The organism is Erythrobacter sp., assembly GCF_040217515.1.
GTDB lineage: Bacteria > Pseudomonadota > Alphaproteobacteria > Sphingomonadales > Sphingomonadaceae > Erythrobacter.
The window spans coordinates 1-57,671 of sequence record NZ_JAVJPT010000002.1; the positions used below are offsets into that span (position 1 = coordinate 1).

The following is a 57,671-nucleotide window of genomic DNA, read 5'->3' on the forward strand; positions in this document are numbered from 1 at the left end:
GCTTCGCCGGCTCGGTCTCGGCCCGCGTCGCCGAGCGGGTCTACATCTCCGCCGGTGTCGCCGGTTCGACCGCGCCCGACAGCACCGGGGGACGCGTCGGCGTCGCGTTCGGCTTCTGATGCGAAGAGGGCGGCGGGCGCACCGGCCCCGGCCGGACGGTCCGCCGCCCGCACACCTGCACCGGATTGTTGCAGCTTCCCGTTCCGAGCCCCGTCCGCAGGTCCGGCCCTTGACCGCTTGGTCCGGGCGAGCGGGCGGCCGGTCCTAGCCGATCCCGAGCATCGCCGCCTGCCGCCTGAGTTCCGCCTCTTCCTGCGGATTGGCTGCGATCGCGCGTTCCAGAGCCGTCCTCGCCCTGTCGCGCTCGCCCAGATTGATGCGGCTGCGCATCAGCATCACCCAGCCGTCGAGATCGCCGGGCTCGCTTTCCAGCCGCGCCTCGAGCTGGGCGACCATGCCTTCGATCATCGCATCGCGGTCGTCCTGCGACATGTCCTGCGCGGCGACGACCTGTTCGGCGGTGGGCCCGCGCACGGAGGATGCCGCCGCGCCCGCCGTCATTCCCGGCATGCGCCCATCCGTCGCCGCTGCGATGCGCTGTTCGGTGTCGATCTCGTTGATGCGGCCGATCTGGCGGATCGTCTGGACGAGATTGGCTTCCCACGGCGCGCCGGGCGGCGTGTCCGAAAGCAGCGCCAGCCAATCCGCAATCGCGCCCTCGTGATCTCCGTCGAGATCCTTCTTCACACCGAGGAAGTATCTCGCGCGCGGGTCGGTCGGGTCGAGCTCGACCGCGCGCTCGAAAGCGGCGAGAGCTCGCGCGGGCATCGGGTCGGCATCGGGCGCGCCCGCATCCTCGGCATAGAGCAGCGCCTCGCCCAGCGCGGAGAACAGCACCGCCGCATCGCCGTCGATCGCGGTCGCTTCGGCATAGGCCTCGGCAGCCCCGGCATAATCCTCGCGCGCAAACAGCGCGAAACCGAGCGCGGCCCACGGTTCGGCATCGTCGCCCGACGCTTCGGCCGCGGCGCGCAATTCTTCAAGCGTGGGCCCGGCCTCCCCGGCCTGCGCGACCTCGGCCGGCTCATCCCCCGTTCCGATCACGTTGTACCCGATCGAGCCCGCCGCCAGCAGCGCCGCCACGCCGAGCAGCACCCAGCCCGCCCTGGAGCCCGCGCCCGCCTCATTCGTCTGTCCAGCCATGCGACCAGCCGCTAGCAGCGCGGGGAGGAACGGGCAATTCTCTCTGGCATCGACACATGATTTCCCTATGGTGGTATCAAGGGAAATCTATCCGGAAAGGGGGGGATAGATTGTCGGATTTGTATAAAGTCGCCATCGTCGGATCAGGGCCCGCAGGGTTGAGCGCGGCAGCCCGCGCGGCTGCGCTGGGCATGAGCCACGTGCTGCTGGAAAAGACCGACCACCTCTCCGACACGATCTTCAAGTACCAGAAGGGCAAGCACGTCATGGCGACGCCTTCCAATCTGGTGCTGCGCAGCGATTTCGATTTCGCCGCGGGCAAGCGCGAGACGATCCTCGGGATCTGGGACGAACAGGCCGCCGGGCAAGGCGTGAATGTCAAGCTCGATGCCGAAGTGCTCGAAGTGTCGGGCGAGAAGGGCGATTTCCAGCTCACGCTGAAAAGCGGCGAGACGGTGCGGACCGAAGCAATCGTGCTTGCCATCGGGACGCAGGGCAATCCCAACAAGCTGCGCTGCCCCGGCGCGGATTCGCCGATGATCCAGTACCAGCTGGACGATCCCAGCGAATATTACGACGAGCACATCACCGTCGTCGGATCGGGCGATGCGGGAATCGAGAACGCGCTGGGCCTCGCCGCCGACGATGCGCAGCGCAATGTCGTCACCATCCTCAATCGCCGCGACAGCTTCGCCCGTGCGAAGAAGGACAATGTCGCCCTTTTGGAGGAGGCCGAGCGCGACGGGCGGATCATCGTGCGGCGCGAGACCGAGCCTGCCGAGGTCAAGGACGGCGAGCTCGTGCTCGACACCCGCGACGGGCAGGAGACGATCCGCTGCGACCGCATCATCGCGCGCACCGGATCGCAGCCGCCGCGCGGCTTCGTCGAGGGCATGGGGATCGAATTCACCGGCGAGGATCGCGGCGCCTTTCCCAAGCTCTCCCCCGTGTTCGAGACGACCAAGCCCGGTATCCACGTCATCGGCGCGCTTGCCGGGTATCCGCTGATCAAGCACTGCATGAACCAGGGCTATGACGTGATCGAGTTCCTGAACGGGAACACCGAACTCAAGCCCGCCGACGAGCCGATCCTCGCCGAGAAATTCGCGTCGCTCCCAGGCAATCACGACGTCGACCACTGGCTCGAGGTCTACGGGAACAACGTCGAAATCCTCGCCGGGCTCTCGCCGCTGCAATTGCGCGAGTTGATGCTCGATTCGCGCTGCCATTCCTACGAGCCGGGCGAGGTGATCTTCCGCCGCAACGAGCCGGGCTCTTCCATGTTCGCCATCGCGCAGGGTTCGGTCGCGGTCGAGGTCGATCCGAACGACCCCTCTGTCACGGTGCCGATCGGCCAGGGCGAGATCTTCGGCGAGGTCGGCCTCATCTCCGGTCGTCGCCGCGGCGCGACGATCCGCGCGGCGGAGCCGGTGGTCGCGCTCGAACTCTCGCGCACGGCGGCGCTCAAGCTGATCGCCACCTCGCCCGACGCGGCGCGGGCGGTCACCCGCATCTCGATCGAGCGCCAGCTGCTCCAGATGTTCGGCTCGGGCCTCACCAAGCAGGACGTCGCCCCTCTGGTCGACAGCGCCGAGGTAATCGAGGCGCGCGCCGGGCAGGTCATCATCGAGGAAGGGGCGGACGACAAGGACGTGTTCATCATCCGGCGCGGGTCGATGATCGTGGAGAAGGCGATCGGCGGGCGCCAGGTGTTCCTCTCCTATCTTCCCGCAGGCAGCTATGTCGGGGAAATGGCCGCGATCGACGGGTCGAAGCGGACCGCGACGGTCAAGGCCGCGATCAAGGCCGAGGTGATCCGCCTGCCGGGCGAAGGCTTTGTCAAACTGCTCGACGAACACCCCACCCTGCGCGACACCGCCTTGAAGGAAATGGCCAAGCGGCGCGAGATCAACGCCTTCATCGAAAGCCGCAAGGACGATTTCGAAGGCGCGGTCGACATGTATTCGGAAACCGCGCAGTTCCTCGTCGACCAGGGGCTCGGCGAAGCGACCGACGTGCTGCTGATCGACGAGACGCTGTGCATCGGCTGCGACAATTGCGAAAAGGCCTGCGCCGACGCGCATGAGGGGCTTTCGCGGCTCGACCGCGAGGCGGGGCGGACCTACGCCCACCTCCACGTGCCGACCTCGTGCCGCCACTGCGAGCACCCGCATTGCATGGCCGACTGCCCGCCCAACGCGATCCACCGCGGGCCGGACGGCGAGGTGTTCATCGACGAGACCTGTATCGGCTGCGGCAATTGCCAGCGCAATTGCCCCTATGACGTGATCCGCATGGATCCCAAGCCGCCGAAGAAGCCCTCCTTCCTGCAATGGCTGCTGTTCGGCAAGGGCCCCGGTCCGGGCGAAGCGAGCTATGCTTGGCGCACGAAGCACGGCGATCCCGAACAGCCCAAACAGGCGATCAAGTGCGACATGTGCTCCGGGATCGAGGGCGGCCCCGCCTGCGTGCGCGCCTGCCCGACGGGCGCCGCGATCCGCGTCGCGCCCGACAAGTTTCTGACCTACACCAAGCTGACCGAGGACGTGGAGTGATGGCGACCAAGGCCACCAATCGCTACAGCCTCGACGAGAAGCGGCGCGATGCCGACCATGTCAGCTTCCTCAAGCACCGGAACTGGCGCTGGCTCAAGGTCGCGCTGCTGCTGAGCGTGGTGGCGGGGCTCGGCTATGCGCTGATCGACCAGGAGCCGCGGCCCAATGGCGGCTCGTGGTACGGCTACACGCTCGGGACCATTGGCCTTGCCCTCATCGTCTGGCTGTCGCTGCTGGGCGTTCGCAAGCGCTATATCACGACCGGCAACTGGAGCCTCAAGGCGTGGACATCCGCGCATGTCTGGCTTGGCCTCTCGCTGGTGGTGATCGGGACGCTGCATACCGGCTTCCAGGTCGGCTGGAATGTCCACACGCTCGCCTATGCGTTGATGCTGCTGGTGATCGCGACCGGCATCTACGGCGTCTATGCCTATGCCACCCTGCCGAAAAGCCTGTCCTCCAATCGCGGCGAGATGACGCGGGCGCAGATGCTCGACAGCCTGACCGCGATCGACCGCCAACTCGAAGCCGCCGCGCAGCCGCTGGGCCGCGCCGAATCCGATCTCGTCATCGCCGCGCTCGAACAGGACGTGTTCCACGGCGGGGCATGGGGGAGGCTGACCGGGTCCTATCCGCGCTGCGCGACCGCGCGGGCGATCCGGCAGATGCGCGCCGAAGAAAGCGGGGGCGGAAGCGGCAACGCGGGCGCGGCGCTGGAGAAGGTCAATGCCCTGCTCGCCCGCCGCGCCGAGCAACTCGCCCAGATCCGCCGCCACCTGGGCATCCGCGCGGCTCTCGAGATCTGGCTCTTCATCCACATCCCGGCGACGATCGCGCTCCTCGCCGCCCTGCTCGCGCATGTCGTGAGCGTGTTCTACTACTGGTGAAGCGGCGAACATGGCGTTCCTGATCCGCACCATCGATTTCACCGCGGCCGGGCGCGAGATCGTGCGCGAGCGGACCGTGCCCGATGACCGTATCGGTGTCGGCCGCTCGACCGGGAACGCGATCCACCTGCCCGATCTCGCGGTCGAACAGGAACACGTGACGATCACCCGGCTTGGCCCCGATGCGCTCAAGGTCGAGGCGGTCGGGACCTTGGGCTTCGGTCTCAACGGACGGACCGCCCATTCCGAAACGATCGACCCGCGCGAGGGGGCGGAAATCGAGCTCGGCTCGGCCCTGCTCGCGATCGCGCGCGAGCCGGACGGGGCGGCCAGCATCACGATCCGCCAGGCCGAAAGCAAGGAGGGCAAGGGCGACGCGCTGGCCGGGTTCCAGCTGGCGAGCGCCCTACCCAGCAAGCGGGCCATGAGCTGGGCGTTCGCGGGCGCGATCCTCGTCCTCCTCCTGTCGGTTCCGATCGTCACCCACCTCACCCGCACCCCGGTCGAGAACGATCCCGAAAGCGATCAAGCCGGTCAGGTCCTGTTCGACGCCGCTTGGTCGTCGGGCGAATTGTCGATGGCGCATCACGATCTCGGGGACAATTGCGAGGCGTGCCACGTGACCCCCTTCGTCAGCGTGCAGGACGCAACCTGCCTGACCTGCCACGAAGAGCTGGGCGAGCATGCGAAAATGCCGCGCCTTGCCGCCGGGATGCCGCCGCTGTCGCAGGGCGACAAGATCCAGTGGGACATCGCCATGACGCTCGGCAAGGAGGGGCCGCTGGGCTGCGTCTCCTGCCATTCCGAACACGAAGGCCCGGTGAGACTGGAACCGGCGAGCGAGCAGTTCTGTTCGGACTGCCATTCCGATCTCGACACGCGCCTCAGCGATACCGGGCTCGGCAATGCCCATGATTTCGGCAAGAAGCACCCGCAATTCCGCCCGACCTTCTATACGCAGCTGGGCGCGGAAGAGCCGATGCGCGTGTCGCTTTCGCGCGAACCAGTCGAGAAAAGCGGGCTGAAATTCCCGCACGATGTCCACATGGACGAGCAAGGCGGCGCAGCGCGCATGGCGCTCAGCCTGCCCGAATACGGCGCCCCGCTCGAATGCAGCGACTGCCACGAGGAAGGGCCCGAAGGCATCGGATATGTCGAGGTGGAGATGGAGGATTCGTGCGAGAGCTGCCACAGCCTCGTTTTCGCGCGCACAGCCGACGGCTTCCGCTCGCTTCGCCACGGCGATGTCGAGGATTTCCGCGAGGATATGGCGCGGCTCGAGCGATCACCCCGGCCCGATCTCGGCGGCGGACGGACACGCCCCGGGCAATTCGCGCGCGGGGGGGCCTATTATTCCGATTTCGGACGGCCTGTGCGCTCGCTCATCAGCGTCAATCGCGCGCTGCAGAAGGGCGGCGCGTGCAGCGAATGCCACATCCCGACCACCACCGCGGGCAAGCCCGATCTCGTCCCCGTCAACCTGCCCGACCGGTTCCTGATGCACGGCTATTTCAGCCACAAGGCGCACGAGGACGAGGACTGCACCGATTGCCACGAAGCGGACACGTCCGATGCGGCGAGTGACCTGCTGATCCCCGACCTCGAAAGCTGCCAGGACTGCCACAAGGGCGGGAGCGCGGCGAAAACGAAGAAGATCGTCCCCTCCTCCTGCGCGATGTGCCACGGCTATCACACGCCGACGATGCCGTGGAAACCCGAAGACCACCCCGAAACACCTGAAATGCCGGGCGATAATATCGCGGCAAGGCTTGGCGTGCTAAGGAAATGAGCATGACCAGGGGGGATGAGGGGAAAGCGGGCGTGATCATCGCGCAGGTAACGGACACGCATATCGGCTATGATCCGGGGGCGGGCGAGGCGGAATTCAACTATCTGCGCTTCCTTGCCGTTCTCGATGCGATCATCGCCCTGCCGAGCACGCCCGACATGCTGGTGTTATCGGGCGACCTTGCCGACAATGGCGATCCCGATTGCTATGCCCGTCTCAAATCCGCCGTCGAACGCTGCCCCTTTCCGGTCTATCCGATGGCGGGCAATCACGACGACCGGACCGAATTGCTGCGGGCCTTTCCCGAATATGCCGATGCCAACGACTTCGTCCAATTCGCCGCCGAATGCAGGGGCCTGCGGATCGTGTGCCTCGACAGTCTCGAGAAGGGCCGCCATGGCGGGGCCTTCTGCGAAAACCGGGCGGGTTGGCTCACCGCGCAGCTCGAAGCGCATCCCGATACGCCTACCGTGCTTTTCATCCACCACCCGCCGGTCGTCGCCGGGATCGACTGGATGGACCCGCGCCCGCACGAGGAATGGTTCCGTCGCTTCCATGACACGGTCGCGCCGCATTCGCAGATCGTCGGGATCAAGTGCGGCCACCTCCATCGACCGTTGCATGCGATGGTCGGCGACATCCCGCTCTCTGTCACGCCTGCGGTCGCACCGGCCGTTGCGCTCGATCTTTCCCCGCTCGATTTCGACCATGCCGATGCGCGCGCGATCGTCACCGCCGAGCCGCCCTTCTTCAGCCTCCACCGCTGGCACGAAGGCGCGCTTGTGACCCATTTCCAACCCGTGGGCGACTGGCCGACGCTGGCGCGTTACGAAGACAAGCTTGTCCCCATGATGCAGGGGCTCGACGCCGAGCGCGGATAAGCGCTCCCGAAAGACCCCGCGCGAGGCCGAAGGCCGAGTGCCCCCTTCCCCCGCTGTCCTAATTCCCGCCTACTGCAAAAGGGGTCCCGGCCCGCGCGCGGCGCGCAGCAGCGGCAGCCTCACGCCCGACCCAGCTGTTCATGTCGACCGTGTCGGAAACCTTCCAGGGAATGCCCGAGCGGGTCATGAACAGCCGCTCCATCTCAGGCCTCGTGAAGGGCCGGGAGCCGAGGCGGCCGAACACCGCGATCTGCCCGCCGGTCTCGTCCACCGCGCGGTCGCGGTCGAGCCCCTTGGACAGCGCGATCGCGGGGGAGGATGTCCGCGCAAAGGCCACGAGTTCAGGCTTGGGCGCAGGGCTGAAACCGTAGAAATTGGGCTGGCTGTCCGGGCTGGTAAGCTGGAGCACCTTCATCCCGTTCACCCCGTCGGCGACATAGGCGAACAGCGAGGCATTGGTCGAAGCGACGATCACGTCCTCGGCGTCGTTCAGCGTGCCGCCGAGCGTGACCTTCCGATAGATTTCCGGTTCGCGCGGCTTTTCGACATCGAGGATGACGAGCCCGTCCTGCTTCGCCGCGACATAGGCATAGGTCCGCGCGACATAGATGCGGCGCGCGTCGGCCAGCTTCACGGTCGCCTCGGGCACGGCGACCGGATTGCGCAAGGCAGTGACATCGAATAGTTTCACGCCCTCCGCATCGCTCACCCACAGATAGCGGAACTGGATCGCGCTCGCCCGCGCATCGGGCAGCTCCCGCACTGCGGCGACTTCCGGGCGCGCAGGATCGGCGAGATCGACCACGACAAGACCCTTGTCCGCCGCGATATAGGCGATCTCGCCCGCCAAGTGGATATGGCGGGCACCATCGAGCACCCCGCCCGGGTTCCACGCATCGCCCCCATCTGCGAAGGTCATCCGCTCGAACTTGTTATTGCGGAATTCCCCGTCGGCCAGCGTGTTGACGTTCACCAGCACCAGCCCCTCCACCGCGTCGGTGATGACCGCGTAATCGTAGATCGGCAGGAACGGCTGTTCCTGGTTCATCTCCCGCATTTCGGGCGTGTTGCGATCGGGCGCGATCGGCTGGTTGGTGGCAAGCGCCATGCAGGTCGCGTTTTCGGTATCGACATGAGTGTCATGGCCGAGCGCGGAAAAGGGCGCGGTCAGTATGCGTTCGGAAACGCCCTTGTTTGCGATCGAGGCTACGTCGTAGGCGCGAAAACCGCCCTTACCTTCGGCCACGAACATGTATTCGCCGCGTAGCTGGAGGCATCCGACGCGGTCGCTCGTGCCTTCGTGCGTGTTGACGAATTCCTCGAAGGGCTTGGTCTCGCCCGACAGATCTCCGTCGAAAGTCTTGCCGCGGATCCAGTCCTGCAGCTCGCGGCCGTTATCCTCGACATGCATGCGCCAGTAATCGGGAAAAGCGTATTTGTGCAGATAGGAGCCGAGCACCGCCTGCGGCTCGTCATATTCGGTGACGCGCACGGCGGTGAAGCCGCCCTCGAGCCCGGTCCAGACGTGCATCCCGACAAAGTTCACGTAATTCGTGCCGAGCAGCAATAGCTGCGCCATGATCGCGTTGTTGTCCTCGGCCTGCGAGAGGTGACAGTCCGAACAGGTCTTGGTCTCGGTCGTGCGCACGGTGTGCGGGAAATGGGGGGCGAAGGCCTGCGAGGAAAAGCCGATCGCGCTGATCGGCGGCTGCTGGACGTAGATCCTCTCGCGGTTGATGTTGGTCGAGGACAGGACCAGCGCCGAGGACGAACGCACCGGCGCGACCTGGCTGCCCTTGGTTGTCTGGTGCTTGCCCAGCTGGAACATCTGGTCGCGCGCAACCTGCGGGTTGTAGGTCGCGAAATTGCGGGTTTCGCCGCCTTCGTAACGGTGCGACTTGGTCTTCCAGTTCGCTTCGATCGGCAGGTGGCAGCCGCCGCAACTGGTGGTCCAGGACAGGTGGCAGGTGAAACAGGCCATCTCGCCGTCGCGGTGGGCGCGGTCGTCGATGTCGATCCCGGTGCCGAATTCGAAATTGCCGGTTTGAGCGCCATATCGGCTCATCAGCTTGGCGCGCGCCGCCTTGGCGTTGAATTCGGGCGTCTTGGGATCGACGGTGTTCCTGACCAGGCTCACTTCCCATTCAAGCTCGGGATCGACGATCGAACGCTGGATCAGGCGGCGCGTGCCGTTCTCCCCGTCGATCCATTCGAACCGGCGCTTGCCGTCGGGATTGCGCAGCAGGGCAAGGTTGTGCCCCTCGGGCGGGGCGGCCGGGCCGCTGGTGCGAAGGGTGGGATAGGCATCGGCCGTGCCGTGGCAGTCCTTGCACCCGATTTCGATTGCATTGGCGACCTCGCCGTAGATGAGGCCGTTGCCGTGGCTGTCCTGCTCGAAATGGCAATCGGCGCACTGCATCCCCTTCTCGGCATGGATGCTCATGAGGTGCACCGCCTTGCCCGGATTGGTCCCGGGTTCGACGAACTTGCCCTCATCTTCCTTGCGCCATTTCTCGGGATCGTCGTTCTCGACCACGTTGCCGTCCGCATCCAGCAGGTTGCCCTCGCGGTCGCGCTTGAAGATCGCGCGGAAGTTCCAGCCATGGCCGTGATAATCGGCGAACTGGGTGTCGCTCAGTTCCGGGTTGAGGTCATAGACATTGCGCAGGAAATCGAGGTCCGCCCACTTGCCCCGCGGCGCGGCGCCTTCGGGGTTGCGGTCGAGCACTTCGCGCATTTCCTTGGCGGTGGGGTATTTCTGCTTGGCCGGCCACATATGCGGCGCGTCGCTTTCATAGTCCCACATGGTGTAGCCGAGATAGGAATTCAGGAAGATGTTGGGCTGGTGCATGTGGCAGTTCATGCACTGAGCTGTCGGGATCCTACGGGTGAAGACATGCTGCAGCGGGTGGCCCTTCTCCTTCGGCCTGCCGTCGGGGGTCAGGAGCCCGTCTTCCTCGTTCTTGAGGCCTCTCTCAGCGCCGAGGGCGGGCTCCTCGTCATAGCTCGTGCCCGGCTGCTTGAGCCCGCCGTGGCCGCTTGCCTTCTCCTTCTTGCCGTAATGGCTTTCCTCGGCCTTGCCCGCGATCGTCGGATCGACCGTGATCGACTGTCCGTCGCGGCCATATTTGGCGTAGATCAGCGAATGGCGCGGCTCGCGGTCGTTGGCGTAGACCACATGGCAGCTCGCGCAGCCCGAATGGCGATAGTCGCCCGGCTGGTCGTTCGTGCCCATGAACCATGTGAAGGGGTCGTTGAGCCGGGTCTTGTGGATGTTGAGCACAGGGATAGAAACGCGAAGGCCCGTGCCGGGGCCGCGGTTCGACTGCTTGAGATCGGGCCGGCCCGGCTCCTCCAATCGCTGGATCTGAGCGGTCGGATTGGGAATGCCGATTTCGGGAAATTGCGAGTTGATCGTGCGCCCGCCGCGCTCGAACACGCGGAAGATGTCGCCCGGCGGGATGACATGCCAGGTCGGCAGCGGATACATCTCGGCCAGCACGCCGCGCTTTTTCTGCGCGCTTGTCAGTTCGCCGCTCGGCCCCGTGGGCGTCACGATCTTCGCCGCCTCGCCGTTCCTCGTATAGGCTTCGCCCAGCAGGTAGTTCTTGAACGGCAAAATCCCGTTATTGTAGCTCGCCCCGCCCCACAGCATCGCGCCGGTCGCCATGATCGAGCGTTCCGATGCCTCGATCGCCTGCATGTGGCACGCCCCGCAAGCCTCGCGCGCGACGCGATAGTCCGACGGATTCACGAACTTCACGTATTCGGGCGATTCCTTGTTGAGCAGGGCATAGGACCGCTTCGGATTGGCCGAGGACGGCCAGTGCCAGCTCTTGGGATATTTCGGCAGGACATGGGCGCGGTCGCGCGCGGCGACGTAGTCGGGATGGTCGTGCGGCAGCTTGGAATTGCCGCGCACGCTCGCATCGCCGCCGTGGCAATCGGTACAGCCGAGCCGCACCGCGGGCGAGACGTGCATGGTCGGCGCATCGGTCTTGACGTGGCAGGTGTTGCACCCTTCCGACTTCGCCAGCATTTCCGAGACCGATTGCCGCGCGGGCGCGGGCGGTGCGATGACGCGCGAATAGTCGCGCTTGACCGGCTTCTCCTTGTCCGCCGCCATCACTTCCCCGCCCAGCATGGCAAGGCCGAGCGTCAGCGCCGCGACCAGAAGCGCGATGTGGCGGAGCGAAAAGGAGCGAAACACAGCCATCAGTAGGTCAGCACCACATTAGCGAGGACGGAATAGAACTCGTTATCATTGCCGCGATTGTCGAACAGGTCGCGAAAGCCGTCTCCGGCCAGCAGCGTCGCCGCGGACAGGCGCACGACGATGTTCTGCGTCGCCTTGGGCCGCCAGATCGCCGCCGCCGACAGGTCGAAGCCGATCTCGCGCGGGATCGAGCCTTCGTTGCGCAGGGTCTGAACGACCGCCGTGTCCTCGAACCACAGGTGGTTGGCATTGGCCGAGAGGCGGAATTCGGGCGTGAGGTCGAAATCCGCGCCCACCCCGGCGAGGATCAGGCCCGGGTTGTTGAAATTGGACTGACCCTGTTCTTTCGACGAACGAAGATTGTTGAGCAGCCCGTTGCGCCCGTTGACCGACACCGCGCGCCCGCCGCCGGCAAACGGGATGGTCTGCCGGATCCAGTAGGAGGTGTCGGCCCCTGCGAAGACCGGGTTCTCGAAAATCGCGTCGAAGCCCGTTTCCTCGTCGTCGAAGGGGTCGCTGTCGCCGCTCTGGTAGGCGCCCGACAGGCGGAAGCGCATCCAGTCCTTGTCGTAGCTGACCTCGGCGGCGAAGAACTGCGCGTTGATGTCCGAAGGCCGCCCGGTGAAGAAGTTGTCGCGGTTCTCGCCCAGCGCCCAGTAGGCGCTTGCGGTGATGTTGACCCGCCCGATCCGCCCGTCGGCATTGTAGCCGAGATAGACCACGTCGTAGTCCCGCCCGCGCAAATTGCCGAGCAGCGCCGGGCGCACCGGAAAGCCGTTGTCGTCGATCTCGATGTCGTCGCCTTCGCGGTTGCGGTTGTAGACGACGGTGAACTGGCTGGTGAGCGCCGGGATCAGGAAATCCTGCCGATACAGATTGGCCACGAAAACGAGATCGTCGCGCGGGGACTGCACGATCGAATTGAGGCCCGAATTGGTGTCCTTCTCCAGCCGCCAGAACGCGCCGAGGTTGAACTGCACGCGGTTGTTGTCGCGCGATCCGAACAGGCGCACGCCCAGCTGCTGGTCGTTGAACAGGAAGCCGCGGAAATCGGACTGGAACGGCTGGATGCCCGCACGGATCGAGATGAAGTCGAAGCGCGAGGTGTCGAACTCGGTGAAATGGTAATCGACGAAGGCTTCCTGCACGCCGAGGAAGTGGTCGAGCCGGTCGCTTTCGAGGCTGGGCTCGACGAACAGCACGCGCCGTTCGGGCACATCGACATAATTGACGTTGTAGGCCAGCGTGACGCGGTATTCGACGCTCGGCGGCTTGTAGGCGGTCGAGCCTTTCAAGAGCGCGAAGCCCGCGATGAAAGTCTGTGACAGCACGGTCGAGAAATCGTCGCCGAAAACGTCCAGCCGGTCCGAATCCTCGGTCGTCTGAATGCCGACGGGAATGGGGAAAGTGCGCGGTTCGTAGACCGTGTCCGAAATGAGGTTCGCGACAAAGAACCAGTCATCGCCCGTGATCGGAAGCCACGGCACCTTGTCCGGATTGATGGGGCGGTCGCCCTTATAAGTGTTCTGGTTGTAGGGATCGAGCAGGTTCTCGGTCACCAGCCCAAGGCTTTCGACCAGCCGCCAGCGGTCGGGGACGGGCACCTGGTCGGTCGGGAAAGCCTGCGGCGGCGGGGCGCGCACCGCGCCTTCGTTCTCCTGCTCGATCGGGTCCGGGAGCGGGTCTGTATAGCCCGGGCGCTCGCGCCCCTCGATGATTTCGGGGTCGACCGGCGGGGCGTCCTTTTCCCATTCGGGCTGCTGTTCGGCAGGTAGTTCCGCTTGCTCGGGCGGAGGCGCGCTCTGGGCGAACAGGGCCGCAGGAAGGAGGAGGAGCGACATCGCCTTACAGCCCCTCGCAAACGTTCTGCTCGGCCGTGTCGAGGAAGGGCGCGAAGGGGCAGTTGACGTAGCGCAGCCGCACCTGCCGGGAGCCCACCTGAACCACGATCCGGTCGGCGCGGATGTCCCTCGGCGCATTACCGATCCCGCCCACGCGCACTCCGGCGTTATGCAGGCCGAGGAAGCTGATCATGTCGTCCTGGTCGATCCCGTCGCCCGACACGCCGATCCCGCCGACAAGCGTGTTGCCACGATAAACCGGGACCGATCCGGGGAAGATCTGGATGCCGTTCGCAAGCCGGCTCGCGCCCGGCGTGACCTCGGGCAGGGTCGTGCAATTGTCGGGCGTGTCGCTCGCCGCAGCGCCGGTGACGAAGCCGAGATGCTGGGCAAGGTTGCCGACGATCAACGCCGACTGCAGCCCGGTCGAGAAGGGATTGAACTGCTCGATCGGGCGCGAGAGCGGCCCGTGCGGCTGGCCGACCTCGCCATCGGGAAAATAGGGCCGCGACAGGTTCCCGCCCGAGCGGTCGGCGAAGGCAAAAGTGCCGGTGAGCGCATTCGGATCGACGAGGAAGTCGCGCACGCGCTGGACGAATTCCGGCACCTCGCCCCCTGCGGCGAGCAATTCGTTCGCGGCAAAGGGGGCGGAGAAGAAATTGGCGGTGCGAGCCTTCTGCAGGCTCACATCCGTCCCGAAGATGGGCGCATCGGGGGAACGCACGATGCCGAGCACCGCCCCGCGCGTATCAACGAGGCTGATCGTCACCTGCGCGCGGCTGTCGAGCGGCTGGCGGATCTGGGCCCTCGCCCTGCTCATCACGGTGAAAGCTTCCTCCAGGATCGCGCGCGCCTCGGGCTCGGTGATCGGAGCCGCGATCTCGACTCCGTCGGTCCCGCCGCGCACCGGAAAGCGGTTGTTGCCGGACCCGTCGGTGAGGACGAAGGCATCGGAGATCGAGAATTCCGTCGGCCTCGATGGCCTGATCCCGGAGCTTTCCGTGCCATAGGCCGAACCCTCGAGCAGCGCGCCGCCCGGATAATAGCCGGCCACCGGGACCAACGCCCCCGCTGTCCCCGCCAAGCTCGCACCTGCCACATTGCCCAGAATGCTGTAGGTCGCATCCGAAAAGCGCAGGCTCGTCCCGTCGGCGAAGATGCGGTTCGCGCGGATGCTGGTCGGCGCCTCGAAACCCACCGTCCCCGCGAGCGCGATCGGCTCGTCCGTGTCGGTGTCGATGTCGAGCACGTTCGCGTCGAAGCCATAGACGCCGTCCGCCATCACGCCCACGCCGCCGACCACAACTCCGTTCTTGTAAAGCGGGAAACCGCCCGGGTCCGCCGCAAGGCCGAGCGGCGAACGCTTGGGCCCGATCAGCCCGTCGCTCGCGCGGCTGGCGAGATCGGAACAGGGCAGCTGGCTGAACTGCACGCCGAACAGCGGCCCGCTCTCGAGACCCACGGTAGTCGGTGCGGGCGGGAAATGCTCCTGCACGATCATCGACGCGGTGCGGGTGGAAAAAGCATTTCCCCTGCTGGAGAGGTAAGCGCCGGTTATCGCCTTGGCGATGGCGGCCGCCTCGGCCGGAACGTCCAGGCCCTGCGCGTCGATGTTCTGCCCGTTCGGAGCGTCCGGGATGCTGGCGAGCGCGGGCGCGCCGGGCATCCGGAATACGGCGAGGACATTGCCTACCCGGTCCGTTACCGCGATGACGGCGGGCGTGCCCTGCGCATCGGCCTGTGCCGCCGCCTGCGCGACGATGTTGCCGACTTCCGCCGAAGACAGGCTTTCGGCTGCGGGGGCCGAATAGAGCGCGCCTGCGGGCGGCGGCGGAGGAGGCGGTGGGGCCGGCGGCGCGCCGCCCGCAGGCGCGCTGGAATCATCGCCGCCGCAGGAGGCAAGCACCAGAGCGGGCACTGCGAGCAGGGTTGTCACCCTCCGAAATCGCATCAGCCGAGCCTGCCGATCGCGTTCGCGGCCGTGCGGATCGCCGCGCGGAATTCGGCCGGACGATAGGAATTGGGCCCGGATACCGCGCGATAGGCGCGATTGATGTCGGCCCGGATGCCCGCCGCTGCCGCCATGGTGACGCGCCCGTCCTTGACCAGTGCATTGAGCAGGGTGTCGATCGCCATCACCGCCTGCACCGACCCGGCATAATCGGTGAAGCGCGCCGCGGTCGCCTCGTCAGCGATCAGGCGGATCACCCGGAATGCATCGGCATTGCCATAAGCGCGCGCGCCAAGAGCATCGGACAGAGCCCCGGCGCGCGCTGAAAGCCGCTTCGCCGCCTGTTGCGCCGCTTCCGGCCCTTCGCCCATCGCTTCGTGGAAGCCTCGGCTCGAATTGCGGAACGCCTCCGCCTGCGCCGGGACGAGCGCGCCCGCGACGGCGGAAAGCATGATGATGTTCTCGTCATTGAAAGGCGGGTTGCCGAAAGGGATCGGACGGGCCGGATTTGTTTCGAAAGTGAGCTTCCTCTGGGCCGCATCTGTGATCGTGCGGTGGCAGGAATGGCAATCGTAGAAATAGAATTGCGGGAAGGCACCTTCGAATGCGAATCTGGGCTGAGCGAAAAGGCCTGTCGCCCGGCGCACCGCCTCCGCCTGTCCCACCGCCCAGAACCGCACCGCATCGGGCCGACCCTTGCGATCGATGTAATCGCCGTCGACATCGTGATGCTGTTGCAGCGCGCTGAACAGGTCGAGCTCGAAGGAAATGCGCGGATGGCCCGCCGCCATCATCGAATGAGTGACGAACTGCCCCCGGCTCGTCGAACCGTAATGGCAATCGAGGCAGACCTTCGCGCGCACCTGCGGCTTTTCGAGCGGAACGAGCCCGGCTGCCACGTTCGAGGCATGGGTGGCGGGCCGGGCGTAATGTTCGGCCAGCCACTTGCCCGAAGGACCGTGACACGATTCGCAGCCGACCCCTTCGGACAGGACGAATCGGTCGCCGCGCTGCGAGGCGGGTGCGAAGGTTGCATGACAACCGAGACAGGCTGGCGCCTGGGTCGCGCGACCGAGACCGAGACTGTCTGCAATCTGCTGTCCCCGGCGCGAGGCAAGCGCGGCATAGGCACGCGAATGTGCGCCACTTTGCGAAGAGGGATTCTGCCAGGTCGCGATCTCGTCCTGCCGCACGACCGCGCCGTTGCCTTCGGCCCGACCGTGGCAGGTCGACCCGGCGCAGCTTGCGACGCCTTCAAACGTCGCATTGCCGTTGGCGAAAGCAGACGGGTAAACGATGACGAACACACAGGCCCCGAGAAGGCGCAGCAGGCCCGACCTGCGAAGGGCAAGGAACCTTAAGACCCCGCGAGTCCGGGCAACATTTGTGCCTGCCAATGTCGTCATCTCTTCCCCCCGCGAGATGTCCAAGGCCCGTTTCTGCCGCCTCGGGCCGGGGCCGATCCGTCCGTATCGGCCCTGTCCTTTGGGCGTCGGCGGAAACCTATCATCCGCCACTTCAAACGCAAGCTATCAGCACCGCGAACCCCTGGCTTGTAGGGTCTCGCCAGAAGACGGAACTTCGAAGTCTTCCGGTCATCGCTCCGCCGGCGTTTGACAGGCCGGGTGAGGGCGCGTCACTGTCGCGGGGTAGCCGCAAGGGCGAGGAGCGGGAAAGAAGGATGGCAAAAGGACGTCTGAAATGGGGGACGCAATGGGCTGCGCTTGTCGCGCTGGCGACCTTCGCTCTTGCGCCCGAATCGCTGATGAGCCGGGACTGGGCGCCCGGAAAGGGGCCGTCGGTCGGGCTGGACGGCGGAACGCTCTCGGTCCTGCCGATGCGCGAAAGAGCCGAGATCGTCGATGATATCCTCGCCGAGCGACTCGGCACGGTGCTCCCGCAAGTCATGCGCGAGCAGGGCATCGACATGTGGGTGCTGATGGCGCGCGAATATTTCGAGGAGCCGGTGGTCGCCTCCATGCTCGATGCGACGAGCATGAATGCCCGCCGGCGCACGATCTTCGTGCTGTTCGATCCAGGCGCGGGCCAGCCGATCGAACGGCTCACCGTTAGCCGCTATGGCCTCGGCGGCCTGTTCGAGCCCGCATGGGACCCGGCGCGGCAGCCCGACCAGTGGCAGGCCCTCGCCGATATCATCGCCGCGCGCGATCCGGAAAAGATTGCGATCAACACCTCCGAGCGCACCGCCTTCGCCGACGGCATGACGCTGAGCCAGTATCGCGCCATGAACGAGCGCCTGCCCGCGACATATCGCGAGCGGATCGTGCCCGGGGAAACACTCGCCCTGCGCTGGCTGGAAACGCGCACGCCCGGCGAGATGGAGATCTATCCCGCAGTCGTCATGCTGGCCCGCGCCTTCATCGCACAGGCCCTCTCGCGCGCGGTCATCACGCCGGGCGAAACCACCGCCGCCGATGTCGAATGGTGGTATCGCGAGCGGCTCGCGCGGCTTGGCATAAGGCCCTGGTTCCACCCCTCGATCGGCATCCAGCGCGAAGGCGCGGACGGCATGCTACGCGGCGACGTGGTGATCGAGCCAGGCGACCTGCTCTGGACCGATTTCGGGATCACCTATTTGCGCCTGAACACCGATACCCAACATCTGGCCTATGTCCTGAAGCCCGGCGAGACCGAAGCGCCCGCGGGGCTGAGGGCAGGGCTTGCGAACACCAATCGCGTGCAGGACATAGTCATGGAAGAATTCGCGGTCGGGCGAAGCGGTAACGCGATCCTCGCCGCCGCGCGGGCCCGGGCGCTTGCCGAAGGGCTCGACCCATCAATCTATTCGCATCCGATCGGCCTGCACGGCCACGGCGCGGGAAGCGCGATCGGTTTCTGGGACAATCAGGGCCCCGACCCGCGCGGCGAATATCGCCTGCGCGCGAACACCGCCTGGTCGATCGAGCTCACCAGCTATGCCGAAGTGCCCGAATGGGGCGGCCAGCGGGTCGATTTCCGTTCCGAGGAAGACGCCTTCTTCGACGGCGATACGGTTCGTTTCCTCGACGGGCGGCAGACCAGGCTGACGCTGATTCCCTCGGACTGAGAACGCGACGCGGGCGCGAACCAGCGGCAGCGCCCGCTTGCGTCCCGCCCGATTGCAAAGGCCTATTCGGCGTCGGCCTCCAAACGGTCGGCCATCAGCGCAAGCTGGGCCTCGCAACCTTTCGCCACCAGCATCTCGGCGAGCTGGTCGGGCGTCTCGTATTCGTCGACAAGGGCGAATGTCATTGTCACCGGCTCGTCCTCGGGCGCGGCGCGCACGGCATAGGTGCGGTCCTCGGCCAGCACGAGGCGCTCGGAATTGAGCACGCGCTCGCTCTCCCCGGCTTCGAAATGGACTTCGACCGCGTCGGCCGCGGCGGGCTCGACCATGGTATAGGTCGCCGCCTCACTCGAATCCGGGCGCCACAGCCGAACGGTGCCGAAATCATAAAGGCAGGTTGTGCCGGCCTCGGTCAGGTTGACATACCACAGGTTCGGGCGATCAGGCTTGCTCTCCTCGGCGGTGCGCACGGCCCCGGTGCGGACCCGGCCCGCGGCGCCCTTGCGGGTGAAATTGGAAAAGCGTAGGCGCGGCTCCTTGGGTTTTTCTCCAACCGTGAAGGTTCCCGCGCCCTTGAGCACCTGCGTCCCCTTCGAGGTAAGGACAGTGACGCGATCGCCGGCCCGGAGCGTGATCTTCGCTCCGTCCACGACTTTGGTGCCAACCTTGTAGGTGCCGGCCGAAGGTCCCGAGGACTTGACCACCACGCCCGCCCAGGCTGCCACCGGCAGCGCAAGCGCCGCAGCGACGAGGGCCGTTTTCGACATGCGCCGTTTCATCTTATCCGAGAACATAAGCTCCCCCTTTATCGAGGTTTTGCATCCTGTGATGCAGGTTTTGTAACGCGGTGTCGTGAGGATGCCTAGCGAGGATGTCGGCCACGAGCGCTGCGGCCCGGTCCGCGTCCTCGGCGGCGATGCGCGAGGCTTCCGCGAGCTTCGCGCGGTCTTCGGCCGGGAAATCGGGCGCGGGCTCGCAGATGTCCACCGGTCTCGCCCGCCCGCGCAGCTGCACCCGTCCCATCGCGCGCCACCAGTCGAGCCCGCTTTGCTCGGCGAATTCGCGGCTTGCCATGACGCTCGATTGAAGCGGCTTGTTCGCCGCTTCCAGCCGCGCGGCGGTGTTCATCGAATCGCCCAGCGCGGTGTACTGGATGCGGGTGTCGCCGCCGAAATTGCCGATCACCGCCTCCCCGTAATGGAGCCCAACGCGGGTCTTACCGATCGGCGGGAGGGAGGGGTCCATTTCGGCGACCTCGCGGCGGAATTCCTCGCCCGCCAGCCAGATCGCATAGCCGGCCTTCGCCGCGCGCTCGGCGTCGTTCTCACGCGCAATCGGTGCGCCCCAGAACGCCACCACCGCATCGCCGACGAACTTGTCGATCACGCCGCCATGGTCGAGCACGACGGTGCTCAGCATTTCCAGATAGCGATTGAGCAGCTTGGCGACCATTTCCGGCGCAATCGCGTGGCTCATCTTGGTGAACCCTTCGAGATCGGAAAACAGCACGTAGATCGCCCGTTTCTCGCCGCCCAGCGACAGCAATTCGGGGCGGTCGATGATCGCCTGCGCGATGTCGCGGGGGATATACTTGCCGAGCGCACCCTGCGCGAAACTGCGCTGCTTGGCCCCGGCGGCGCGCGCGGTCGTGGTGACAGCGGTGAAGGCGAGCACCCAGCCCACCAGCCAGCCTACCGCAGGCAGGCCGTATGTATCGACATCGCGCACTTCCAGCAGCACCGGGATACCCAGCAGCACCGCGAATATCAGCGCCAATAGCGGGGCACGCTGGCGCGTCGGCCATTCGAGCAGCGCAACAAGCGCCGCTACCGCCACCACCAGCACCGCCATAGCCCATTTCACCCAATCCGGGATCGGCACCATCGCGTTACCGTCGAGCATCTGGGCGATGAGTTCGGCATGGACCGCGAGCCCCGGGGGGACATCGCCGTCGATCGAGGTGAAAGTCGTCTCGACCCGGTCATAGTCGACGATGTCGCCGCCGATCAGCACGTAGCGCCCGCCATATTGCTCCTTGAGGAAGGGCAGGATCGCGGGATCGAGATCGACGAACAGGTCGATCGCGGCGGATTCGAAAAGGTCCTCCGCCACTTCGGCTTCGCCGATATCGGCCTGCTGTTCGTATAGGCTGCGGCGATATTCGATCGCGCCCTCGTAATTGTCGAAAGGCCCGAGATCCTCGCCCGCATCCTCAAGCATAGCCCGGCCCAGCAGCGGCGGAAGGCCCGGAACAATGCTCGGCCAGACACGCGTTGCACCGAAGGAATTGTCGAGCCTTATGCTCGCAGGCCGCGCCTTGCTGCCTTCAAGCCGGCTCATGAACTCGTCGAGAAAGACCTGCTGTTCGTAAACGATGTCCTCGCGATTGGTCTGGAGGTTGGCATAACCGACTGCGACCGGGGTGTTCATATTGCGCAGGGTTTCGATCAGCTCGTCGTCCTCGGCCTGGGGCTGGTCGAACAGGATATCGATCCCGATCGCCTTGGGCTCGAGCGCGTCGAGATTGCGCAGCGCCTCGGCCAGCATCCCGCGATCCAGCGGCGAGCGCTTCTGCGCGTTGATGAGAGTCTGGTCGTTATAGACCACCATCAGGATGCGGTCGTCCTGTTCGACCCGGTCGGCGGCATAGTAATGGCGCAGATCGTAAAAGGCGCGCTCGGCCGCATTGGTGAGCGGGGTGGGAACATCGTCGGCGAAAGGAACAGTCCAGCTGAAACGCGCGATCAGCAGAGCGAGGACCAGCATCACCACCGTGCCTGCGAGCTGGAGCGTGCCGGCCTCGCGGATCGAGCGCCAGCCACGCTTCAGGATATGGCCTGGCCCGCTGCGCCCCTTCCCGTCGCTATCGGCCATGTTCCGGCGCCCTTCGCGCGGTGCGGCGCGATCAGCGCCGCACCGGGATCGTCCCGTCGCCGACCACCGCGAAGGCCGACCAGTAGAACGGGTGCGAGGTCTCCGCACTATCCATCAGGCCGACCTGCGATGTCCTGAGCGCTTCGGCGGTCTCGGTTCCATCGGCCGCGAACAGGCCCGAGATCAATCGCTTGGTCGCGTCGTAATCATCCGGCACGGGCCAGTGACTGGCGAGCACGGTGCGCCCGCCCGCCCCGACGAAGGCGCGCACCAGACCGTCGAGCGCAAAGTCCCCGCCCGAAGTGACGCCCGCCTCGCGGGTGGCACCGACCGTCGCCCCGCCGGCCGTGTCGCAGGCCGAGAGGATCACGAGGTCGGCATCGATCCTGAGGCCGAAAATCTCCGCGAAACTCAGCAGGCCGTCCGAATCCTCCTCGCCTCCGAAGCTTGTAAGGAGCGCCGGGCGCGGCGGGCATTCGGGCTGAGGCGCGGTGACGAGGCCGTGCGTGGCGAAGTGGAGGATGCGATAATCGGTGAGATCCTCGCGCGCTCGGATCTTGCTGTCGGTAAACTCGTCGCGCGTCACCACCGCCGCCCCGGAGCCGAAGCGGTCGGCCGCCGTATAGAGCTCGTCAGCGGCGATTGGATTGGCCCAGATATTGGGCGACCACGCACAATTCTCACCCCCGGCGAGCGCCGCTCGGGTGCGCGCAGCGCCGCTCTGGCTTTCGCCGATCGGCGTATTCTCGCCCAGTCCGAGATAGCTCCGCGCCGCATCGGACGGCGCGGCGACGCGCACATCACGGAACGCGGTAGCGGCGACCGAAGTGCTGATCTCGGCCCCGCGCCCCAGCCAGTTCGTGCCGGTGAAATCGTATTCGTCGCCGCTCTCGGCGAGCCGCGCCTTGTAGCGCGCGACGCTTTCGTCGTCGGTAACAAGCAGGTTTATCGGCAGGCGCAACATCGCCCCGTCCGGCTCGAACACGATGTGCCGCTGCGCCGGAAGCCGGTCGGCGACGGGCTCGAACAACGCAAGGTAGAGTTCACGCGAGCGTTCGATGTCGAACGGGAAGGTAAGGACCCGCCCGCCTTCCGCGATGGCGATGCTCTCGCGCAGGCGATCGACTTCTTCCTCGAGCGCGTCGGGCGTGATCGCCGCCTTGTAGGCCAGCGCCTCGTCTTTCGTGACGTAGATGACGAAGCTCTGTTCCTGGAGCGTGACCAGCTTCACATAGGCTTCGCCCGGTGCGAGGATGTCCTGCAATTGCGCAAGGTCGATCGCGGAGCCGCTGACGGCACGATAGCGCGGATATTCGGCAAGCGAAGCCAGCACCTCGGCCTGCTCGGCTTCGAGCTGCTGGAGCCTTTCCTGCCGCTCGGCGAGCAATCGCGCGGTTTCCGGCGGCATCTCGGCCATTGTCTGCATTTCCGCAATACCGCTTCTCAATTGTTCGATCGCGCGCCCGAGATTGATCGTCTTGCGGAACAGTTGCGCCGCCTCGTCGCTGCCGACCGACAATTCCCGCGCCAGCACCGCCTGCGTCTGGGCGAGGCCGGGGCGCTGGAGCAGCTGGCTGGCGGCGAATATGTCGGCGGCGCTCGCGGCATCGCCCAGCGCGTTCACCTCGCCGCCCAGCAGGAGGTCGAAAAATGGCGTTATCAGGCTTCGAAGGGCGGGCAGAGGACGGCCTTCGGCATCGGCGACGATCCCGCGATAGAGCGCCAGCGCCTCGTCCCTTCGCCCGGCGCGGGCATAGAACCCGGCCAACTGGGCGCGCGCACTTTGCAATGCGGGGCTATCGGGATATCGGGTATCGAGCAGCGCGATACCTTGCCTGTGAAAATTTTCCGCCTCGCCCGGGCGGCCTTCGATCTCGGCGATTTCGGCGAGTTCGCCCAGCACCTGCGCGCGCAGCCAGAGGATCGAATTGACCCTTCCGCCGCGCACCTCGGCCATCGCGCTATCGGCAGCGCGCAGATACCGGCTCGCCTCGTCTGCCCGGCCGACCAGTCGCAGCGCGGTCGCGCGCAGGTAATCGGCCTGCCCGTCGAGCAGCTGGGCGCGTTCGAGCGGGGTCAGGCTGACCGAATAGGTCCCGCCTGCGCTCTCGTTCTCGGCCTCGAGCCGGTTCGCCAAGGCCGGGCCGATCATCAGGCGGCGCAGCATGGCCGGATCGCCGAATTCGTTGGCGAGCGGTCGGTCGACCCTCTTAAGCGCCGCGTCGGCGCGGTCCTGATTGAGCGCGTGGATGGTCTCGTAATTGCGTAGCAGGCGTGAAAGAACGGGGTCGGTCGCGGCCTCTTCCCGCGTTTGGCCGAACAGCCGATCGGCCTCGGCGTAATTGCCGAGATTGGATTGCAGCAGCGCCTCGTTAAGCCGCGCATCGAGTGCGCTCTTGCCCGACAGGACCTCGGCCGAGGCGGCGAAGAATTCGGCTGCTTCGGCGAATTCGCCCTGGTTGGAACGGCGATAGGCCTCGACCAGCGCCTGGTCGGCGGAAATCGCGTCCGCCTGTTGGCGGGCGAAGGCGAGCGCATCGGTCGCCTGGGTGAGCGGGATATCGACTTCACCCTTCGCCACGCGATCCGTCGCGAGCGACGCGAGACCGAGCCTCAAGGCCGAGGCATAGGCGTTGAACCCGGTCGCGGCATAGGTGCGATTGCCGATCTCGCCGACGATCAGCCGACTGCGCAGCGGACTGTCCGATGCCTCGCATACGAGTTCGCGCGCGCTCGCCAGGCCCTTTGGCGCAGCGGCGTCTCCGGCCGCACGACAGGTCGCGCCGGGCAGGCCGAAACGGCTTTCCGGCGCCTCGGCATAGCGTCCGCGCACAACCCACATCGTTCCGATCGGGGCGGCGGCATCCCGGCAGATGATCGAATAGCGCCGGTCGAAGATGTCCGCGCCCGGCTCGGGCTCGATGATCTGTGCCTCGCACAGGCCGTTTCTGCCAACGGGGAAGGTATCGCGCAGGCTCACCGGCGTGCCCTTCGTGGTCTGGGCGGCATTGGGTACGGCCCAGGCAGCAGCCAGCGCGGCTGCCCCGGCAAGTGCGAGCGATGCAAGCCTTTTCATGTCCCTATTCGTCATCATCGCCCCTTTCCGGGCCGCCGGAAAGTCCGACACCCGCAGTGCCCGCGCCATAGGCCGAGCTGTCGCCGCCGCTTGCCACCGGATCGTCGAGCAGCGGGTCCTCGGTTAGGAGCGGGGCTTCGATCAGGCCGGGGAAATCGGCTCCGAACTCGTCATTGCTTTCCTGTTCGGTCAGCGGCAGATCCTCGGGCGGCAGCTCCGCCGGCTCCTCGATTACCGAAGTGTTGTTGGCTACGGCGATAGCCTGTTCGACCTGCTCGGAACCGGGGGGCGGCTCGACCGGAGGCGGCGTGACCGGGGGAGGCGTGACCGCGGCCGGGCATTCGCCGGTATTGATGATGCAGTCGTTGAACGCACTGGCATCGGTGTAGTCCGTCCCGGCAGCGTTGAAATTGACCTCCGCGAAGAAGTCCGACCCCGTCACGAAAGTCCCGTCCTCCTCCTGACGGCGGCCATAGGCGAACACGTCGAGCGTGGATTCGGACGTATCGCTCGCCTCGATCGAGAGGCCCCCGGCGCCGACCGTGATTCCGCCCTGTTCGGTCTCGCTTCCGGTGTTGCGCACCAGCAAAGAACGACCCGGCACAAGGTCGACGCTACCCGCGAACAGGTAGCCGAGCGGATCGTCGCTTCCGGCCAACGCGATGGCGAGTTCGTCATCGCGCCCGGCAAAGGCGATATCACCCTGCAGCTGCGCGATGAGGTCGGCGTCTGCGACCCAGATGTCGTCCGCGTCGAGAGCCAGTTCACCGCTCGGCAGCCCGTCGGAATCGGACAGCACGATGCCGCCCGGCGTCACGATCTCGATCCGGTCGCCCGCCTCCAGCGCGACCGTGTCGGTCGGGGCGGCATTGACCAGTTCGAACAGGCCGTCGACCCGGATGATTCCCCCAGAGCCGGAGCTGCGCACGAGGATGTCGGAGACCCCCCCGTCGGGATCATCCGAGCCGAAGGCGGTCGCGGCGCGGATTATGATGTCGGGATCATCGCCCCCCGCATCGGGCAGTTCGGGCTGGGTGAAGGTGAAGCTGCCGACATCGAGCCGTCCGAGCTCTTCTGCGATCAGCGAGAAGCCCTCGTCGGTCACCGATCCGCTCGGTGTCCCCGCACCGCCCAGGATCGCCGGATTGAGCGTGTCGAGCGACGTGACATCCATTGTCACCGCGCCCAGCCGCGCGCCGTTCTCGATTGCGATATCGCTCGCTCTCAACGCCATCGAAAGTCCGACGAAATCGATCACGTCGTCGTTGTCGCCGAGGAAATTGAGAGTGCCCTGCGTCTCGATGTCGATCGCGACGGTCGGATCGGTGATGTCGGGCCCGCCGATCAGGCCGCCCTGTCCGGCCTCGACTGTGAAATCGTCCAGCACGTCGACCCTGAAAGTGTCGGATACGAGGAAATCGCCGCCCACCGCAGAGACAACCGATGGGCCAAAGCCGCCGGTCGTATCGCCGAGCGCCGAACCGGTGAAGGCTCCTGCCTGGATCAGCCCCGATGTCACCGCGACTGCGAAGCGCCCGACCACGCTGTTCACGTCCCCCGAGGCATCCGCAAGCAGGGACAACTCGTTGGCGATATCGACCTGTTCGCCCCCGTCGTCCGATCCGACCTGCAACAGCGCCTCGCCGCCGAATGCGCTCCCTCCGGCATTGGTCAGCCCGCGTGCAATCAGCCGGAAGTCGGTCGCCGAAAGCGCCGAAGCGGTCTCGATGACGACCTCGATCAGGCCGGCAAAGGCATCGCCGCCCGCAGCCCCGGTGCTGGTCGCGGTCGCATCGGCCGAGGCGAGCAGCTCGATTTCATCGGCCGCGAGCGTCGAGTTGTTGAGCAGGATCTGCGCCGTGCCGCCTTCGCCGTTGCCGTTCGCGCTCGCTCCCTGCCCGGCCTCTCCGACCGCCGAGATCGATATCCGGGCCACACCATTGGCATCGGGCGCAACCGTGAGTTCGGTGTCGAGAAGGTCGATGCTGGCGAACCCGGCCACCGCGTCGCCGCCGGTGTCGCCGTTCCCGCCAAACGCACCGGCCGAGATGGTGTTCGCTCCGACTAGAGCAATGGTCGAGGGATTGGCGACAAACAGCGCATCGCCCGCGGTCGCATTGCCGCCGATGCCGCCGATACCACTCGCCGCGCCGCCCGAGGCATCGGAGGAAAGCACGAAGGTGCCGCCGGAGACGGTGCTGTTCTGGATCTGAATTGACGAGAGGGCACCGCTGGCATCCCCGCCCTGATCGACGCCGGGGCCGCCGACCACGAGTTGGCCAACGATCGCGACGGCCTCTCCAGCGGCATTCGGAATGAAGGTGACCGTCCCGCTATTGACGAGAAAATCGATTGCACCGCCGGACGCGCTGCCGCCGATGACGCCGCCGCCACCATTGGTCCCGTCGATGAAGACGGAGCGACCCACGAGATTGAGCGTGCCGCCATCGACATCGACGAGACTGGTCCCGCCGCTCGCGTCGCCGCCAGCGCCCGCACCCGACGCGTTGCCGCCGATCCCGCCGCTGATCCCGCCGGAGAATTCCGCCGTAATCTCGCCGCCGTCGAGGACTTCGATCGCCCGTACTCCGCCAAGCCCCTCCCCGCCCGAGATGTCGAGCGCGCCGTCGAGGCCGCTACCGCCGAGACCGAAGACCGAGAACGTGATCGCACCCGAGCCGATCGTCCCGCCATTGGCGGTAATCGTGCCGACCCCGCCGATCCCGTCGCCCGCAACGCTACCGCCGACCAGCGAGCCGCCGCCGAAGCCGCGTGCGATGATCCCGATCTCCGGATCGCTGCTCGGGTCCGCCGCCGGATCGGCCGGAAGCTCGATCAGCCCGCCGCCGATCGCCAGCAATTCGACCTCGCCGCCCGTGCCGTTCCCGGCCACACCGCTGCCGCCGGTCGCATCGCCGCCGATACCGACCGCCGCGACGATTGCGCCGCGGTTGAATTCATCGAGCAAGCTCAGCGGCGTGTTGTTCTGGATGTCCACCGTGCTGCCGGGATCGAAGCTCTCGATGAAGGCGCTCCCGCCACTGCCATTGCCGCCGCCATTGAACGAGCCCGATCCGCCCAGACCGCTGGCGGTGACCTGGGCCGATCCGAACGTCACCGTGCTACCGGCCTGTGCGCGCACGAAAGCCTCCCCGCCGGTCCCGTCGCCGCCCGGCAGGCCCTCGCCGCCTTCGCCGCCCACGCCGTTGGCGACGATCGAGGCATTCCCGGTGACTATGCTGGTTCCCGGCGCGGCCCCCAGAACACCGAAGATGGCGCTGCCGCCCGTGCCGGCGCCACCCGTTTCGGCAAAGGAGGTGCCGCCTTCGCCTGTGGCATCGAGCTCGGCATCCCCGTTGATAGTCAGATCGATGCCCTCGAGATCGACGGAGGCCTCGCCTCCGGTCCCGGCACCCCCGCTATTGCCGGCGCCGCCAAAGCCGCGCGCAGCGAGTTCGGCATTGTCGATTGTCAGCACCCCACCCAGCTCGCCAAGAATGCCTGCCAGACCACCAAGTCCCAGGCCGCCGATCTCGCCATTGCCGCCGAAGCCCTCCGCGAACATTTCGAGCGAATTCGCGGCTACCGTCCCCGCGCTCACGGTGAAGGCGGCGGTGCCGCCCCGGCCTTCGCCGCCATTGCCCTGAAGGTCGCCCGAACCGCCAGACCCGCCGACGCCATCGGCTTCCATGAATACGAGTCCGAAATCGGCACTTCCCTGAGCGAGCGAGCCGTCCCCTTCGAACAGCGCGAGACCCGCCTGGGCGAGCCCGCCGGTCCCGATGCCGCCTTCGCCGCCGTTCTGGCCGGCGCTGCCGCTGCCGCCCTCACCGCCCTCGGCGCTGGCATCGACTTCGACATCGCCGCCTGCGATCGTGAGATTGCCGTTGTCGCCGCCCGCAAGCACGAATGCGCCGTTGTTGAAATCGGGAGCGGCCTGGTTGAAGGTGCCGAAGTCACCGCCCGTCGCATCGCCGCCGCGCCCCGGGGCAATCGTGGAGCCATCCCCGACACCGCCGCGCCCGCCGAGTGCCCGGCTGGTGGCAAAGGCCGCGTCGGCATCGAGAGTCGCGCTCGCGTCAAGCGTGCCGGTCGCCTGGACGAAAGCGAGCCCACCGAAAGCATCGCCTCCATCGCCGCCGAAGCCGAAATCGGCATTGCCGCCTTCGGCGTCGGCACTGGCGAAAATGGCATCCGCGATCTCGGCAATGCCGGTCACGACTTCGATCCCGGCCGCTCCGCCGAGCGCGTCGCCACCTGTGATCCCGTTGCCGCCAATCGCATTCGCGTTCATGGAGAGGCTTGCGAGGACGTCGAGCGTGCCACCCTCGGGCAGGAACGCCCGAGCCGAGCCGCCAAGCCCTTCGCCGCCGACCCCGCCGGCGTTGAGCCCCCCTTCTCCACGCGCCAGCAGGTTCGCGCCGCCTCCGATTGTGACCACGCCGGGACCATCCACGAAGATGCCCGCATTGCCCGCATCGCCGATTGCGCCCGCCCCGGCCTCATTGGAGTCGCCACCGGTGGCATTGGACAGAACGAAAAGAACGCTGGAGATGTCGATTGTGCCGCCATCCGTGCCGGTAACATCGAGCGACGCGAAACCGCCGAACGCGTCCGAGCCGGTCGAGGGGTTGAACGTGTCGACATCCACCCCGTCCGCGCTCGCATCGAGAGTAAGCGCCCCTCCGAACGAAAGTGCCCCCCCGTTCAAGGCGACGGCCCGCGCCGAGCCGCCGGTCGAAGTGGCCCCGGTCTGCAGCAGCGAAAGCTCGGTCGTACCCTGGGCGGTCGCATCGACCTCGGTGTCACCGAGGATCGTGATGTCGCCCCCGTTCGCACTTACGAGCGCGCTGCCGCCGGTCGCCGTGCCCGCTTCGAAAAGAGTATCCTCCGCTCCGCCGATCGCGCGGGCGATGACGCGCGCATTGCCCGCGATGTTGATCGCAGCGCCGCCGCTCGCCTCGACGAGAGCACTGCCGCCCACTGCGTTGATGACAGTCGGGTCCTGCAGGCTCGACGAAACCACCCCGACATTGGCCGCGCTGACCAGGACATCGCCCGAAATGTCGAAGGCCTGCCCATTCGCCGCGGTCAGCTGCGCAGCCTCGCGCCCGACGACGAACAAACTGCCCTCGACCGAGCTAGGGGCGGCCTGCGCGGACACATCGACGATGTCGGTCCCGATCGCGAGCAGCGAACTGCTCGCGGCGAAATCCTCGACCTGGATATCGGCAATGGGGGTCGGCGGCCCGAACGGATCGATCGCCTGCTCGAAACGCGGATTGGGCGCGTCGGTCGAATCTCCCGCGACACTGCGCCCGAAAACATCGAAATTGGCCGACAGGATAATCTCGCCATTGACCACGCCCGCGCTCGCCGCCGGATCGAAGCCGAGATTGCCGCTGAACAGCATGCGGATCGGGTCTGCGGCGGCGCGCGCGACCCCATAGATCAGGTGATTGTCGCCGATCCCCGTGCTCGAGGGACCGCCGACATCGCCGTTCACTTCGAGAACCGTGCCGGGCAGCGCCGTGCCGATCGGCACCTCGATATCGAACAGGCCGTTCGAGAAGGTAAGATTGACCAGCTCGCCCGCGACAAAGGCCTGGCTGCCATTGACGTCGGTGGTGCCGAACATCTCGACACCCGCCGCGACCACGGCGAAATAGGAATTCTCCGAACTGGCCGTCACCTGCGCGCCCGGTTCGATGCGGATGCGGGCAGTCGAGAGCTCCTCCCCGAAAAGCTGAAGCGTGCCGCCGCCGGTCGTGAAGGCGTCGAAGGTGGCGAGGTCCGGCTCCAGCGTGGTCAGGATGAGATTGCCGACGTCGAAGCTCGCATTCCCCCCGATCAAGAGGCCGGTCGGCGAATAGAACGCAACCGTCCCGCCCGATTCGATCGAACCGTTCGAAAGGTCGACGATCCGCGAGATGACGGTCCCGTCCATCACCACGATGTTTCCGTTGGTCGAGGGCAGTATCCGGTTGAGCACCGCGAAATCGGCACCGGGATTGAGGCTGCCGTTGTTCTCGAACGTCGCCGTCGCCCCGGTGGGCAGGAAATCGAGCGCGTCTCCGGCACCGTCTTCCTGCGGGGTCCAGTCGATCACGGCGGTCGGGGTATCGACCGTAATCGTTTCCGAATTGGCACCCGTCACCGTTCGCGTGGCGGAGCCCTGGACCACAGAGTCGGTAGCCTGGAAAGCCTGCGCCTGCGCTTTGCCGGGTGAGAGCGCAAGCGAAAGGGCGAGCGCGGCCCCGCCGCATCCGAGCATCAGCCGCGCGCGCGGGTTCGTGATCGAAGCCATCTCAGTATCTCCACGGAAAAAGGCGAGCGGTGAGCGAGAACATGACCCGCACGTCGCCGCGCTCGGGCGCGAGGTCGGGCCGCTCGAGCGGGACCGCGACGAGGAAATCGCCCTGCATCATCGAACCGAAAGCGGCGCGCACCCCACCGCCGGCCGACCACAGTCGGTCGGGATTGAGCGGGCGCCGGCTCGGATCCTCGTTCCAGGCCCAGGCGACATCGGTGAAGACATAGGGCTGCCAGGCGAGCGCCTGCGGGCCTTCGGGCGCGAGCGAGCCGTAGCGCACCTCGAACGAGCCCCCGACGCCGCTATCGCCAAGGATCGCGCCCGGATCATAACCGCGCCCGATCGAGAAACTGCCGCCGGCGAATTCCTCGAAAGCGGGGAGCGGATCGTCGCTCGCCTGGGCGCGCGCTTCGAGCGAGAAGGTAAGCAAGGGGTCGGGGCGATATTCGGCCCCCGCCTGGTAACGCAAGAGCAGTGGGGTCGGATCGGCCTCCACCCGGCTCGGCGGGGCGGTTCCGCCAATCAGGCAGGCCAACAGGTTCGGCCGACAGTCCGGGCTCGCCGAAAAGACATCGAGCCCCTTCCTCAGTTCGGCCGCGTAATAAGCGCGCCAGCGCGGCTCGAAAGGGGTATAGCCGCCGATCCGCCGGACACTTTCCCCATCGGTCCAGTCGCCCGAAATGCGGGCATAGATCATCCGCACCCGGTCCTCGGTCAGGCGGACTTCGTTCGCGTCGACGTCCTGGTTGACGAACTCGAAACCCGCCTCGACAAAGGTGCTCGAACGGCGCGTGCGAATGACCGGATAATTGGCGAAGACCGACGCGAGCAGCGTCTGGGAATCGATGTCGAGCCCGGCGAGGCCGAGCTCCGGGCTGGTCTGGCTCAGCGTCAGCCCCGCGCCGAAGCGGAGCCCCTCGCCGCCGACGGCGAAATCGTGGCCGAGCTGGAGCGTCTGCTGCTCCTCGAATTCGGCGGTGGAAAAGAATGTGACCGTGGTCCGGTCACCCAGCCCCGTGAGGTCGTAGAGTTCTCCGCGAAGGAGGCCGCCGAACCGCCCGATGGCGTTCGAGCCGAAATTCTGCACATTGATGTCGAGCACGGCGCGCTGGCGGACCACCGCGATCTCGCCCACAAGGTCGCCCGGCTCGCCGCCGGCCGCAGGCCGCAGCGAAAGCCGCACGTCGACCCCGGGCAGGTCATCGGCAAGCAGAAGGTAGCGCTCCGCCTCCCGCGTGTTGAAGACTTCACCGCCTGTCAGCCTGTCGAGATAGCGCGCCACCACCCTTTCGGACGGACCCGCATCGCCCCGCACGCGCAACGCGGTCAACCGGCCGAAGATGACGCGGAAATCGGCCACCCCGTCACCGAGGTTCTGCTGCGGGATCTCGACCGAGGCGAGATAGCCCTCACGGCGCAATATCGCATTCGCCTCGGCGCGAATGTCGCACAGCACCGAAAGCGGCAGTTCGCGCCCGACATAGCGGCCATAGGCTTCGTCCAGTGAAATACCGGGAACCGCCTCGAGCCCGCCGAACTCGGCCCCCTGAAGGGTCAGGCGGATATCGGCATATTCCGCCCGGTCGAGCGCACAGGGCGCGCGTTCCATCTCGCCGTCGATGGAAAGGGTTGGTCCATCGCGACGTTCGCGGCGTTCCGGCGGCACGAGCTCGCTGCGGTTCGGGGGCGAGATCTGGGCCGCAGCGGACGCTCCGGGCAGCGGGAATCCGGCCGCGAGCATGACGAAGAGCGCGGAAGCGGATGCAGTGAGCGACAGTTTCCCGACGCAGTGCGCCTGTGCGGATCGAACGTGCAATTTCCCCCCCAATCGTTCGCCTTGGCCCTTGGTAAACCTCGCCGCTCTGCCTGCGACACCAAGCGAACGGGATGGATCACCGAGCACAGGCATGAATGCCCGCGATCAAGCCTCCTACGTGCAACCCGATGGCGCGCAAAGGTCTACAGGACGCGGCGGGCAATACAAGCCGCCTTCCCGGTTTTCCACCTAGAGTCGAAAAATTGTCGTGTTTGAACAAGTGATTGCGTTTCCGTCCGCAATTGAGCGGTGGTTCAACGCGCTGTTCTGTGGCCGGCGCGGAAAACGACTCGCGCTAGGCGAGGTCGCGCGGGACCGTCTTGCTCCAGGTGCGGCAGAATACGCGATCCCCGTCCTCGAACGCGTCGAGATCGCCCTCGAGATAGAAATTTTCGCGATCCGAGCGCATCAGCGTGCGGGTCTCGGTGCGGATGTCCCATCCCTCGCGCGCGAGCGTGCGGGTCCAGCGGGTCTCGCCTTCGACGGAATCGTGCGCGTTGTTGGTCGAACGATACCATTCGCGTGCATGAACACCGACCTCGAGCCCGGAATATTCGTGGGCATAAACACCCTGGTCGTCGATCACCTCGAGTTCGGAGGCGTCGCTGGCGAGGTGGCGATGGACGATCCAGTCGTGCTGCTCGGGCTGGAGCATCAGCTTGGGCTCGGGTTTGGCAATCTGCGGGTCGCCGAACCTGGGCCGCTCGTGCCCGCCCTGCGGCGCCAGGCGAACGGGCAATTCGAGCCGGCTGCCCGCGAGATGCACCGTCAGACATACGGGCTCGGGCGATGGCCAGGCGAGCGGCCAGTAGGATGTCGACAGCGAGAGGCGCAGCCTATGACCCTTGGGGATCTGCTGGCCGATGTGGTTGAGCCGGAAGGTCACCGTCTCGCGTCGGCCCGGCACCATCGGCTCAGGATTTTCGCGGCTCTTGCGGTGCGAGAGGTTAAGCAGGCCATAGGTGAAGCGCGTGGTCGACCCGTCGGGATGCACGTCGGAAAGCCGCGCGGCGATCATCGCGATCGGCTTGTCCGTGCTCACCTCCAGCGTCAGTTCGGCGGCGCCCAGAACCTGGATCGGCTCGGCGAGCGGTTCGGTTTCGAACACCATCGCGCCGCCGTCCTCCTGCCGCTGGTCATGAGCGAGATCGGGGCCCGAGGCATAGGCGCACCATTTGCCGGCGAACAGTCCGGTGGAAAGCGGAGACTGGATCGAAAGGCTCTCTGGCTCGCGGGCCTGATCGAGGTCTTCCGGATCCGCCAACCGGCCGCGGGCCAGAGAAAAACGGCGTGGCGTCACGCGTTCGGAAGGCCAGCGGCTTTCCGCCACCCAATGCCCGTAACGCTCGGAATAGCTCGATTGCGGCGGCTCGCTGTCCTGCATCCAGGCCAGCAGCATCGGCTCGTCCATGACCCCGTTATCGATCCCCTTGAGCCAGCGATCCCACCAGCGCACCAACTCCTTGAGGAAGTGGATCGCCGGACCCGGCTTTCCGAGATGCGGATAGGTGTGCGCCCACGGGCCGACGAGCCCGCGCCGCGGTACGTCGAGGTTGCGCAGCAGGCGGAACACGGCATTGGTGTAGCCGTCAGCCCATCCGCTTACCGCCATGACCGGTATCTCGATCGCCGGGTGATCCTCGCACACCGAACCATGTTTCCAGTAATCGTCGCGCCGCTGGTGGCGTAGCCATTTCTCGAGCCAGAAGCCCGAGCCCTCGAGCCGTTCGAACCACATGTCGCGCCATTTCGGGCCGACGAGGTCGGGATCGGGCGGCATGGAATTATACGCGAACATGACCGAGGCCCAGGACAGGTTATCGCCCAGAACGCAGCCGCCCATATGGTGGACGTCGTCCGCGAACCGGTCGTCGCTGGCGCAGGCGGCCATGATCGCCTTCAGCGGCTTGGGCTGTAGCGCGGCGAGCTGCAGCGCGTTGAACCCGCCCCAGCTGATACCCATCATCCCCACATTGCCGTCGCACCAGCGCTGCCGTGCGATCCACTCGATGATGGCGAGCCCGTCCTCCAGTTCCTGCGGCAGATATTCGTCGGTCAGCACGCCTTCGCTCTCGCCGCTGCCGCGAATGTCCACCCGCACGCAGGCATAGCCGTGCCCGGCGAGATAGCCGTGGGTCAGCTCATCGCGCGAGGCGCTGCCGAAACGCTTGCGATAGGGAATGTATTCGAGCACCGCCGGGACCGGCGAATCCTGCGCGCAGTCGGGCATCCAGATGCGCGCGGAGAGCTCCACGCCGTCCGACATGGGGATGACGACATGGTCGTGGATCGTCACCGTTTCGGGAAACTCGTCGACATAGATCATGGGAGTGCCTCTGGTCGTGTGGCAGGTTCGTGCGCCGCGCGCTGCCGCTATTGCGGGACGGGCGCGGTCAGGTTGATGGTGAACGGAAGGTTTTCCATCAGGTCGGCATATTTCGCGAGCAGCTCTTCATTGCTCTGCCCGCCAAGAAAGACATCGGCGATCTCGAAACTGTAGCTGTCCTGAAACGCGAGATGGGACAGGCGCTGACCCTTGCCGACCAGCACCTGTACGAGCGCCTCGGGATAGCGGGTCTGCATATGGTGTATCTCGGTTTGGGAGGGCACGCGCTCGATCTGGCCGTCCTGGAAAAATCGCAGCATGAATTTCGCCGCCCTGGGCCAGTCGCCCTCGCCCCTGGGCATCTGCGGGCGCAGGCCCAGGGCGAGGTCGAGCCCCACTTTGTGGTGAGTCATGCCATCGACGTCGACGAACAGCGGCGCATGGCTTTTCGACAGGCGCGTATTGACTTCGAGCAGGCTGATCCGGTCGGTTTCCTCGTCGTAGAAGAATTCCGCGTTGAAGGGCGCATTGTCATAGCCGACATGCCCGAGAAGTTTTGCCGTGGCATCGCACATCCGCTGTATCACCGGAGGCGGCGCGTCGCTGGGATATTGATAGCGCGAAAAGGACGAACCGACCCCGCCTTCGCGGACCGAATCGACGACGCCATAAACGGTCGTCTCGCCGTCATGGACATAGCCTTCCAAGGTGATCTGCTGGTCGGCCGCGACGCTTTTTTCGGCAATGCAGTGATTGCCGCCGATGCCTTTCACGCTGTCGGGCATTTCGACCTTCTCGAGGAACTCGTTGAACGGATCGCCGAACAGCTCGATCCCCTCGCGCATGATGCCCATCGCCTTGGCGAGTTGCTCCTCGGTCTCGACCTTGAAGCTAAGATAGGACGAATGCGAGACGAAGGGCTTGACCCAGAAGGGATAATCGATCTCGATCATGTCGCGCGGCCGCTCGGCGAAGGGATCGACCGCACAGAAATCGGCATTCGCATCCGGGATCGCCTCGGCCATGGCTTCGCGCGCCCAGTATTTGTGCTCGAGCGCGGCGACGCTTTCGAGCGAAGGGCCGGGAAGGCCGTTCCTCTGGCACAGAAGCGGGCCGATGCAGCTACCGGGGAAATCCCAGTAATTGAGCACCGCGTCGGCAGGGCCATATCTGTCCATCCGCTCTTGCGCGGTGGCAACGAGATCCATCAACTTGAAAGGCTCGGTAATGTTCACCGATTCCTCGGCCGAGAGCGCTTCGTGGAAGTCGACCTCGCGCTCTTCCTCGAGCGTCTCGAGAAGGGCCAGATTGAAGGGTTCGAGCCCCAGGACAAATACTTTCTTCGGCGATCGTGCGATGCTCCGCGCTCCCTGACTACCACCTCGGTACACCCGACCAATGGCGTGTCATGCGCTTGCGTTCCGAAAGCTCCGACGGGCCAACGGGTGGCTGCGACGAGCCGCGCGCGGCCGGCTGGTGCGGGAATATGCGGCAGACGGGCGCTGGTCGGCGGGACACATCGCACACTCCACCGCGCACCGTCTTTCGCTCGACGAGCGAACGGACCATTTCACGTGCATGGCTCCGCGCGGCCCTACCATTGCACACGAGAAAACGGCCCGGGGCTTATCGGCGGCGGGCTTCGCGGCAACCTTGCTGACCTATGGGCCGGCCCGGGTGGGGTTCGGCCTCTTCCTGCCGCAGCTTCGGGCCACCTTCGGCATAGAGGGCGGCGCGTCGGGGACCATTGCCAGCATCGGCTTCGCCGGATTCCTCGCGGGGCTGGTCGGCGCGGGCGAGCTGGGCGAACGGCTGGGCGGCGCGCGGCCGGTTTTGATCGGCCTGATCTGCTCGACCCTCGGCGTCGCCGTGGTCGCTTTCGCCGGAGACGTGGTCGTGCTTGCAGCCGGGGTGGCGCTTGCGATGCTGGGGCCGGGCCTGACCTGGTCGCCTTTCAACAATCTGGTGCATGACGGATTGCGCGAATTCAGGCGTCCCGGCGCGCTTTCGATCATAAGCACCGGCACCAGCCTGGGGATCGCGCTGGCGGGCGGTGCCGCGCTGGTCGCCTCCTGGCACGAGATCTCATGGCGATGGGCATGGGTATTTTTTGCTCTGGTCGGCCTCGGCGCGCTGGCCGTCAATGCGCGCCTGCTCACTGCGGTCGCGCCCGCGCCGAAACGGCAGCACCGCGAGCTTTGGAAAAGCGTGCTGCGCACCCTCGCCACGCCGCTCTACGCCATCGCCTTTTCGTTCGGGGTGACGACTTCGATCTGGATCACCTTCGCCGCCCGCACGGTCGAGGATGCGGGCGGCCTTACCGGTTTGCCGACGAACGGGTCCGCTGCGGCGATCTTCATCGCCGCTGGCCTGGCCGGGCTCGCAGGGATCGGCACGGCCCGGACGCGCGGCCTGATCGGCCTGCCCGCACTCGTCGCCGGCCTGATGCTCGCCTCCGCGATTTCGGCGATACTCGTTGCCATTGCTCCCGCATCGTGGCCCGCCGTCATGGCGTCAGCGGCATTGCAGGGGGTCTTCATCATGATGATGAGCGCGGTCCTTTCGGTCTGGTCGGAGCGGATTTTTCCGGGCAGCAGTCTGCTGGGATTTACCGCGGCACTGATTTTCCTCGCAGGCGGAAGCGTCGCGGGTCCGTCGCTTGCGGGCCATGCCTATGATGCCTTCGGCCCAGAGGCGGTGTTCATCTCCCTTGCCGCGCTGTCGTTGGCAAGCTGCGCGCTCGCCCTGCCCCGGATCGTCAAGCTGCGCTGAGGAAACCAATCGCCCGCCCGTTCGTCGAAACGGATGGAGGCACAACGATGGCAGCACGTGCATATTGGCAGGGCCAGATCCGGCTCGCGCTCGTCGCGATCCCGGTCGAGCTTTATTCGGCGACGAAGGCCGGATCGAAAATCCGTTTCAACCAGATCCACGAACCGAGCGGCAAGCGGATCTCCCATGAAAAGGTCGTCCCCGGCATCGGCCCGGTCGACAAGGAGGAGATCATCCGCGGATACGAGGTGTCGAAGGGCAGCTATGTCTTGCTGGAGGACGAGGAGATCGAAGCGGTCAGGATCGAGAGCCGCCGAACACTGGAGCTCGTGCAGTTCGTCGATTCGGGAGAGATCGATCCGCTCTATTTCGAGCGGCCCTATTATGTGGCCCCGCAGGACGAGTTGGCCGAAGAGGCTTTCGTTGTCCTGCGCGAGGCACTGCGGCAGGCCAAGAAGGTCGCGCTCGGGCAGCTTTCGGTGCGCGGCAGCGAGAAGCTTGTCGCGATCAAGCCCTGCGGCAAGGGCCTGCTGCTCGAGACGCTGCGCTATGCCGACGAGGTGCGCGAGGGCCAGGCATTCTTCGACGAGATCGACGATGCGAAGCCCAAGAAGGAATTGCTCGATCTCGCCACGACGCTGATCGACCAGAAGTCCGCCCCCTTCGATGCGAGCGAATTCGAGGACCGCTATTCCGAGGCCTTGCGCGGCCTGATCGAAAAGAAGCGCAAGGCGAAGAAGGGCGAAGCCGTGATCGAGGACGTCGACGAACCGGGCGAGGGCCGCGGCGGCAATGTCGTCGACCTGATGGCCGCGCTCAAGAAATCGGTCGGGGACGAAAAGAAGCCCGCTGCGAAAAAGGGCAGCCGCGCCAAGAAATCGGCCTGACATGGCGCGCGCGAGACAAAAGGACGCGCTCGCCGAATACAAGGCCAAGCGCGATTTCGAGTCGACGCCCGAACCCGCGGGCGAGCGCGGAGAGACGGGCGGCAACCGCTTCATCGTGCAAAAGCATGATGCAACCCGGCTCCACTGGGACCTCAGGCTCGAACTGGGCGGGGTGCTCAAAAGCTGGGCGGTGACGAAAGGCCCATCGCTCGACCCGGCGACCAAGCGGCTGGCGGTGAGGACCGAGGACCACCCGCTGTCCTATGCGACGTTCGAGGGCACCATCCCCGGGGACCAGTATGGCGGCGGCACGGTGATGCTGTGGGACCGCGGGACATGGGCCACTGTGGAGGGCAAGAGCGCCCCCGACCTCGACAAGGGCCACCTCCATTTCCGTCTCGAGGGCCAACGGATGAAGGGCGAGTGGCTCCTCGTCCGGCTCAAGCCCAGGAAAAACGAGAAGCGCGAGAACTGGCTGCTGAGAAAGCTGGAGGACGATCATGCAGGCGAACCGGACGAGCTGGTCGAGCGCGAACTCACCAGCATCTCCACGGGCCGTACCATGGCCGAGATTGCGGCAGGCAAGGAAACGGCGCACGAGCGGGACGACAGCACCATCGCCCGGACAAAGCCCAAGTCCCTCAAACTGGGAAAACGGCGGAAAGCCGGCCCTCTCCCTGCGTTCCGCAAGCCGCAGCTCGCCACGCTCGTAGACGAGGTCCCGGCAGGCAATGCCTGGATGCACGAGATAAAATTCGACGGTTACCGCGCCCTCGTTGCCGCCAAGCGCGAGAATGTGCGCATCTACACCCGCTCGGGCAAGGATTGGACCGCCAAGTTCGCGCCGCTCGCCGAGGCCTTCGCAGACCTCGACCTGCCGCCATGCCTCATCGACGGCGAGATCGTGGCGAGCGATGCAAACGGCAATCCGGATTTCTCTACTCTGCAGGCCGCCCTCAAGCGCGGCCATGGCGAGCAAGGGCCGGACGACACGCTGGCCTATCATGCCTTCGACCTGATCGAGGCCGAGGGGGAAGATCTGACGGGCGAGCCCAATATCGAACGCAAGGAACGGCTCGAAGCGCTGCTCCGTCGCGCCGAGCCGCCGATCCACATCGCAGATCATCTCATCGGCGCGGGGGAGAAGCTGATGAAGACGATCTGCGATGCCGGGCAGGAAGGGATCATCTCCAAGCGGATCGCTGCGCCCTATCGCGCGTCGCGCAGCAAGGCCTGGGTGAAGGTGAAATGCACGCGGCGGCAGGAATTCGTCGTCATAGGCTGGAAGCCCTCGAAGGCGAAGGGCCGCCCGTTCTCGTCACTGCTGATGGCGCAACGCGAGAGCGGCGAACTCGTCCACAAGGGCAATGTCGGGACGGGCTTCGACGGCGACGATTTCGACGCGCTCATCACCAAGCTGAAACGACTTGAACGCAAGACCCCGCCCGCCGATGTCGACAAGGCGAGGGCACGCGGCGTGCGCTGGGTCACGCCGAAACTGGTCGCGGAAGTCGCGTTCGCCGAATTCACCGCCGATGGAAACATCCGCCATGGCAGCTATCTGGGCCTGCGCGAGGACAAGGATGCGCGGGAGGTGACACCCGAGATGCCCACCGCCGCGCCCGCCCGGCCCGAACCGATCGCTATCTCCAGCCGCGAGCGGGTGATCTTCCCCGGCTCGGGTGCGACCAAGGGCGACCTTTCCGACTATTACGAGGCCGTCGCCCCGATCATGCTGCCTTTCGCCGCATCGCGCCCGATCAGCCTCGTGCGCTGTCCGCAGGGACGGGCGAAGAAATGCTTCTTCCAGAAGCACGACACCGGCGGCTTCGGGGATGCGGTGCGCCATGTGCCGATCCGCGAAAAGGACGGCGGAAACGAGGACTATCTCTTCATCGAGGACGGGCGCGGTATCCTGCAATGCGTGCAGATGGGCACGATCGAATTTCACGGCTGGGGCTCGCGCACCGGCGATGTCGATCTGCCCGAACGGATGGTGTTCGACCTCGACCCGGATGAGGGGCTCGATTTCGAGGACGTGAAAAGCGCCGCGCGCGACATTCGCGACCGGCTCGCCGATCTCGGGCTTACCAGCTTCGCCATGCTCACGGGCGGCAAGGGCGTGCATGTCGTCGTCCCGCTGCTGACCGGCCATTCGTGGGAGGCGCACAAGGATTTCGCCCGTCGCTTCGCCGAGGCGCTGAGCCTCGCCCAGCCCGACCGCTTCACGGCGACGATGAGCAAGTCCAAGCGCAAGGGCAGGATCTTCATCGACTGGCTGCGCAACCAGCGCGGGAGCACGGCGGTACTCCCTTATTCGGCCCGCGCGCGGGAAGGGGCCCCCGTCGCCGCGCCGCTTGGCTGGTACGAATTGCGCGAGGCGAAGACGGCGCAGGCGTTCACGATCCCGGATTCGGACAGGCTGCTCGAACGCGCCCGCCGCAAGACGCTCGCGGGATGGGGCTTTGCCCGGCAGCGCCTGCCCGATCTTTAGGTCCTCTCACCGCTCTGAAGCGCGGCCGGAGCCGGTTCGGCGATGCGCAAGGGCATAAGATGCGCTCGGGCACGGAGAAGGGGTATTGTGCAACGGTGCGTGCATCTTGGCCGGCCCGATCAAAACCACCTTCCTCATCCCGCAGCGCCTGCCTCTCGAGCCGGACCAGGGCGGTCGCAAAACCTGACTTCGAGGCGGCGTCATGAGCAAAGAACCAGTCGAAAAGCTGCCCGGCTTCGCGGTGGTCACCGGTATGTCTTGGCGGATAGGCTTGGGGCTCGCCGGCTGGTCGCCGAAGGAAGCATGGAGCAGGCCGAGGCCGTCCTTGCGCGAGGCAAATACGGGGTCGACGTGCTGTTTGCCGCACAGCGCGAGCATCAACGGCCGAACCCTATCCCCATTCGTCCTGCCGCAAAGCCCCGGCCGGACTGACAAAGGTAAGCGCCGTGTAAGGGCCAGCCCCGCTATCGCGGGTGCGAAGGGAGGCCATCATGGCAATATACGAGGACCAAGCCGTCGCTCGCCGTTCCCAGCGGTTCGCCACCGGCGAAGAGATCTATTCCCTGAGGTTCGATACCACGGGCGGTAGAGTGCTACCCGATATCGAATTCAGCGCAAGCAAGGCCTACCAGGCACTGGTCATCGCACGGCGCGAAGGCGGCGGGCGCTCCGCCGAACTGTGGCGCGGCAGCACGAAGCTTTGCACGATCAGCGAGGTCGCCGGGAGCTTCTGGGTAATCCGTCCCTGCGCATCGGGCGCGAAAACGGTCGACGAAAGGCCGCGCTCGCTGGCCTCATGACGCCTTCGCCCCGACGAGTTCGGCAAGCCGTTCGATCAGCCGCTCCTGGTCGACCGGTTTTTCGAGCCGGGGCCGGTCGGACAGGTCGTCGGGGAAGATCGACACGTCGTAGCCGGTCAGGAAGAGGAACGGGACGCTCAATTCGCGCATCGAACGGGCCACCTCGAAGCTTGCACCATCGCCGAGATTGATGTCGAGCATGGCCGCGTCGATCCCGCCGGATCGCACCAGCTGCTCCACTTCCTGCGCACGAGCGGTCGGCCCGACCACTTCGGCCCCCGCACGGCCGAGCGCGAGCGCAATTTCGCGCGCCTGGAAGTATTCGTCCTCCACGATAAGCACGCGGCATCCCTCGAGCGGCCTTTTGCCGCCAGGATTGCCGAACGCCGGATCGGTCTTCATCGTTCGTGCCCCTTGTCACTGCCGGGTCCCGGTTCGAGAATGCTCGCTCCCGCCTTGAGGGGGAAGGCGATTTCCGCGAGCAGGCCGTCGGGTCGAACACAGATCGTGCCCTCACCCTTGAGCTCGTAAGGCACGCGGCCTTCGATGAGCTCGGTCCCGAAGCCGCGCCGGGACGGCTCGACCACCGGTTCCGGGCACTTCTCCTCCCACATGATTTCGAGCCATTCGCCGCTCTCGCGAAGGGTCACGAACCAGCGGATGGCCAGCCGTCCCTCGCTGCCGAGCGCGCCGTACTTGATCGAATTGGTCGCCAGTTCGTGGATCGCCAGCGTCAGCACCTCGGCCGCCTTGGCCGACAATTGTACGCTTGGCCCCGCCATGGCGAGCCGCTCGTCCTGTGCGACGCGGGCGAGCTCGTCGCGGATCAGGCTTTCAAGGTCGATCGCCGCCCCCGCCCGACGCGTCAGCATCACCTGAGTCCGTGCCATTGCATCGATCCGACCGGTGAGATGCGCGACGTAATCATCGACATCCTCGTAACCCTCGGCCGACTGCCGGATGATAGACCGAACCATCGCAAGCAGGTTGCGGACCCGGTGCTGCAATTCGGCGAGCAGCAACTTCTGGCGCTCCTGCAAGTCGACAATGTCCTCGACATCGGTCGAAGTGCCGAGCCATTCGACGATCTCCCCCCGTTCGAGAACGGGAGTCGCGCGGGTCTGAAACCAGCGATATTCCCCGTCCTGCGCGCGGCGAAAGCGCCAGCCGCCGTTCATCTCGCCGCCTGCCTTGGCATGTCTCCAGTCCCCAAGCGCCTCTTCACGGTCATCGGGATGTACCGCTTCGAGCCAGCCCTGGCCCACGCTTTGTTCGAGCGAGAGGCCGGTATATTCGGTCCATTGCGGGCTGACCCATTTACACTCGCCTTCGGAGGTCGCACTCCAGACGAGTTGCGGGATGCCCTCGACGAGTGTGCGGAAGCGCCGCTCGCTGTCCTCGACCGCCTTCTCCTGGCGCTTGCGCTCGGTAATGTCCCGCGCGATCCCGCCGATCCGCGTAAGCGTGCCGTCCGGCCCGAGGATCGGAAAGCCCTTGTCGCGGATATGGCGCACCTCGCCGTCGGGGCGCACGATGCGGTAATCGGTGGTAACGATATTGCCGCTGGCGCAGCCCGGCATCGCGGCCATCACCCGCTCGTAATCGGCAGGATGCAGGAACTGGCCCCATTTCGAGCGATCCTCGATCACGGTGCTGCACGGCACGCCCCATGTATCCTCGAAAGCGGGAGAGATGTACTCGAGCTGGCCGGTCTCGACATCGATGATCCAGATCACATCGGTCGAGGCATCGGCGAACTGGCGAAAGCGTTCCTCGCTCTTGCGCAGGGCGCGCTGGGTGATGGCCGGTTCGGTGACCTCCTCATAGACGGTCACGACCCCGATCGACTGGCCTTCGCCATTGCGCAGGATGGGGGTCGAATGAAGGTTGAAGACCGCATCGCGCGGCGCCCCGTCGCGGTCCAGCGCAGCGGGCAGGCTCTCCGCGGTGATCGGGCGCGCCTCGGCCATGACCTGTTCGAGACGCCGGCCCATCGCCTCCCAGATTTCCGGGAAGACATCGCGCGCCGGCCTGCCGAGTGCGTCGGGATGCTTGTTACCGAAGAGTTCGCAGGCCGGATCGTTGTAAAGCAGGAAAAGGTCCGGGCCGAGATACATGTTCATCGGCATCGGCGCGCCCAGCACCATCATCAGCACGGATCGCGCTTCACGGTCCCAGTCGGCGATCGGCCCGAGCGGGTGTCCTTCCCAGTCGAATTCGCGCACGCGCCGGGCCATGGTCGAATTACCCGGCGGCCACGCGGAAGGATCTTTCATTGCGCAAATATACGGGTCTCGTGCCCGACCTGAAGATAGTTCGGGTTGAACATCGCGACCTGTGCAAGCCTGTCATAGTCGCGAATGAAGAGACGCTTCGATTTCAATTCGACCAGTCCCTCACGCCGCAATTCCTGCATCGTACGATTGAGGTGAACCGATGTCACCCCGGTCGCATCGGCAAGATCGTTCTGGGTCAGCGGGCAATCGCATTCCATCTCGCAATCATCCCCGTGTGAACGCAGGCGCGTGAAGATTTCGAGGAACAGGTGGGCGAGCCGTTCAAACGCATTGCGCCGCCCGAGATTGAGCAGCCATTCGCGGTGTATTGCCGCGCCGACATGCGCGTGCCGGGCGAAAGCATCGGCAATGCCGGGCTCCTCGCGAACGAGACGCTCGAGAGCCTCGGGCGGGATCGTATGATAGGCAATCGGGGTGAGCGCTGCGACCGAATGGTCCATTTCCTGCATCGGCGGCAGGCCTGGATCGAAGAAATCGCCCGGCAGCAGCAGGCCGACGATCTGACGCCGACCATCGGGCAGATCCTTGAAACGGCAGGCCCAGCCCTGCGCCAGCAACCGCACTGCGCCCGGCTTGTCCCCCTCGCTGAGCGTAGTCTGGCGCGCGGGCACGCGCACCGGCGGTGCCTCGCGCAGCGTTCCAATCGCCGCGCGTTCTTCGGGCGAGAGTCTGCAATGGCGTTCGAGCGAGGAAAGCAGGGCTTTCATAGATCCTTCTCCCAATCCTTCACCGGATCGTCTGATGGCCCGCCGGGAAGGAGCGACCGACCAATTCGGACGCGGATCGACCGCGCCTTGCGACACCAAACCCGCTTACAGCGATGCCGGACCCGCCTATTGCATGGGCGCGACACGCAGCGGCGACCCGCCCACCTGCCACGTTCGACCGACCTCGAAAGGACCACGGCCCATCGTCCCGGCCCGCCATCCCCCCGCGCAACGCGCCCTCCATCGCGCGCGTCCCGTGTCGCTTAAGACATGAACGAAAAACCAAGGCTCGACAAACGCAAGGAACTTTCGCAAGCCTTGCGCATAGTATATCGCTGACACTCTTGAGGAGGGTCACAAACGGGGGAGGGGGCTTCGACCGAGGCAACGTCACAGGCGCAGGCACGACCTGCCACATCGGCAAGCGCGGCTCGCATTGCGGACCGCGCATCTTTCGCACGCATGCAATCCGCCTGCCGCGACGATCCGGGCGCATTTCACGGTGCCATCGCAAAACGACAGATTTGCTGGTTCGTCCCCGATGCGGGCGCAAGAGGGGCGTGGGCCTTCTTCGACGAAGCCGCGGGCCATTGGCGCGGATGGGAGGGGGCGAGCGGGGAGCCGCTGTCTTTCGACTGGCCCGAAAGCTTCGAGCCGTGGGACCGCGCCTTCAACGACGATGATGCGCCCAATTGGCGCTGGTTCGAAGGCGGGCTCACCAGCACCGCTTTCAACGAAGTCGACCGCCACGTTCTTGGCGGCCACGGCGAGGAAACGGCGCTGATCTACGAGGGCGACCGCTGGAACATGGCGAGCGATGGCGGGCGCGGGGGTCCAGTCGATTCGGAGACCGTCTCGCGCCGCAAGCTCCTGCTCGAAAGTGCGAAATGCGCGCTCGCTCTCAAGGCGCTGGGGGTGAAGCCGGGCGACCGGATCGCGCTCAACATGCCGAGCATTCCCGAACAGATCTTCTGGACCGAAGGGGCCAAGCGCATGGGTGTGATCTACACCCCGGTCTTCGGCGGATTCAGCGACAAGACCCTGTCCGACCGCATTGCCGATGCCGGTGCGCGGGTGATCGTTACCGCCGACGGTTCGTTCCGCAACGCCCAAATGGTGCCGTTCAAGCCCAATTACACCGACCCCGCACTCGACAATTTCATCGCCGTTCCGGTCGCGCTCGACCTGCTGGAGAAGACCCTGGCCGACGAGGACCTCGCCGTGTCGCAGGCGCAGGTCGAGCTTATCCGGCGCACGGTCGAGGACGTGCTCGAAGGCGAGGTCACGGTCGAACGCTCCGACGTGATGCGCGGCGTGGGCAAGGCGCTCACCGCGATCGGCGCGGGTGAGTTGGGCGGCGACTCGCTCACGCCGAAACAGGCCGCGCAGCTGCGCATCGCCATTGCCGAGGCGCTGGTCGCCTCGCCCGAAAGGGTCGATGCGGTGGTCGTCGTCAAACACACCGCCCAGCCGGACCTGCCGTGGAACGAGGGACGCGACCACTGGAGTCACGACCTGACGGACAAGGCGGGAGAGGAACTGCTCGCCGCTGCGCGAGGAGCGGGATTCGAGGTGGCCGACGAGGAAGCCCTGCTCGCGCTTTCCGATGCCGATCTCGTGCGCGCCATCTGGGCGGGATCGCCGGTCCTGCCGGTCGATGCCGAATATCCCAATTTCATCATCTACACCTCGGGCTCCACCGGAAAGCCAAAGGGCGTCGTCCATGTCCATGGCGGCTATGCCAGCGGGATAGCGGCAACCATGTCCGCCGCGTTCGGGGCCGAGCCGGGCGATGTGCTCTATGTCGTTGCCGATCCGGGCTGGATCACCGGCCAGAGCTACCAGATCGCCGCCGCGCTGCTGACGCGCGTGACCACGGTCATCACCGAAGGATCGCCCGTCTTTCCCCATTCGGGCCGCTTTGCCGCTACGATCGAGCGTTACGGCGTGACCGTCTTCAAGGCGGGCGTCACCTTCCTGAAATCGGTGATGCAGAATCCGGAAAACCTGAAGGACATCCAGCGCTACGACCTGTCCTCGCTCAAATGCGCGACCTTCTGCGCCGAGCCGGTCTCCCCGGCTGTACAGGCCTTCGCGATGGAACATGTGACCGAGCGTTACATCAATTCCTACTGGGCGACCGAACATGGCGGCATCGCCTGGACCCATTTCGCCGGTTCCGAAGGCTTCCCGCTCGAGCCCAATGCCCACACCTATCCGCTGCCCTGGATCATGGGCGATGTCTGGGTCGAGGACGCGGACGGCTCGTGCGAGAGCGAGACGACCGGCTATAAGCGCTCAGACGATGGCGGCGCGCCGTGGCGGCCCGCTGGACAGGGCGAGAAGGGCGAGATCGTCATTGCCCTGCCCTACCCCTACCTCACCCGTACGATCTGGGGCGATGTCGGGAATTTCGCCGTCGAGAAAACGGACGGCGTAGCCCGCGCGAACGTCGACTGGCGCGGCGACACGGCGCGCTATGGCGAAACCTACTGGAAACGCTGGCGCGGCACGTGGGCCTACACCCAAGGCGATTTCGCCATGCGCCATCCGGACGGATCTTTCTCGCTCCACGGGCGCTCGGACGACGTCATCAACGTTTCCGGCCACCGCATCGGGACCGAGGAGATCGAGGGCGCGATCCTGCGCGATAAGTCGCTGGATGCCGCTTCGCCCGTCGGCAACGTTATCGTGATCGGCGCGCCGCACAGCCAGAAGGGCGTGACTCCGGTGGCCTTCGTCACGCCCGTAGAGGGCCGCCGCCTGACGCAGGACGACCGCCGGCGCCTGACCGATCTCGTCCGAACCGAGAAGGGCGCGGTTGCCGTGCCTTCGGACTTCATCGAGCTTTCCGAATTTCCCGAAACCCGGTCGGGCAAATATGTCCGCCGCATGGTCCGCGCCGTGGTCGAGGATGCCGATGTCGGCGACGTCTCGACCCTGCGCAATCCCGAAAGCCTCGAAGAGCTGCGCCGCGCGGTGGAAGCGTGGAAGCGGCGGCAGGACTTGTCCGACAGCCAGTCGCTGTTCGAGCGTTATCGCTTCTTCACCGTCCAGTACAATCGCGTAGCTCCCGGCAAGCGCGTCGCCACGGTCACGGTCTCCAATCCGCCGGTCAACGCGCTCAACGAACGCGCATTGGACGAACTCGTGATCATCGCCGAACATCTCGCGCGCAAGGATGACGTGATCGCCTGCGTGTTCACGGGCGCGGGCACGGCAAGCTTCGTCGCGGGCGCGGACATCCGCCAGATGCTGGAGGAAGTGAACAGCGCCGAGGAAGCCAAGGCCCTGCCCGACAACGCGCAGCTCGCTTTCCACACGATCGAGACGATGGGCAAGCCGTGCATCGCCGCGATCCAGGGCGTGGCGCTCGGCGGCGGGATGGAATTCGCGCTCGCCTGCCATTACCGCGTCGCCGAACCGCGCGCGCGGTTCGGCCAGCCGGAGATCAACCTGCGCCTGCTGCCCGGCTATGGCGGGACGCAGCGCTTGCCGCGAATGCTCGCGGATCGGCGCGGCGAGGAAGGGCTGCGCGACTCGCTCGAGATGATCCTCGGCGGACGCGCGGTGGATGCGGAAAAGGCGCTGGCGCTGGGCGCGATCGACCGCCTTGTCGAGGACGCGGACGATGCCCTTTCCCGCGCCCACGCGATGATACGCGAATATGTCGCTTCACCGCAGGACAGCCTGCTGGGACAGGCCTTCGCCGCTCGCGAGAAGGCGACCGAGGCTTGGCGCAAACCTTCGGAGATCGATCTTGACGGGGTGCTTGCCGACGAATTCCTCCAGCTTATCCTACGCCAACTCGCCTGGGCCGGCCGCGACAAGGCCGGGGAGCGCGCGCTGGACGCGATCCGAGAGGGCTGGACGAATGGCATGGACGCCGGGCTCAAGCGCGAGGCCGAACGCTTTGCCGAGGCCATCATGGACCCCGAGGGCGGCAAGCGCGGCATCCAGCAATTCATGGACAAGCAGAGCCCGCCGCTTCCCGTTCGGCGCGACGGCGTGTGGGTCTATGACGAACACGAGAACCAAAAGGCCCGCCTGATCGAAAGCGGGGACCTGTTGCCGATGGGCGCGCCCTTCTATCCGGGTGTTACCGCGATCCCGCCCTACCAGCTCGCTTTCGGCATAGCGCGCGATCCCGACACCGGCGCACCGCGCTTCGGCCCGCCGGCTCAGCATGAGCGCGAACTGGTCGTAAAGACGCCCAAACCGCGCGCGAACGAGGCGCTGATCTACCTTCTCACCAGCGAGGTAAATTTCAACGACATCTGGGCGCTGACCGGCATCCCTGTATCGCCCTTCGATGCGCATGACGAGGACGTGCAGGTGACCGGCTCGGGCGGGCTCGCGCTGGTCGTGGGGCTCGGCAGCGAACTCAAGGACCAGGGCCGGCTCAATATCGGCGATCTCGTCGCGGTCTATTCGGGAACGAGCGACCTGCTTTCGCCGACCGCAGGCGAGGACCCGATGTATGCGGGCTTCTCGATCCAGGGCTACGAGACGAAAACCGGCAGCCACGCCCAGTTCCTGACCGTGCAGGGGCCGCAGCTTCACAAGCCGCCGTCCGACCTCACGCTCGAACAGGCGGGAGCCTACACCCTCAATCTGGGCACGGTGACGCGATGCCTGTTCACCACGCTGCAGATCACGCCGGGCAAGACCATCTTCGTCGAGGGGTCCGCCACCGGGACCGGGCTCGACGCGCTGAAATCCTCGATACGCACCGGGCTGGCTGCGACCGGGCTCGTATCCAGCGATGACCGCGCCGAATTCGTCAAGGGTCAGGGTGCGGTCGGTGCGATCAATCGCAAGGATCCCGCGATCGCCCATTGCTTCACACCGGTCCCCGACGATCCCGCAGAGGCGAAGGAATGGGAGAAACAGGGCGAGGCGCTGCTCGACCAGTACCGCGCGATCAATGACGGCAGGCTCGCCGATTTCGTCGTCAGCCATGCGGGCGAGCGCGCCTTTCCGCGCAGTTTCCAGCTATTGGCCGAAGGGGGACGCCTTGCCTTTTACGGCGCGTCCTCGGGCTATCATTTCAGCTTCATGGGCAAGAGCGGAGAAGTGCGCCCGGAGGAAATCATGGAGCGCGCCGGGCTTCGCGGCGGGGAATCCGTGCTGCTTTATTACGGGCCGCGCAGCCGCTCGCTCGCGGACGAGAAAGGCCTCGAAATGATCGAGGCCGCCCGCCTGTTCAAGGTGCGCATGGTGATCGTCACCACCACCGACGGGCAGCGCGAATTCCTGCAATCGCTGGGGCTCGAAGACGCGGTCGAAGGGATCGTCAGCATTGAGGGCCTCAAGCGCCGCGATGCCGATTTCGACTGGCCGGAAACAATGCCGCGCCTGCCCGATGCGCGCGAGGATATCGAGAACTTCAAGGCGGGCGTGCGCGCTTATCAGCAGAACACGCTCAAACCCTTTGGCACGGCGGTCGGCAAGCTGCTGCGCTCGCCAGGCAACCCGCGTGGCGTACCGGACCTGGTGATCGAACGCGCGGTGCAGGACACGCTCGGCGTATCGACCTCGCTGGTCAAGCCGTTCGGCGGGCGCGTCGTCTATGCCGAGGACATGAGTGGCAAGCGTTACACCTTCTACGCCCCGCAAGTCTGGACCCGCCAGCGGCGCATTTTCATGCCGACCGCCGAGATTTTCGGAACGCATCTGTGCAACGCGCATGAGGTGACGGTGATGAACGAGATGGTCGCCGCCGGCCTGCTCGACGTGACCGAGCCGACGCTGGTCGAGTGGGAGGGCCTGCCGGAAGCGCACCAGTCGATGTGGGACAACCGCCATTCGGGCGCGACCTATGTCGTCAACCATGCGCTGCCCGCAGCGGGGCTGCGGACGAAGAACGAACTGCTGGAATACTGGGCTGCCATGCAAGGCGCAGGCCCCAATAACGGAGAAAATGCGTGAGCAATACCGAGGGTGAGGGGAAAAAGGGCAGGCTCGCGAACCGGATCGCGCTGGTGACCGGCGCGGCCGGCAATCTCGGCAGCGAGATCTGCCGCGCCTTTGCCCGCGAAGGTGCGTTCGTCATCATGACCGGGCGAACCGAGGGACGGATCAAGGAGGCGAGAGAGAAGCTCATCGCCGATACCGGCGTCGCGCCGGAGCGGATCGACACCGGCGTGCTCGACGGGGCCGACCCGGATTCCATCCGTGCCGCCTTCAAGACGATCAAGGCCGATTACGGGCGGATCGACATCCTCGTCAACAATGCGGGCTCCGCCGGGCCGAAACAACCTCTCCATAACGTGCCCTTCACGCAGGAAGAGGCCGAGGCGGTCGGCGAAAGCGAAACCGCCTCCATCGCGATGCGCAACCTGCTTGGCGTCACCTGGAACCTCGCCCGGATCGCCGCGCCAATGATGCCTACAGGCGGGGCGATGGTGAACATCTCGACCATATTCAGTCACACGCGCTATTACGGGCGCACCGCCTATGTCGTGCCGAAGGCGGCGCTCAATGCGCTGTCCCGGCAGATCGCGCAGGAACTTGGTCCGCGCGGGATCCGGGTGAATACCGTCTTTCCCGGCCCCATCGAAAGCGACCGTATCCGCACCGTCTTTGCGGCGATGGACAAGGTCCAGAACCAGCCGGAAAACACGACCGCCGAGTATTTCACAGGGCGTATGGCCCTGACCCGGCCTGTGAATGGCAAGCTCGACGGCAAGCCGCTCCCCTCCCCGGCCGATATCGCCGGGGCCTGCCTGTTCCTTGCCAGCGAGGAGGCGGGCGGCGTTACCGGCGAGGAAGTGGACGTGACCCACGGCCTGTCGGCAACGCGCAATTCCTCCTCGACCTACATGACCCGGCCATCGATGCGGTCGCTTGACGGAGCGGGGCTTGCGATCTTCATCGCGGCGGGCGAGGAATGGGACGAGGCGCTCGAAAGCGCAAAGGTCCTGGTCGGCGCAGGCGCGAGGGTGCGTCTCGGCCTCGGACGCAATGCCGATGTCGCGCAGGCCAAGGCGCGGCTCAAGGCGCAGGGTATCGGCGAGGAACTGACCGTGACGCGCTTCGCCCGGTCGGAGCCGCACGCGATGGAAGAAGCGCTGGCCGCTTTCGAACAGGATGCAGGCGGCCCGATCACCGGCGCTATCGTCCTTCCGGTCAAGCCTGCAGGGCATTTCGCCGGGCCGCTGCTCAAGGCCGACGATGCGACGGTCGAGAAATTCATGGAATACGAACTGGTCGGCGCGATCGCGACCGCGCGGAGCCTTGCCCGCTACTGGCGGGCACATGCCGACCTGCCCTCGCCGCCGCGCTGCGTCTTCATGACCAATCCGGGCGACGGCGCGGGGAATTCCTTTGCCAGCGTGCTCTCCGCCGGGATCACGCAGCTGGTGCGGATCTGGCGCAACGAGGAGCGCGTCCAGGCCGACAATGGCGAAACCGGCCATGCCGTCTGGTCGAACCAGATCGTGCGCCATACCAATGCCGAAGCGGAGAATATCCGTTTCGCTGCGGGCCATGCCACCCGCGTCCTCTTCCGCGAACAACGCATCGCCGAGATCGACCTCAAGCTGCCGGCGAGCATTGCCGAGGAAACCGGCGCGGGCAAGGCAATGGTCGGCTTTGCCGAGAACATCACGGGCCTCCATCTCGGCAAGGTCGCGTTCATCACCGGCGGGTCGGCGGGGATCGGCGGACAGGTCGCACGCCTCCTTGCGCTGGCGGGCGCGAAAGTGATGATGGTCGCCCGGCGCGAAAGCGAGCTGGTCGCCGCGCGCGAGCGGATCGTGGGCGAGTTGCAGGACATCGGCTTTGCCGGGGTCGAACGGCGGGTGAAGATCATGGCCGATGTCGATGTCAGCGACTTCGCCTCGCTGGACAAGGCGATCGACGCGACGCTCGAGGAATTCGGGCGCATCGATTACCTCATCAACAATGCCGGCGTGGCTGGCGCGGAAGACATGGTGGTCGACATGGAGCCTGATGCCTGGCGCTTCACGCTCGATGCGAACCTGATCTCGAATTACCACCTGATGAGCCGGGTCGTCCCGCTGATGAAGGAGCAGGGTTCGGGCTACGTACTCAACGTCTCCTCCTATTTCGGTGGGGAGAAATTCCTCGCGGTCGCCTATCCCAACCGGGCCGATTATGGCCTTTCGAAAGCCGGGCAGCGCGCCATGGTGGAGAATTTCTCCGCCTATCTCGGTCCCGAAGTGCAATTCAACGCGATCGCCCCAGGGCCCGTGGACGGGGATCGCCTGTCGGGCACGGGCGGCAAGCCGGGACTGTTCCAGCGCCGGGCGAAACTCATTCTCGAGAACAAGCGCCTCAATGCGGTCTATGAAGCGGTGATCGAAGCGATCCGCAACGGCGCGGAAGCCGACAAGATCCTCACCCGCCTGTCGCGCAATTCGACCAGCACTCTAAGCCACGATGCCGAGGCGCCCGAAAGCCTGCGCAAGCTCGCGCTTGAATTCGCCGCCCAGGGCGACGGGCTGTGCAGCTGGGACCAGTACCTGCTCACCGAAGGCATGGCGCAGCGCCTGCTGGTGCGCCTGCAGCTGGGTGGCATGCTGTTCGGGTCGAACGAATGGACCCAGTTTACCGAGCCCGGCGGTGCGACCTGGCTAAAGCTGGTCCCGCCCGGCGATCTGCCGTTCCTGCCGCAAGCGCAGGTCGACAAGGTCGCCGAAGGCGTCGGCAGGGGCGTAACCTCGCAGCTCCATCTCGGCGCCATGCCGACCGAGGCCGAAGTCGCGCAGGCGACCGTCTTTTTCCTCGCCGACCGGGCGGTATCGGGCGAGACCTTCATGCCCTCGGGCGGCCTCAGAGTGGAACGCTCGAACACCGAGCGCGAAATGTTTGGCAGCCCCAAGCCCGAGCGGATCGAGCAGATGGCGGGCAAGACCGTCTGGATCATGGGCGGGCACCTTGCCGATTACGTCGCAGAGACGATCCGGGTGATGGTCGAGGACTGCAAGGTCGCGCATTGCGTGCTCGTCACGGGCAATGCCGCGCGCGAGAAAGCCGTTCGCGAGCTGCTTGCGCAGGACATCGGCGATGATGTGCTCCATGTCCTTGTCGCGGGCGATGCGATCGAGGAGGCGATGGACGAGGCGCTGGCGAACTGGGGTCGCCCGACCACGGTTGTCTCGATGCCGCCCGAACCGCTTCCCGAGACGCTGCTCCAGCGCGGCAAGGTCCTGCCGACCGATACCTTCGCGAAGATGATCGAGCACCAGGTCACCCGCCATTACCGCATCGCGCGCAAGGCCTCGCTCTACGACCATTGCCAGGTCGTGCTGGTCTCGCCCGACGTACCCTATGGCAGCGACGGGGCCGATTTTGCCTTCGCCAATTTCGTCAAGACGAGCCTGCACGCCTTCACCGCCACGCTCGCGGTGGAGAACGAGCGGCTGGTCCATGACGTGCCGGTCAACCAGATCAACCTGACCCGCCGCGTGCGCAGCGAGGAACCGCGCGACGAGGACGAACATGCCGAGGAACTGAAGCGCTTCACCCGAGCGGTGCTGCTGGTCGGCGCGCCGTTGCCCGATGCGCAGGATTCGCGCTATCGCGCGCGGATCTATCGCGGCACCTCGATGACAGTCTGAGGGGACACCCTTATCGTTCATCGGTGAAAATCGTCGCTTGGCCGAGGCGGCGCACTTTGGTGCTTTACAACGGCAATACACCCGCTAGCCTCCCGTGTTATCAGGAGGAATCGGATCCATGCTCGAACTGGGCGGTGTCAGCCACGTCTATCCCAACGCGACCCGGGCGCTGGACAATGTGACCCTTTCCATCCCCAAGGGAATGTTCGGCCTTCTAGGCCCCAATGGCGCGGGCAAGTCCACGCTGATGCGCACGATAGCGACCCTGCAGACACCGAGTTCGGGCAGCATCCTATTCGACGGGATCGACGTGCTCGCCCAGCCCGAGGAACTGCGCAAGCGGCTTGGCTACCTGCCGCAGGATTTCGGAGTCTATCCACGGGTGTCGGCCTATGACATGCTCGATCACATGGCGGTGCTAAAAGGCATCGCAAACAGGGGCGAGCGCCGGGACACGGTCGAAACGCTGCTGGCGCAGGTCAATCTGTGGAATGTGCGCAGCAAGGCGATCGCCGGCTTTTCCGGCGGAATGCGGCAGCGTTTCGGCATCGCGCAGGCGCTGATCGGCAATCCCGATCTCATCATCGTCGACGAACCGACAGCCGGTCTCGACCCGGAAGAGCGCAACCGTTTTCTCAACCTTCTCGCCGAGATCGGCGAAAATGTCGTCGTGATCCTTTCAACCCATATCGTCGAGGACGTCGCCGACCTGTGCCCGCTCATGGCGGTGCTGGTGGGCGGCGCGATCCGGCTGGAAGGGGCACCCAAGGACCTCATCGACACAGCACGCGGCACGATCTGGGCCAAGACCATCGAGCGCGCCGAATTGCCCGCCTACCGCAAGATGTACGAAGTCATCTCGACCCGCCTTTTCGCGGGCCGCACCATCATCCACATCCTTTCGCCGACGGATCCGGGCGACGGGTTCGAGCAGGCACCGGGCGGGCTTGAGGACGTCTATTTCTCGACCCTCGCAGCCACTCGCCGCGACGCGCCCGCCGAGGCGGCGGCCTGAGGAGAAGCGCCCGTGTTCGGCAAGATCGCGCTGTTCGAACTGCGCTACCAGCTGCGCAATCCCGTTTTCTTGGCGGCGCTCGCCATCTTCTTCCTGCTGACTTTCGGTGCGACCGCTTCGGAGGACATCCAGATCGGCAGCGGCGGCAACGTGAACGTCAATGCGCCGGTTGCGATCGTCGAAACCCAGCTGGTGCTCACGCTGTTCTACATGTTCGTGACCACCGCTTTCGTCGCCAATGTCGTGGTGCGCGACGATGAAAGCGGTTTCGGCTCGATCGTGCGCGCGACGCGAGTCACGAAATTTGCCTATCTCATCGGACGGTTTACCGGCGCGACGGGCGCGGCGCTGCTGGCTTTCCTGGTCGTCCCGCTCGCAATTGCCATCGGCTCGCTCATGCCGTGGATCGATCCCGAGACGATCGGGCCGAATCGCCTTTCCTGGTATGCGGCCGGCTACGCGTTCTACGCCGTGCCGACAGTGTTCCTGACATGCGCGCTGTTCTTCGCGGTGGCGACGATGACGCGGTCCATGCTCTATTCCTATGTCGCGGTCGTCGGCTTTCTGGTCCTCTACCTCTTCTACGGCGTGCTCGTCTCGGCTGAGCCCGATTATCGCGAGATCGCCGCACTCACCGACCCGCTCGGTTTCGGGGGCTTCGCATACGAGACGCGTTACTGGACCGCGGCCGAACGGAACACGCAGATGCCGCCGCTGACGGGCCTCATCCTTGCCAATCGCGCGCTTGCTCTCGGGCTCGCGCTGCTGGCCCTGGCGGTAGCCTACTGGCGCTTCACCTTCGCCGAACGCGGGATCTCCGCGCGCAAGGCGAGGAAACTGGCCCGCAAGGCGGAAAAAGCCGCGGCGACAAAGCCTCGCACGGTCACCGTCCTGCCCCCGACCCGGCCCGGCAGGGCAGCGCTGGCCCGCCTCACCAAGACCACGCGGTTCGAGATCGGGCAGGTCGTGCGCAGCCCGGCCTTCATCGTGCTGCTGGCGCTCGGCCTGTTCAATTCGGTCGCCGCGCTCGCTTTCGGGGGCGATCTCTACGGCACTCCGCCGATTCCGGCGACCTTCGCGATTATCCCGCAGCTCGAAGGAGCGTTTACGCTCTTCGCGCTGATCATCGCGATCTATTACGGCGGCGAACTTGTCTGGCGCGACCGCGATCGTAAGTTTCACGAGGTGGTCGACGCGACCTCGCTCCCGGGCTGGGCCTACATGGTGCCCAAGACAATCGCGGTCGCGCTCGTCCTGTTCGCCGTCCTCCTGGTATCGGTCGCGGGAGCGGTCGCGGTGCAGGCGGCGAACGGCCATTTCAAGTTCGAGCTCGGCAAGTATCTCGCCTGGTATGTCGCTCCCACCACCGCCGACATGCTCCTTATCGCGGTGCTCTCGGTCTTCGTCCAGGCGCTGAGTCCCAACAAATATGTCGGTTGGGGCATCATGACGCTTTATCTCGTCGCCGGCATCACCCTGGCCAATATCGGGTACGACCATCCGCTTATCCTTTACGGACGGACCGGTTTCAGCCCCCTTTCGGACATGAACGGCGCGGCCGTCGGCGGCGCGCTCGGTTGGTGGCTGCGACTTTACTGGGGCGGTTTCGCAGTGCTGCTCGCGGTGATCGCGCATCTGCTCTGGCGGCGCGGAACCGAAACCCGGCTCGCCCCGCGCATACGCCGGTTGCCGCGCCGGGCGGCGTCGGCAGCGGGCGCGCTCGGGCTGGCCGGGCTGCTGACGGCGGGGGCGAGCGGGGCCTTCCTCTACAACCAGATGAATGTTCAAAACGAATACGCCAGCCGCGAGGACGGCGAGGCACGGCTTGCCGAATACGAGAAGAAATACCTGCAATACGAGACGCTCAAGCAGCCCTCGCTGACCGACGTCACGCTGGCGATCGACATCTTCCCCGAGGAGCGGCGGATGGAAGCGCGCGGCAACTACACGATGGTCAACGACACCGGCGCACCCGTCGAGACGCTTCATGTGCGCCTGCCCGACGAGGAGACGAAGCTGCTCGAGGCCGAGGTGCCCGGCGCCGTGCTAGAAAGCGACGACGTGCGCTTCCAGCACCGCATCTACCGCTTCGAGACGCCGCTCGCGCCGGGCGAAGAGGCACGCCTCACCTTCACCAGCCGCCGTTGGCACAAGGCGCTCTCGACCACCGGCTACGGCACGCGCCTCGTTAAGAACGGGACCTTCCTTAACAACGGCGAATTCGCGCCGATGCTGGGCATGAGCCGACAGGGCCTGCTTTCCGACCGCGCGACGCGGCGGCGCTACGGGCTGGAGCCCGAACTGCGCCCCGCCGCCC

Annotated in this window: 28 protein-coding genes (1 of these 28 running past the window's edge); 13 read left to right on the top strand and 15 right to left on the bottom strand. The window is 65.9% G+C overall.

What is annotated here, in order from left to right; genetic code table 11:
• Positions 1–264 precede the first annotated feature (264 nt).
• Positions 265–1,203: a tetratricopeptide repeat protein gene (locus tag RIB52_RS01035; RefSeq protein ID WP_350172021.1), complete on the bottom strand. Its 939-nt coding sequence runs from the start codon at positions 1,201–1,203 to the stop codon at positions 265–267.
• A gap of 110 nt (positions 1,204–1,313) precedes the next feature.
• On the opposite strand from RIB52_RS01035, the gene RIB52_RS01040 reads away from it, so the two are divergent.
• Genes RIB52_RS01040 through RIB52_RS01055 form a run of 4 tightly spaced genes read left to right on the top strand, consistent with a single transcriptional unit; the run spans position 1,314 to position 7,315 of the window.
• The gene (locus RIB52_RS01040) at positions 1,314–3,758 is read left to right on the top strand and encodes a cyclic nucleotide-binding domain-containing protein (protein ID WP_350172023.1); all 2,445 of its coding nucleotides are present in this window, start codon (positions 1,314–1,316) and stop codon (positions 3,756–3,758) included.
• On the top strand, positions 3,758–4,645 hold the full coding sequence (locus tag RIB52_RS01045) for a hypothetical protein (protein WP_350172025.1): 888 nt from the start codon (positions 3,758–3,760) through the stop codon (positions 4,643–4,645). The genes RIB52_RS01040 and RIB52_RS01045 overlap by 1 nt, the downstream gene beginning before the upstream one ends.
• Positions 4,646–4,655: 10 nt before the next feature.
• Positions 4,656–6,434, top strand: a complete 1,779-nt coding sequence (locus tag RIB52_RS01050; protein ID WP_350172027.1) for a cytochrome c3 family protein — start codon at positions 4,656–4,658, stop codon at positions 6,432–6,434.
• A gap of 2 nt (positions 6,435–6,436) precedes the next feature.
• On the top strand, positions 6,437–7,315 hold the full coding sequence (locus RIB52_RS01055; protein ID WP_350172029.1) for a metallophosphoesterase: 879 nt from the start codon (positions 6,437–6,439) through the stop codon (positions 7,313–7,315).
• A gap of 58 nt (positions 7,316–7,373) precedes the next feature.
• Here the strand turns inward: RIB52_RS01055 and RIB52_RS01060 are convergent, their stop codons facing one another.
• From RIB52_RS01060 to RIB52_RS01075, 4 genes are read right to left on the bottom strand one after another with little or no spacing between them, the layout of a single operon-like run.
• Entirely contained in the window at positions 7,374–11,531 is a 4,158-nt protein-coding gene (locus RIB52_RS01060; protein WP_350172031.1) for an LVIVD repeat-containing protein, read from the bottom strand.
• Entirely contained in the window at positions 11,531–13,372 is a 1,842-nt protein-coding gene (locus RIB52_RS01065; protein WP_350172033.1) for a hypothetical protein, read from the bottom strand. Before RIB52_RS01065 ends, RIB52_RS01060 begins: the two co-directional genes overlap by 1 nt.
• A 4-nt stretch (positions 13,373–13,376) precedes the next feature.
• Positions 13,377–15,323 (bottom strand): heme-binding protein, encoded by a 1,947-nt coding sequence (locus tag RIB52_RS01070; protein WP_350172035.1) that lies wholly within the window; start codon positions 15,321–15,323, stop codon positions 13,377–13,379.
• Positions 15,323–16,630, bottom strand: coding sequence for a multiheme c-type cytochrome (locus RIB52_RS01075; RefSeq protein ID WP_502879436.1), 1,308 nt, complete (start codon positions 16,628–16,630; stop codon positions 15,323–15,325). The genes RIB52_RS01070 and RIB52_RS01075 overlap by 1 nt, the downstream gene beginning before the upstream one ends.
• Before the next feature lie 374 nt (positions 16,631–17,004).
• Here RIB52_RS01075 and RIB52_RS01080 point away from each other — a divergent pair, with 374 nt between their 5' ends.
• A complete protein-coding gene (locus RIB52_RS01080; protein WP_350172037.1) occupies positions 17,005–18,390 on the top strand; it encodes a M24 family metallopeptidase in 1,386 nt (461 codons plus the stop codon).
• A gap of 62 nt (positions 18,391–18,452) precedes the next feature.
• Here the strand turns inward: RIB52_RS01080 and RIB52_RS01085 are convergent, their stop codons facing one another.
• From RIB52_RS01085 to RIB52_RS01120, 7 genes are all read right to left on the bottom strand, one after another.
• The gene (locus tag RIB52_RS01085) at positions 18,453–19,157 is read right to left on the bottom strand and encodes a hypothetical protein (protein WP_350172039.1); all 705 of its coding nucleotides are present in this window, start codon (positions 19,155–19,157) and stop codon (positions 18,453–18,455) included.
• 13 nt (positions 19,158–19,170) lie between these two features.
• Positions 19,171–21,264 carry a CHASE2 domain-containing protein gene (locus RIB52_RS01090; protein WP_350172041.1) on the bottom strand — a complete coding sequence of 698 codons (2,094 nt, stop codon included), beginning with the start codon at positions 21,262–21,264 and terminating at the stop codon, positions 19,171–19,173.
• A 31-nt stretch (positions 21,265–21,295) separates the two neighbouring features.
• Entirely contained in the window at positions 21,296–24,340 is a 3,045-nt protein-coding gene (locus tag RIB52_RS01095; RefSeq protein WP_350172043.1) for a CHAT domain-containing protein, read from the bottom strand.
• A gap of 4 nt (positions 24,341–24,344) precedes the next feature.
• Positions 24,345–30,647, bottom strand: a complete 6,303-nt coding sequence (locus tag RIB52_RS01100) for a hypothetical protein (RefSeq protein ID WP_350172045.1) — start codon at positions 30,645–30,647, stop codon at positions 24,345–24,347.
• A 1-nt stretch (position 30,648) separates the two neighbouring features.
• On the bottom strand, positions 30,649–32,469 hold the full coding sequence (locus RIB52_RS01105) for a ShlB/FhaC/HecB family hemolysin secretion/activation protein (RefSeq protein WP_350172047.1): 1,821 nt from the start codon (positions 32,467–32,469) through the stop codon (positions 30,649–30,651).
• 295 nt (positions 32,470–32,764) lie between these two features.
• Entirely contained in the window at positions 32,765–34,795 is a 2,031-nt protein-coding gene (locus tag RIB52_RS01115) for a CocE/NonD family hydrolase (protein ID WP_502879437.1), read from the bottom strand.
• A 47-nt stretch (positions 34,796–34,842) separates the two neighbouring features.
• The gene (locus RIB52_RS01120; protein WP_350172049.1) at positions 34,843–36,186 is read right to left on the bottom strand and encodes an ATP-grasp domain-containing protein; all 1,344 of its coding nucleotides are present in this window, start codon (positions 36,184–36,186) and stop codon (positions 34,843–34,845) included.
• 187 nt (positions 36,187–36,373) lie between these two features.
• Between RIB52_RS01120 and RIB52_RS01125 the strand changes: the two genes are divergently transcribed.
• The 4 genes from RIB52_RS01125 (at position 36,374) to RIB52_RS01140 (ending at position 41,748) form a co-directional block, all read left to right on the top strand.
• Positions 36,374–37,567 carry an MFS transporter gene (locus tag RIB52_RS01125; RefSeq protein WP_350172051.1) on the top strand — a complete coding sequence of 398 codons (1,194 nt, stop codon included), beginning with the start codon at positions 36,374–36,376 and terminating at the stop codon, positions 37,565–37,567.
• 47 nt (positions 37,568–37,614) lie between these two features.
• Positions 37,615–38,454 carry a non-homologous end joining protein Ku gene (gene ku, locus RIB52_RS01130; protein WP_350172053.1) on the top strand — a complete coding sequence of 280 codons (840 nt, stop codon included), beginning with the start codon at positions 37,615–37,617 and terminating at the stop codon, positions 38,452–38,454.
• A gap of 1 nt (position 38,455) precedes the next feature.
• Positions 38,456–40,948, top strand: coding sequence for a DNA ligase D (gene ligD / locus RIB52_RS01135; RefSeq protein WP_350172055.1), 2,493 nt, complete (start codon positions 38,456–38,458; stop codon positions 40,946–40,948).
• A gap of 491 nt (positions 40,949–41,439) precedes the next feature.
• Positions 41,440–41,748: a hypothetical protein gene (locus RIB52_RS01140; protein WP_350172057.1), complete on the top strand. Its 309-nt coding sequence runs from the start codon at positions 41,440–41,442 to the stop codon at positions 41,746–41,748.
• Here RIB52_RS01140 and RIB52_RS01145 read toward each other — a convergent pair.
• Genes RIB52_RS01145 through RIB52_RS01155 form a run of 3 tightly spaced genes read right to left on the bottom strand, consistent with a single transcriptional unit; the run spans position 41,743 to position 44,752 of the window.
• Positions 41,743–42,150 carry a response regulator gene (locus tag RIB52_RS01145; RefSeq protein ID WP_350172059.1) on the bottom strand — a complete coding sequence of 136 codons (408 nt, stop codon included), beginning with the start codon at positions 42,148–42,150 and terminating at the stop codon, positions 41,743–41,745. The genes RIB52_RS01140 and RIB52_RS01145 overlap by 6 nt on opposite strands.
• On the bottom strand, positions 42,147–44,024 hold the full coding sequence (locus RIB52_RS01150; RefSeq protein ID WP_350172061.1) for a PAS domain S-box protein: 1,878 nt from the start codon (positions 44,022–44,024) through the stop codon (positions 42,147–42,149). Before RIB52_RS01150 ends, RIB52_RS01145 begins: the two co-directional genes overlap by 4 nt.
• Positions 44,021–44,752: a Crp/Fnr family transcriptional regulator gene (locus RIB52_RS01155; RefSeq protein ID WP_350172063.1), complete on the bottom strand. Its 732-nt coding sequence runs from the start codon at positions 44,750–44,752 to the stop codon at positions 44,021–44,023. Before RIB52_RS01155 ends, RIB52_RS01150 begins: the two co-directional genes overlap by 4 nt.
• Before the next feature lie 462 nt (positions 44,753–45,214).
• Here RIB52_RS01155 and RIB52_RS01160 point away from each other — a divergent pair, with 462 nt between their 5' ends.
• The 4 genes from RIB52_RS01160 to RIB52_RS01175 form a co-directional block, all read left to right on the top strand.
• Positions 45,215–50,683, top strand: coding sequence for an AMP-binding protein (locus tag RIB52_RS01160; protein ID WP_350172065.1), 5,469 nt, complete (start codon positions 45,215–45,217; stop codon positions 50,681–50,683).
• A complete protein-coding gene (locus tag RIB52_RS01165) occupies positions 50,680–54,339 on the top strand; it encodes an SDR family NAD(P)-dependent oxidoreductase (RefSeq protein WP_350172067.1) in 3,660 nt (1,219 codons plus the stop codon). The genes RIB52_RS01160 and RIB52_RS01165 overlap by 4 nt, the downstream gene beginning before the upstream one ends.
• Positions 54,340–54,457: 118 nt before the next feature.
• The gene (locus RIB52_RS01170) at positions 54,458–55,354 is read left to right on the top strand and encodes an ABC transporter ATP-binding protein (RefSeq protein ID WP_350172069.1); all 897 of its coding nucleotides are present in this window, start codon (positions 54,458–54,460) and stop codon (positions 55,352–55,354) included.
• Positions 55,355–55,366: 12 nt separating this feature from the next.
• On the top strand, positions 55,367–57,671 hold the 5' portion of the coding sequence (locus RIB52_RS01175) for an ABC transporter permease/M1 family aminopeptidase (RefSeq protein ID WP_350172071.1). The gene runs 1,295 nt beyond the window's last position; the window shows 2,305 of its 3,600 coding nt (coding positions 1–2,305); its start codon is at positions 55,367–55,369; the stop codon falls past the right edge of the window.

Bases quoted from the DNA above. Each gene is read 5' to 3' on its own strand.
- RIB52_RS01035 (WP_350172021.1), bottom strand. From the start codon at position 1,203: ATGGCTGGACAGACGAATGAGGCGGGCGCGGGCTCCAGGGCGGGCTGG.
- RIB52_RS01045 (WP_350172025.1), top strand. From the start codon at position 3,758: ATGGCGACCAAGGCCACCAATCGCTACAGCCTCGACGAGAAGCGGCGC.
- RIB52_RS01050 (WP_350172027.1), top strand. From the start codon at position 4,656: ATGGCGTTCCTGATCCGCACCATCGATTTCACCGCGGCCGGGCGCGAG.
- RIB52_RS01055 (WP_350172029.1), top strand. From the start codon at position 6,437: ATGACCAGGGGGGATGAGGGGAAAGCGGGCGTGATCATCGCGCAGGTA.
- RIB52_RS01060 (WP_350172031.1), bottom strand. From the start codon at position 11,531: ATGGCTGTGTTTCGCTCCTTTTCGCTCCGCCACATCGCGCTTCTGGTC.
- RIB52_RS01065 (WP_350172033.1), bottom strand. From the start codon at position 13,372: ATGTCGCTCCTCCTCCTTCCTGCGGCCCTGTTCGCCCAGAGCGCGCCT.
- RIB52_RS01070 (WP_350172035.1), bottom strand. From the start codon at position 15,323: ATGCGATTTCGGAGGGTGACAACCCTGCTCGCAGTGCCCGCTCTGGTG.
- RIB52_RS01080 (WP_350172037.1), top strand. From the start codon at position 17,005: ATGGCAAAAGGACGTCTGAAATGGGGGACGCAATGGGCTGCGCTTGTC.
- RIB52_RS01085 (WP_350172039.1), bottom strand. From the start codon at position 19,157: ATGTCGAAAACGGCCCTCGTCGCTGCGGCGCTTGCGCTGCCGGTGGCA.
- RIB52_RS01090 (WP_350172041.1), bottom strand. From the start codon at position 21,264: ATGGCCGATAGCGACGGGAAGGGGCGCAGCGGGCCAGGCCATATCCTG.
- RIB52_RS01095 (WP_350172043.1), bottom strand. From the start codon at position 24,340: ATGAAAAGGCTTGCATCGCTCGCACTTGCCGGGGCAGCCGCGCTGGCT.
- RIB52_RS01100 (WP_350172045.1), bottom strand. From the start codon at position 30,647: ATGGCTTCGATCACGAACCCGCGCGCGCGGCTGATGCTCGGATGCGGC.
- RIB52_RS01115 (WP_502879437.1), bottom strand. From the start codon at position 34,795: ATGATCTATGTCGACGAGTTTCCCGAAACGGTGACGATCCACGACCAT.
- RIB52_RS01125 (WP_350172051.1), top strand. From the start codon at position 36,374: ATGGCTCCGCGCGGCCCTACCATTGCACACGAGAAAACGGCCCGGGGC.
- ku (WP_350172053.1), top strand. From the start codon at position 37,615: ATGGCAGCACGTGCATATTGGCAGGGCCAGATCCGGCTCGCGCTCGTC.
- ligD (WP_350172055.1), top strand. From the start codon at position 38,456: ATGGCGCGCGCGAGACAAAAGGACGCGCTCGCCGAATACAAGGCCAAG.
- RIB52_RS01140 (WP_350172057.1), top strand. From the start codon at position 41,440: ATGGCAATATACGAGGACCAAGCCGTCGCTCGCCGTTCCCAGCGGTTC.
- RIB52_RS01145 (WP_350172059.1), bottom strand. From the start codon at position 42,150: ATGAAGACCGATCCGGCGTTCGGCAATCCTGGCGGCAAAAGGCCGCTC.
- RIB52_RS01150 (WP_350172061.1), bottom strand. From the start codon at position 44,024: ATGAAAGATCCTTCCGCGTGGCCGCCGGGTAATTCGACCATGGCCCGG.
- RIB52_RS01155 (WP_350172063.1), bottom strand. From the start codon at position 44,752: ATGAAAGCCCTGCTTTCCTCGCTCGAACGCCATTGCAGACTCTCGCCC.
- RIB52_RS01160 (WP_350172065.1), top strand. From the start codon at position 45,215: ATGCAATCCGCCTGCCGCGACGATCCGGGCGCATTTCACGGTGCCATC.
- RIB52_RS01170 (WP_350172069.1), top strand. From the start codon at position 54,458: ATGCTCGAACTGGGCGGTGTCAGCCACGTCTATCCCAACGCGACCCGG.